This window comes from Streptomyces sp. NPDC050264, assembly GCF_040655895.1.
Taxonomy (GTDB): Bacteria; Actinomycetota; Actinomycetes; order Streptomycetales; family Streptomycetaceae; genus Streptomyces.
Genome location: NZ_JBFAKV010000001.1, coordinates 536,658 through 594,328, shown reverse-complemented (window position 1 = coordinate 594,328; position 57,671 = coordinate 536,658). Strand labels below are relative to the sequence as shown.

General features: G+C 70.0%; 47 protein-coding genes, 2 tRNA genes and 2 pseudogenes (1 of these 51 only partly in view). 31 read left to right on the top strand and 20 right to left on the bottom strand.

The window, feature by feature from the left end:
- A protein-coding gene (locus AB0J02_RS02665) for a DUF1203 domain-containing protein (RefSeq protein WP_363191676.1) crosses the window boundary here: on the top strand, positions 1–173 show its 3' end. Its footprint begins 340 nt before the window's first position; only the last 173 of its 513 coding nucleotides appear in the window; the start codon falls outside the window, past its left edge; the stop codon is at positions 171–173.
- Positions 174–242: 69 nt separating this feature from the next.
- On the opposite strand, the gene AB0J02_RS02660 is transcribed toward AB0J02_RS02665, so the two are convergent.
- Complete coding sequence (locus tag AB0J02_RS02660) at positions 243–1,262, bottom strand: aspartate-semialdehyde dehydrogenase (protein ID WP_363191675.1); 1,020 nt, start codon at positions 1,260–1,262, stop codon at positions 243–245.
- Between the two features lie 183 nt (positions 1,263–1,445).
- On the opposite strand from AB0J02_RS02660, the gene AB0J02_RS02655 reads away from it, so the two are divergent.
- Together AB0J02_RS02655 and AB0J02_RS02650 are read left to right on the top strand one after the other, a co-directional pair.
- Positions 1,446–1,970: a sigma-70 family RNA polymerase sigma factor gene (locus tag AB0J02_RS02655; RefSeq protein WP_363191674.1), complete on the top strand. Its 525-nt coding sequence runs from the start codon at positions 1,446–1,448 to the stop codon at positions 1,968–1,970.
- Position 1,971: 1 nt separating this feature from the next.
- Positions 1,972–2,691 carry a hypothetical protein gene (locus AB0J02_RS02650; RefSeq protein WP_363191673.1) on the top strand — a complete coding sequence of 240 codons (720 nt, stop codon included), beginning with the start codon at positions 1,972–1,974 and terminating at the stop codon, positions 2,689–2,691.
- A gap of 62 nt (positions 2,692–2,753) precedes the next feature.
- Here AB0J02_RS02650 and AB0J02_RS02645 read toward each other — a convergent pair whose 3' ends face one another.
- Entirely contained in the window at positions 2,754–6,089 is a 3,336-nt protein-coding gene (locus AB0J02_RS02645; RefSeq protein ID WP_363191672.1) for a S8 family serine peptidase, read from the bottom strand.
- A gap of 350 nt (positions 6,090–6,439) precedes the next feature.
- On the opposite strand from AB0J02_RS02645, the gene AB0J02_RS02640 reads away from it, so the two are divergent.
- Entirely contained in the window at positions 6,440–6,889 is a 450-nt protein-coding gene (locus AB0J02_RS02640) for an NUDIX hydrolase (protein WP_363191671.1), read from the top strand.
- 249 nt (positions 6,890–7,138) lie between these two features.
- Positions 7,139–8,899, top strand: coding sequence for a TIGR03767 family metallophosphoesterase (locus AB0J02_RS02635; protein WP_363191670.1), 1,761 nt, complete (start codon positions 7,139–7,141; stop codon positions 8,897–8,899).
- 92 nt (positions 8,900–8,991) lie between these two features.
- Here the strand turns inward: AB0J02_RS02635 and AB0J02_RS02630 are convergent, their stop codons facing one another.
- Together AB0J02_RS02630 and pepN are read right to left on the bottom strand one after the other, a co-directional pair.
- A complete protein-coding gene (locus tag AB0J02_RS02630; RefSeq protein ID WP_363191669.1) occupies positions 8,992–10,059 on the bottom strand; it encodes a hypothetical protein in 1,068 nt (355 codons plus the stop codon).
- 203 nt (positions 10,060–10,262) lie between these two features.
- Entirely contained in the window at positions 10,263–12,842 is a 2,580-nt protein-coding gene (pepN, locus tag AB0J02_RS02625) for an aminopeptidase N (RefSeq protein WP_363191668.1), read from the bottom strand.
- A gap of 167 nt (positions 12,843–13,009) precedes the next feature.
- On the opposite strand from pepN, the gene AB0J02_RS02620 reads away from it, so the two are divergent.
- Positions 13,010–13,651, top strand: a complete 642-nt coding sequence (locus AB0J02_RS02620) for a DsbA family protein (protein WP_363191667.1) — start codon at positions 13,010–13,012, stop codon at positions 13,649–13,651.
- Between the two features lie 6 nt (positions 13,652–13,657).
- On the opposite strand, the gene AB0J02_RS02615 is transcribed toward AB0J02_RS02620, so the two are convergent.
- The 5 genes from AB0J02_RS02615 to AB0J02_RS02595 form a co-directional block, all read right to left on the bottom strand.
- Positions 13,658–13,870, bottom strand: a complete 213-nt coding sequence (locus AB0J02_RS02615; RefSeq protein ID WP_363191666.1) for a hypothetical protein — start codon at positions 13,868–13,870, stop codon at positions 13,658–13,660.
- Positions 13,871–13,886: 16 nt separating this feature from the next.
- Positions 13,887–14,099, bottom strand: coding sequence for a hypothetical protein (locus AB0J02_RS02610; protein WP_363191665.1), 213 nt, complete (start codon positions 14,097–14,099; stop codon positions 13,887–13,889).
- 141 nt (positions 14,100–14,240) lie between these two features.
- Complete coding sequence (locus AB0J02_RS02605; RefSeq protein WP_363191664.1) at positions 14,241–14,891, bottom strand: superoxide dismutase; 651 nt, start codon at positions 14,889–14,891, stop codon at positions 14,241–14,243.
- Positions 14,892–15,090: 199 nt separating this feature from the next.
- Positions 15,091–16,512, bottom strand: a complete 1,422-nt coding sequence (locus tag AB0J02_RS02600; protein ID WP_363191663.1) for an amino acid permease — start codon at positions 16,510–16,512, stop codon at positions 15,091–15,093.
- Positions 16,513–16,669: 157 nt separating this feature from the next.
- Positions 16,670–18,052 carry an amino acid permease gene (locus AB0J02_RS02595; protein WP_363191662.1) on the bottom strand — a complete coding sequence of 461 codons (1,383 nt, stop codon included), beginning with the start codon at positions 18,050–18,052 and terminating at the stop codon, positions 16,670–16,672.
- Positions 18,053–18,337: 285 nt separating this feature from the next.
- On the opposite strand from AB0J02_RS02595, the gene AB0J02_RS02590 reads away from it, so the two are divergent.
- Positions 18,338–18,925 (top strand): biotin transporter BioY, encoded by a 588-nt coding sequence (locus AB0J02_RS02590; RefSeq protein ID WP_363191661.1) that lies wholly within the window; start codon positions 18,338–18,340, stop codon positions 18,923–18,925.
- Positions 18,926–18,929: 4 nt separating this feature from the next.
- Here the strand turns inward: AB0J02_RS02590 and AB0J02_RS02585 are convergent, their stop codons facing one another.
- Both AB0J02_RS02585 and AB0J02_RS02580 read right to left on the bottom strand, forming a co-directional pair.
- Positions 18,930–20,351 carry an FAD-binding protein gene (locus tag AB0J02_RS02585; RefSeq protein WP_363191659.1) on the bottom strand — a complete coding sequence of 474 codons (1,422 nt, stop codon included), beginning with the start codon at positions 20,349–20,351 and terminating at the stop codon, positions 18,930–18,932.
- A 56-nt stretch (positions 20,352–20,407) separates the two neighbouring features.
- The gene (locus AB0J02_RS02580) at positions 20,408–21,178 is read right to left on the bottom strand and encodes a hypothetical protein (RefSeq protein WP_363191658.1); all 771 of its coding nucleotides are present in this window, start codon (positions 21,176–21,178) and stop codon (positions 20,408–20,410) included.
- A gap of 173 nt (positions 21,179–21,351) precedes the next feature.
- On the opposite strand from AB0J02_RS02580, the gene AB0J02_RS02575 reads away from it, so the two are divergent.
- Positions 21,352–22,992 (top strand): serine/threonine-protein kinase, encoded by a 1,641-nt coding sequence (locus tag AB0J02_RS02575; RefSeq protein ID WP_363191657.1) that lies wholly within the window; start codon positions 21,352–21,354, stop codon positions 22,990–22,992.
- 53 nt (positions 22,993–23,045) lie between these two features.
- Here AB0J02_RS02575 and AB0J02_RS02570 read toward each other — a convergent pair whose 3' ends face one another.
- The gene (locus AB0J02_RS02570; RefSeq protein WP_363191656.1) at positions 23,046–24,485 is read right to left on the bottom strand and encodes an amino acid permease; all 1,440 of its coding nucleotides are present in this window, start codon (positions 24,483–24,485) and stop codon (positions 23,046–23,048) included.
- A 175-nt stretch (positions 24,486–24,660) separates the two neighbouring features.
- Here AB0J02_RS02570 and AB0J02_RS02565 point away from each other — a divergent pair, with 175 nt between their 5' ends.
- Positions 24,661–25,143, top strand: a complete 483-nt coding sequence (locus tag AB0J02_RS02565) for a ribose-5-phosphate isomerase (RefSeq protein WP_363191655.1) — start codon at positions 24,661–24,663, stop codon at positions 25,141–25,143.
- 93 nt (positions 25,144–25,236) lie between these two features.
- Positions 25,237–26,052 carry a DNA-formamidopyrimidine glycosylase family protein gene (locus AB0J02_RS02560; RefSeq protein WP_363191654.1) on the top strand — a complete coding sequence of 272 codons (816 nt, stop codon included), beginning with the start codon at positions 25,237–25,239 and terminating at the stop codon, positions 26,050–26,052.
- Here AB0J02_RS02560 and AB0J02_RS02555 read toward each other — a convergent pair.
- A complete protein-coding gene (locus AB0J02_RS02555) occupies positions 26,049–27,278 on the bottom strand; it encodes a GNAT family N-acetyltransferase (RefSeq protein WP_363191653.1) in 1,230 nt (409 codons plus the stop codon). The genes AB0J02_RS02560 and AB0J02_RS02555 overlap by 4 nt on opposite strands.
- A 140-nt stretch (positions 27,279–27,418) precedes the next feature.
- On the opposite strand from AB0J02_RS02555, the gene AB0J02_RS02550 reads away from it, so the two are divergent.
- A complete protein-coding gene (locus tag AB0J02_RS02550) occupies positions 27,419–28,591 on the top strand; it encodes a PP2C family protein-serine/threonine phosphatase (RefSeq protein ID WP_363191652.1) in 1,173 nt (390 codons plus the stop codon).
- Positions 28,592–28,694: 103 nt separating this feature from the next.
- Here the strand turns inward: AB0J02_RS02550 and AB0J02_RS02545 are convergent, their stop codons facing one another.
- Positions 28,695–29,873, bottom strand: coding sequence for a cation:proton antiporter (locus tag AB0J02_RS02545; RefSeq protein WP_363191651.1), 1,179 nt, complete (start codon positions 29,871–29,873; stop codon positions 28,695–28,697).
- Between the two features lie 270 nt (positions 29,874–30,143).
- Between AB0J02_RS02545 and AB0J02_RS02540 the strand changes: the two are divergent.
- Both AB0J02_RS02540 and AB0J02_RS02535 read left to right on the top strand, forming a co-directional pair.
- A pseudogene (locus tag AB0J02_RS02540) lies at positions 30,144–30,335 on the top strand (ABC transporter ATP-binding protein); the annotation flags it as partial.
- Between the two features lie 272 nt (positions 30,336–30,607).
- Positions 30,608–31,048: an HD domain-containing protein gene (locus tag AB0J02_RS02535; protein ID WP_363191650.1), complete on the top strand. Its 441-nt coding sequence runs from the start codon at positions 30,608–30,610 to the stop codon at positions 31,046–31,048.
- Here the strand turns inward: AB0J02_RS02535 and AB0J02_RS02530 are convergent.
- On the bottom strand, positions 31,045–32,223 hold the full coding sequence (locus tag AB0J02_RS02530) for an acyltransferase family protein (protein WP_363191648.1): 1,179 nt from the start codon (positions 32,221–32,223) through the stop codon (positions 31,045–31,047). The two genes, AB0J02_RS02535 and AB0J02_RS02530, sit on opposite strands and share 4 nt — an antisense overlap.
- A 668-nt stretch (positions 32,224–32,891) precedes the next feature.
- On the opposite strand from AB0J02_RS02530, the gene AB0J02_RS02525 reads away from it, so the two are divergent.
- Positions 32,892–33,086, top strand: a complete 195-nt coding sequence (locus AB0J02_RS02525; RefSeq protein WP_161301056.1) for a hypothetical protein — start codon at positions 32,892–32,894, stop codon at positions 33,084–33,086.
- A gap of 91 nt (positions 33,087–33,177) precedes the next feature.
- On the opposite strand, the gene AB0J02_RS02520 is transcribed toward AB0J02_RS02525, so the two are convergent.
- Positions 33,178–33,248, bottom strand: a tRNA-Gly gene (locus AB0J02_RS02520).
- A 186-nt stretch (positions 33,249–33,434) separates the two neighbouring features.
- On the opposite strand from AB0J02_RS02520, the gene AB0J02_RS02515 reads away from it, so the two are divergent.
- The 5 genes from AB0J02_RS02515 to clpX all read left to right on the top strand — a co-directional run bounded on the left by AB0J02_RS02515 (position 33,435) and on the right by clpX (position 38,131).
- Positions 33,435–33,511, top strand: a tRNA-Pro gene (locus AB0J02_RS02515).
- Positions 33,512–33,684: 173 nt separating this feature from the next.
- Positions 33,685–35,067 carry a trigger factor gene (gene tig / locus AB0J02_RS02510; RefSeq protein ID WP_363191647.1) on the top strand — a complete coding sequence of 461 codons (1,383 nt, stop codon included), beginning with the start codon at positions 33,685–33,687 and terminating at the stop codon, positions 35,065–35,067.
- A 247-nt stretch (positions 35,068–35,314) separates the two neighbouring features.
- Positions 35,315–35,920 (top strand): ATP-dependent Clp protease proteolytic subunit, encoded by a 606-nt coding sequence (locus tag AB0J02_RS02505; RefSeq protein WP_363191771.1) that lies wholly within the window; start codon positions 35,315–35,317, stop codon positions 35,918–35,920.
- Between the two features lie 70 nt (positions 35,921–35,990).
- Positions 35,991–36,650, top strand: coding sequence for an ATP-dependent Clp protease proteolytic subunit (locus tag AB0J02_RS02500; RefSeq protein ID WP_164303251.1), 660 nt, complete (start codon positions 35,991–35,993; stop codon positions 36,648–36,650).
- A 194-nt stretch (positions 36,651–36,844) separates the two neighbouring features.
- Positions 36,845–38,131, top strand: coding sequence for an ATP-dependent Clp protease ATP-binding subunit ClpX (gene clpX, locus AB0J02_RS02495; RefSeq protein ID WP_363191645.1), 1,287 nt, complete (start codon positions 36,845–36,847; stop codon positions 38,129–38,131).
- 82 nt (positions 38,132–38,213) lie between these two features.
- Here the strand turns inward: clpX and AB0J02_RS02490 are convergent, their stop codons facing one another.
- Entirely contained in the window at positions 38,214–39,218 is a 1,005-nt protein-coding gene (locus AB0J02_RS02490) for a hypothetical protein (protein ID WP_363191644.1), read from the bottom strand.
- 115 nt (positions 39,219–39,333) lie between these two features.
- Here AB0J02_RS02490 and AB0J02_RS02485 point away from each other — a divergent pair, with 115 nt between their 5' ends.
- A complete protein-coding gene (locus AB0J02_RS02485; RefSeq protein WP_363191643.1) occupies positions 39,334–41,964 on the top strand; it encodes a valine--tRNA ligase in 2,631 nt (876 codons plus the stop codon).
- Positions 41,965–42,035: 71 nt separating this feature from the next.
- Here AB0J02_RS02485 and AB0J02_RS02480 read toward each other — a convergent pair whose 3' ends face one another.
- Both AB0J02_RS02480 and AB0J02_RS02475 read right to left on the bottom strand, forming a co-directional pair.
- Complete coding sequence (locus AB0J02_RS02480; protein WP_363191642.1) at positions 42,036–42,602, bottom strand: hypothetical protein; 567 nt, start codon at positions 42,600–42,602, stop codon at positions 42,036–42,038.
- Positions 42,603–42,693: 91 nt separating this feature from the next.
- Positions 42,694–43,701, bottom strand: coding sequence for a rod shape-determining protein (locus tag AB0J02_RS02475; protein WP_363191770.1), 1,008 nt, complete (start codon positions 43,699–43,701; stop codon positions 42,694–42,696).
- Positions 43,702–43,834: 133 nt separating this feature from the next.
- Between AB0J02_RS02475 and AB0J02_RS02470 the strand changes: the two genes are divergently transcribed.
- The 10 genes from AB0J02_RS02470 to AB0J02_RS02425 all read left to right on the top strand — a co-directional run bounded on the left by AB0J02_RS02470 (position 43,835) and on the right by AB0J02_RS02425 (position 56,597).
- A complete protein-coding gene (locus AB0J02_RS02470; RefSeq protein ID WP_363191641.1) occupies positions 43,835–45,370 on the top strand; it encodes a folylpolyglutamate synthase/dihydrofolate synthase family protein in 1,536 nt (511 codons plus the stop codon).
- 6 nt (positions 45,371–45,376) lie between these two features.
- On the top strand, positions 45,377–45,721 hold the full coding sequence (locus tag AB0J02_RS02465; protein WP_363191640.1) for a DUF4233 domain-containing protein: 345 nt from the start codon (positions 45,377–45,379) through the stop codon (positions 45,719–45,721).
- A 155-nt stretch (positions 45,722–45,876) separates the two neighbouring features.
- Positions 45,877–46,290, top strand: a complete 414-nt coding sequence (gene ndk / locus AB0J02_RS02460; protein ID WP_363191639.1) for a nucleoside-diphosphate kinase — start codon at positions 45,877–45,879, stop codon at positions 46,288–46,290.
- A gap of 376 nt (positions 46,291–46,666) precedes the next feature.
- A complete protein-coding gene (locus AB0J02_RS02455; protein ID WP_018531437.1) occupies positions 46,667–47,686 on the top strand; it encodes a rod shape-determining protein in 1,020 nt (339 codons plus the stop codon).
- 118 nt (positions 47,687–47,804) lie between these two features.
- Positions 47,805–48,746: a rod shape-determining protein MreC gene (gene mreC, locus AB0J02_RS02450; protein ID WP_363191638.1), complete on the top strand. Its 942-nt coding sequence runs from the start codon at positions 47,805–47,807 to the stop codon at positions 48,744–48,746.
- 19 nt (positions 48,747–48,765) lie between these two features.
- On the top strand, positions 48,766–49,440 hold the full coding sequence (gene mreD, locus AB0J02_RS02445; protein WP_363191637.1) for a rod shape-determining protein MreD: 675 nt from the start codon (positions 48,766–48,768) through the stop codon (positions 49,438–49,440).
- A gap of 104 nt (positions 49,441–49,544) precedes the next feature.
- Entirely contained in the window at positions 49,545–51,725 is a 2,181-nt protein-coding gene (gene mrdA / locus AB0J02_RS02440; protein WP_363191636.1) for a penicillin-binding protein 2, read from the top strand.
- 6 nt (positions 51,726–51,731) lie between these two features.
- A complete protein-coding gene (gene rodA, locus AB0J02_RS02435) occupies positions 51,732–52,931 on the top strand; it encodes a rod shape-determining protein RodA (protein WP_363191635.1) in 1,200 nt (399 codons plus the stop codon).
- A gap of 158 nt (positions 52,932–53,089) precedes the next feature.
- Positions 53,090–54,604 (top strand): CYTH and CHAD domain-containing protein, encoded by a 1,515-nt coding sequence (locus AB0J02_RS02430; RefSeq protein ID WP_363191634.1) that lies wholly within the window; start codon positions 53,090–53,092, stop codon positions 54,602–54,604.
- A 40-nt stretch (positions 54,605–54,644) separates the two neighbouring features.
- Positions 54,645–56,597 (top strand): TIGR03960 family B12-binding radical SAM protein, encoded by a 1,953-nt coding sequence (locus AB0J02_RS02425; protein ID WP_363191633.1) that lies wholly within the window; start codon positions 54,645–54,647, stop codon positions 56,595–56,597.
- 98 nt (positions 56,598–56,695) lie between these two features.
- Here AB0J02_RS02425 and AB0J02_RS02420 read toward each other — a convergent pair whose 3' ends face one another.
- Positions 56,696–57,283, bottom strand: coding sequence for a TerD family protein (locus AB0J02_RS02420; protein WP_363191631.1), 588 nt, complete (start codon positions 57,281–57,283; stop codon positions 56,696–56,698).
- Between the two features lie 127 nt (positions 57,284–57,410).
- Between AB0J02_RS02420 and AB0J02_RS02415 the strand changes: the two are divergent.
- Positions 57,411–57,671: pseudogene (locus tag AB0J02_RS02415) on the top strand (hypothetical protein); the annotation flags it as partial.

Below are 57,671 nucleotides of genomic sequence, written 5' to 3'. Positions count from 1 at the left end.
GCTACGACGCCCGCGGCCACATCGCGGGCGGCCGCCTCCTGGAGATCCCGGCCGCCGCGACGGCCGGCTTCGACGCGGCGCTGGACGAGGCGTTCGCCGACCCGGACGTGGTGCTGGTCCATGTCAGGGCGGTCGAGTACGGATGCCTGCACTTCGAGGTGCGGCGGCCCTGACCACGCGGGAGGGGCGGTCACCGGCATCCGGTGACCGCCCCTCCAGGCACGTACAGCACATACGGCGCTCTACTTGGCGGACAGCTCCTGCGCCACCAGCTCCGCGATCTGCACCGCGTTCAGCGCGGCGCCCTTGCGGAGGTTGTCGTTCGAGATGAACAGGGACAGGCCGTTCTCGACCGTCTCGTCACCGCGGATACGGCCCACGAACGACGCGTCCTGGCCCGCGGCCTGCAGTGGCGTCGGGATGTCGGAGAGCTCGACGCCGGGGGCGCCGCCGAGCAGCTCCGTGGCGCGCTCGACCGAGATCGGGCGGGCGAAGCGCGCGTTGACCTGGAGGGAGTGGCCGGAGAACACCGGGACGCGGACACACGTGCCGGAGACCTTGAGCTCCGGGATCTCCAGGATCTTGCGGGACTCGTTGCGGAGCTTCTGCTCCTCGTCCGTCTCGTTCAGGCCGTCGTCGACGATGGCGCCCGCCAGGGGCAGCACGTTGAACGCGATGGGCCGCTTGTAGACGTTCGGCTCGGGGAAGTCGACGGCCCCGCCGTCGTGCGTGAGCTTGTCGGCCTCGGCGACGACCTTCTGCGCCTGGCCGTGCAGCTCGGCCACACCGGCCAGACCCGAACCCGAGACGGCCTGGTACGTGGCGACGACCAGCGCCTCGAGACCGGCCTCGTCGTGCAGCGGACGCAGCACCGGCATCGCGGCCATCGTCGTGCAGTTCGGGTTGGCGACGATGCCCTTGGGGCGGTCCGCGATCGCGTGCGGGTTGACCTCGGAGACGACCAGCGGCACCTCGGGGTCCTTGCGCCAGGCCGAGGAGTTGTCGATCACGACGGCGCCCTGCGAGGCGACCTTCTCCGCGAGGGCCTTGGAGGTGGCGCCACCGGCGGAGAACAGCACGATGTCCAGGCCCGTGTAGTCGGCCGTCGAGGCGTCCTCGACCGTCACGCCGTCCAGCACCGTGCCGGCGCTGCGCGCCGACGCGAACAGGCGCAGCTCGTCGGCCGGGAAGGCCCGCTCCACGAGGATCTTGCGCATGACCGTGCCGACCTGACCGGTGGCTCCGACGATTCCGAGCTTCACAGGGGTTCCTCCGTGCTGACGTGCGGCCATCCGGCCTGGCGGGTGCTCCATGATGCGTCTCTCCAGGGCCGCCTTGTCCAATCCATTGTCCGGGGTGCGGACGGTATGGCACAGGCCACAAAGAGACGTGAACGTTTCCGGGGGCCGCCGCGTCCTAGGACAAACGCGGGGAGGGGAGGGGCATTGCTGCGCAGAAAGCCACGGGGGCGGCCGGAGGACGTGCCGGACCCGCTCGACGCCGGGGTCGAGGACCGGGTGCGCGCCGTTCTGTCGCTGGGCGGGGTGCCGTACGCCGATCTGCCGGACGGCGTGCAGCAGGTGCGGCTGCGGCTCCTCGAACGGGCGGCGAAGGGGCAGGACGAGCCCCGGGACGTGTCGGCGTGGGCGGCGGTCGTCGCCTCCAACCTCGCCATGGACTGGCACCGGGCGCGCCGCCGCCAGGAACGGCTGGGGGAGCGCCTCGCCTCACTGCGCCAGGAGCACTCGCGGGACGCGGCCGACACCCGCGTCCTCTCGCTCGCCGTGGCCCAGGGCCTCGACGAGCTCCCCGACCAGCAGCGGCAGGTGGTCGTGCTGCGGTTCTACGCCGATCTGCCGGTCCGGGACATCGCGGCCGAGCTGGGCGTGCCCGAGGGCACCGTCAAGAGCCGGCTGCACACGGCCGTCCGCCTGCTGCGGGCCCGGCTGCGTGAACAGGAGGTGGTGTGACGTGGAGGACAGCGCACGGGAGGACCGGCTCCTGATGCTGGCCGTCAGCGGGGAGCCGCTGCCCGGTGACGACACGGACGCCGAGGCCGTCGCGGCGGACGTCGCACTGCTCCGGGACCAGGTGCGGGGCCTCGGCGACGCGCTCGCGGCCCGCCGGGACCCGGAGCCGGTGCGCCCGCCCGCCCCCGTACCCGTACGCCGCCGGCGGCCGCTGCGCCTCGCGCTCGGCGGCCTCGCAGCGGCGGGCGGTCTGGCGGTGGCGAGCGTCATGGTGTGGGCCGTCGTGCAGAGCGGAGGGGGGCCGGGGGCGGACGACGGGGACAGCAAGGCGGCCGCCGACAGTGGCAAGGCGGCGGGGAGCGAGAACGCCGACCTGTCCCCTGAGGGCTTCGTGGCCTGCTCCCGCGTCATCGCGGAGGGCACGGTGGTGAAGGTGGAACAGCTTCCCGGCACCGGCCGGGACCGCGTCACGCTGCGCGTCACCCGGTACCTCAAGCCGGAGTCGGGCGGCGCGAAGACCTTGACGTTCCTGATGAACCACGACGTCGACCCCCGCCTGAAGACCGGCGACCGGCCCCTGATCACCATTCCCGTGGGGGGAGCGCAGCCGGACAACTGGTCCACGGGCAAGGACAGCGAGCGCCTGCGCGCGATGGTGCTCGAGGCGCTGCCGGGCTCGCACGCCATCACGTGCGACAAGGCACCGGGCCCGAACTCGTAGGAAGACGAGTGCGGGGGCGGCCGCCACCGGCGACCGCCCCCGCACTCACACCACCCCGGGTCTTACGAGGTGACCTTCTCGATCTTCACGCTGCCGACGCCCGCGGCGACGCCGCGCTCGTTGAGCAGCCGCACCTCGCCGAAGAACTCACGGCCCTCCGGCGCGGCGGCCGCGGCGGTGACCTCGGCGGCCACGTCCGTGGACGTGCCGTTGGCCAGCGTCACGGTCTTCGACTCGTCGACCTTCACCGTGCCGAGCGACGGCGAGAAGAAGACGTCGACGTAGTCGTAGGCGGTCGAGCCGGACGGCACCGAGTAGCCCGCGACCTCGACGGTGTACGTGCCGGCGGCCGGGTTCGGGATGCTCACGGCCTCCTCGGAGTCACCGTCGGCGGACGTCGCGACGACGGCGCCGGCCGCGTTCTTGACCGTCAGGTCGAGGTCGGCGGCCTGGTCGGAGACGTTGCCGATGGAGACGTCGAGCTTGTCGGCGCCCGCGGGCACCTCGACGGTCGAGGTCTGCGTGGCACCGTCCGCGATGGTCGGCCGTGCCGACTTGGACGAGCCGAGCGGGCCGCCCTGCAGCTTCCCGCCGCTGATGGCGGCGAAGTTGTTCGTCACCTTCCAGTCGACGGCGGCCGGGGTACCGACCTTCGCCTCGGGGATCGTCTGCACGGCCGGGTCGAAGGACGCGCCGAGCACGGACGCCTCCAGCGTGTACGGGTTGTCGAGCAGCGGCGACGTACGGCGCGCCTCGACCTCGATCTCCCAGACACCGGCCTGCGGGTCCGCGTACGAACGCAGGTCCGGACGGCAGGTGTTGGCCGGGTTCTCGTAGTTCGGGTAGCAGCTCGGCGTCGACGTGTCGTCGACCGGGACGCCGTACGGGTGGATGGAGATGAAGCGGGTCTGGCTCGTGGCCTTGAGCCCGCTCATCCGCACCTGCAGCGACGCGGCGCCCTCGGGCACCGTCAGGAAGTAGGACTTGGTGCTGTTGCGCTGCACCGAGCCCTTGTCGCTGAAGGTGTACGACGGCTTGGCCAGCGCCTTGGAGACGACGACGGTCGCCATGATCTGCTGGTCGACGCCCTCGGTCTTCGGGTCGTCCACCTGGAGGATGGCGCTGCGCAGCCCGGCCGACTCCGGCCTGGCCTGCACCTTGACGGTGACGGCCTTGTTCAGCGGCAGATAGACGCTGCGCGATCCGGCGATGGTGAAGGTGTCACCGGAGTTGTTCTTCAGCGACAGCTTGTGCAGCACCGGCTTCGCGGAGCCGGACGTACGCGTGATGGTGACGTCGTACGTCTTCTTCTGCCCGGCCTTCAGACCGCCCTCGCGGTCGTAGATGCCGGTACCGACGCCGGGCGTCTTCAGCGCGTAGTCGATCGCGGTGTCGACGGGCGCCTGCACGGTGTACGTGTGCGCGCTCGCCCCGTCCTCGATCGCGTCCCACGCGTCCTCGATGGAGATGAGGCCCGCGCCCTCGGCGTACGCCTGCTCGCCCTTGATGTGGCTCGCGGTCGAGGTGAGCGCGGTGCGCAGGTTCGCCGGGGTCAGGTCGATGTGCGCCCGCTTGGCGGCGGAGAGCAGCAGCGCGGAGGCGCCGGCGGCCTGCGGGGAGGCCATCGAGGTGCCCTGCAGCATGGAGTAGCCGGCGGGAAGCGTGTAGCCCGCCTCGGCGACCGGCGAACCGGGCAGCCAGGTCTGGGTGGTGTTGATCGCCGCGCCGGGCGCCGTGATGGTCGGCGTGAAGCCGCCGTCCTCACGCGGGCCGCGCGAGGAGAACGGCATCATCGCGTACGACTTCTCCACCTTGGAGCCGTAGTTGGCGGCCCAGGTGTCCTTGGAGATGGAGGCGCCGACGGAGAGCACCTTGTCGGCGAGGCCGGGGTCGCCGATGGTGTTGGCGCCGGGGCCGGAGTTGCCGGCGGAGATCACGAGCTGCACGCCGTACTGGTCGATGAGGCGCGAGTACAGCTCGGAACGGGCGTTGTTGCCGTCGTTCAGCGCGGGCAGGCCGCCGATCGACATGTTGACGATGTCGACGCCGCGCTTGGTGACGAGGTCGATCATGCCCTCGGTGAGCGCGACGTTGGTGCAGCCGCCGGTCCAGGTGCAGGCGCGCGAGGAGACGAGCTTGGCGCCGGGCGCGGCACCGTTCATCTTCTTGTTGCCGAACAGCGAGTTGGCCGAGGTGATGCCCGCGACGTGCGTGCCGTGCTCGGACTCGATGACGCCGATGTTGACGAAGTCGAGCTTCTTGCCGACCCAGTCGCCGCCGTACGGGTCCATGGGGACGTCCTTGCGGATCTCCACCACGAACGGCACGCGCTCGACGACGTCCGTCGCCGGGTCGTCCTTGCCGAAGTACCCGATCTGGTAGCCGTCCTTGTACGGCTTCATCGGGGTGTCGTCGGTGAAGTCGCCGTTGTCGTTCAGGTCGACGGTGACGGTCCCGGCCTTGGCGTCGTACAGCACGCCCCACTTGTCGGTGGTGTCGCCGTCCCGGTTCAGGTCGCCCTTGGCGTCGCCGCCGGTGGTCGCGGACTCGGCGAACGTGCTGAAGCCGAAGGTGCCCGAACCCGACTTGTACGTACGGCCGTTGACGGAGAACGTCGGGCCGGTGACCGAGGTGGCCATCGGGCGCCAGGTGGCGTCGCCGTCCACGATCGGGTCGGTCGAGGTGACCCAGTCGACGATCTTGCGCTCGCCGGTCGTGGTCTTCTGCAGCGCCGGGTGGCCCAGGTCGACACCGGAGTCGAGGATGCCGATGGTGACGCCGCGGCCGTCCGCCTTCGGGTTGTCCTTGACGAAGTCGACGGCGCCCGTCTCGAAGGACGGGTTGTACGGGTTCTCGGCCGGTGTGTTCTTGCCGGGCCCGCTGTACGTTCCGCTCGCCTTCCGGGACGCGCCCTTGGCGGTGTCCGCGGCCGGCGTCGGGTCGTCGAGCTGGATCTCCTGGCGCAGGTCGATGCCGTGCACGGAGTCGAGCTCGGCGGCCGCCTTGATGGCGGCGTCGGCCCGGCCGGTGGGCAGGGTCGCCCGGACGTAGCCGAGCTTGTCGTAGGCGCGGCCCACGGAGCCGCCCTTGACGGCGTCGAGCTGCTTCGCCACCTGCTCGGTGGCGCCGGGGGCGGTGGCGACCATGAGGGTCACGTTCTTCGTGCCGTCGGCCTCGGCGTCGGCGAGGAGCTCCGCGTCGTGCGCGCCGAGTTTCTCGCCGGCGGTCTTGACGGCGGGGTCGGCGGTCGGAGTGGCGGCGGCGGTGTCCGCGTCCGCGGCGAAGGCCATGGGTATCGGCCCGGCCGCGGTGAGTGCGGCCACCAGACCTGCGGCGGCCGCGAGTCGGGCCGCGCGTCTCGCGCCGGATATCGGTGCGCGCTGGGGATCGGGGGTCATCGGCATCCCTGTACGTAAAGGTGGGACAACAAGGGTGGTGTTCGAAAGGCTCCGGAATTCGGTGCCGGATGACCGCTCAGCCTTACGTAAGTGACCACAGTTTGGGGAGAGTTGTCCGAGGCGGGATGGGGCGGTGGCGTACTTCCGCCATACGCCATCCGGCGCGAACCGGGTCTGACCGGGGCCTATCGGGCGCCCTTTTTGAACGCTGAGTGGAGATCTTGAACTCTTCGTGGTTGTCCGGCGGCTGTCCTGAAGCCGCGGGGCTCCGCCCCGGGCCCCGCTCCTCAAGTGCCGGAGGGGCGCCATTTCGCTGCGCATTCCTCCCCGGATGCCTCTAGCGTTCGGGAATGTACAAAGAGCTGAGGGTCGCGGCCTACGCCGTGTGCGTGCGCGACGGACAGATCCTGCTCGCCCGCTGGGTCGCGGGCGACGGCAGCAAGCGCTGGACCCTGCCGGGCGGCGGCATGGACCACGGCGAGGACCCGTACGACACGGTCGTGCGCGAGGCGGACGAGGAGACCGGATACACGGTCGACCCCGTCACCTTCCTCGGCGTCCACTCCGTCCTGCGCCGCTACCCCCGCAAGCTCGGCCAGGTCGCCGACTTCCACGGCCTGCGCCTCGTCTACGAAGGCACCATCACGGGCGGCACCCTGCGCCACGAACGGAACGGCTCCACGGACATGGCGGCCTGGCACGACCTCACCGCCGTCACCGACCTGCCGCGCGTCGAACTCGTCGACGTCGGACTGCGGCTCTGGCGCGAGCGCCCGCCCACCGGGCACCTTGTTCCCTGAAAGGTGAACACAGAGTGGCAGCGAGGGGGTTGAGTTCCCTCCCGCGCATGACAAGACGGGCCGCACGGCCACGCCCCGCCGTCGCACGGTGATCCACGTACGGTGATCGGCGCTGCGCGTTGAGTCGCCGTTAACGCGCAGGCCACCCCCGATGTCAACGCTTTCATACGAGCGGGAAGTTCGGCCCGGACCCGGTGCCGCGCGGCCCGCGGTCACTGTCGACGCGTTCGCACTCGGGGAGACCGCGCCATGTCGCGCATACGCTCTGTCACCAAAGCCGCCGCAGATATCGACCGCCGTACGTTCCTGGCCGCGACCGGCGCGGTGACGCTGACCGCCGGACTCGGCTACGCGCTCGGCCCGGGCGGCTCCGAAGCCGCCGCGGGCTCCGCCACCGTCCAGAACCTCTCATCCCGCAAGGCGCCCGCCGCCCCGCTCACCCCCTACAGCCGCGGCACGACCCTCGCCTCCGTCGCCACCGGCCCGGCCGGCCAGGCCTACCGCCGCCTCGGCGACGGCCCGGCCTGGCAGCGCGTCGTCCGCTCCGACCTGAAGGCGCCCCGCTCCGGCAGGGAGGCCCGGCGCACCGCGCTCGCCGCCTTCGTGCAATTCACCGACCTGCACCTGGTCGACGTACAACACCCGTTGCGCTACGAATACTTGAGAGCGCGGACGGCCAGCGCCTGGCGCCCGCAGGAAGCACTCTCGGTGGCCGGCGCGGTGTCCCTCGTCGAACGGGTCAACGCCCTGCGGGGCGCCCCCGTCACCGCGTCCCCCCTCCACTTCGTCATGACGACCGGCGACAACACGGACAACAACGCCCGCTCCGAACTCGACTGGTTCCTCAAGACGATGAGCGGCGGCCGCATCACCCCCAACACCGGCGACCCGCGCCACTACGAAGGCGTGCAGAACAGTGGTGTCCCGCTCTACTGGCACCCGGACGCGGCCCTGCGCGACTCCGACAAGCAGCACCACGCCTTCCCGCGCATCCCCGGCTTCCTCGAAGCGGCCATCGCCGAACTGCGCAGCCCGGGCCTGAACCTCCCCTGGTACTCCACCGTCGGCAACCACGACTCACTGCCCGGCGGCTGCTACGCGCCCGGCGACTCGTTCTTCGCCGAATTCGCCGTCGGCGGCCGCAAGCTGATGGACCTGCCCGCGTCAGCGGGCAAGGCCATCTGGGACAACGTGCAGCAGGGCGGCGACCCCAAGGGCGCCGCCTTCCGGCGCCTCCTGGAGAGCAACACCCGCGCCATGCGCCCGGTCACCCCGGACGAGACCCGCGCCCCCTTCACCCCCGCCGAGTACCTCGCGGCCCACCTCGACCCGGCCCACACCGGCCCCGGCCCCGTCGGTCACGGCTACACCCAGGCCAACCTCGATACGACCACCCAGTACTACGCGTTCCGGATCTCCGACGACGTCCTCGGCATCAGCCTCGACACGACCGACCCCGGCGGCCACTACGAGGGTTCGGTCGGTACGAGCCAACTCGCCTGGCTCACTGCTCAGTTGAAGGCAGCCGAGAAGCGCGGCGATCACGTCGTCGTCTTCTCGCACCACACCAGCAAGAGCATGCGCAATCTTCGCGAGGACCCGCACCGCCCCGGCGAGCAGCGGCACGGCGGCAAGGAACTCGCCGCCCTGCTGGCCCGCCACCGCCCGGTCCTGGCCTGGGTCAACGGCCACAGCCACAAGAACGCCATCACCCCGCACGAAGGCGAGAACAACGCCGGCGGGTACTGGGAGATCTCCACCGCCTCCCACGTCGACTTCCCGCAGCTGGCCCGGATCATCGAGATCGCCGACAACCACGACGGCACGCTCTCCCTCTTCACCACCTGCGTCGAGTCGTCCGCCCCGCACCGCACGGACTTCACCGACCTCGGCCAGACGGGCCTCGCCGCCCTCTACCGCGAACTCTCCTTCAACGCCCCGGGCTCCCGCGCGACGCTCTCCGGCACCCCGGGCGACCGCAACACGGAACTCGTCCTGCGCAAGGGTTGAGCGCCCGTCCTCGAGCCGGCGGACACGTGAAGGGGCGGGCCCCCGTCAGGCCCCGCCCCTTCACTCCCCTCCTGGCCACCGCCCCGGTGTCGTTACCGGGGCAGCACCACGACGTACGCCGCCGGATCCCGGTCGCCGGCGGCCATCAGCGCGGTGCGCACCACGGTGGCCTGCTGGTCGAGGGAGTCGCGCAGTTTCTTCGGCGTGATGTGCACGACGGTGATCCCGAGCCGTTCCAGGTGCTCGCGCTTACGGGCGTACTCGCTCCACAGGGCGTCCTCGTCCTGGCGCGGCGCCCGGGTGTCCAGCTCCACGGCCACCGCGTGGTCGGGCCAGAACGCGTCCACGCCCCCGAGGTGCGGGCCGCCGGGCAGCCGCAGGTCCACGTTCCACAGCGGGTCCGGCAGCCCGAGTTCACGCACCATCGCGTACAGCCGGTCCTCGGCGATCGCCCGCCCCTCCGCGAGCAGCGAGTCCACGGCGTCCACCACGTGCGGCCGGGTGAGCAGCCGCGCCTGCGTCAACTCCCGCACCACGGAACCCGGTTCGCAGTACCCGCCGCGCACGGCCTCGGTCAGCAGCCGGCGTACGGTGCCCGCGTCCGACAGCTGCGCGACCGCGTCCGCGAGGGCCCGCGCCACCGGAGCGACGGGAACTCCCCTCAGCTGTACGGGAGCCGGCATGCCCGACGTGCGGACGAGCCGGGCGAAGTCGGTGGACCGCAGGCGCCGGGTGCGCGGCACGAGGACGTCGACGTGGTCGAGGGTGAGCAGCGGGGGAGCGGAGACGAACCCGTGCAGGGTCAGCGCCGCGAGTCCGGTGACCATGGCGTCGGCGTACGGCACGACGGCCGCGCCGTGCGCCTCGCCGGGGGCGGGCTGCGAGGGCACGCCGTCCGCCGGGCGGCGCCGGTCCTGCGCCCGGCCGGCGTACGACAGCACGGCGTGCAGCCGCTCTTCGCCGGTCGGCGGCCCCGGGTGGAGCAGGTACACCCCCGGCAGGAGCTGCTGCCAGGGGCCGCCGGCCCTGCACTGCTCGGAGATCGCGGAGGCGGTGACCCCGTGGGCCTTCAGCTGCGCGCCGCTCATCACGCGCCGCTGGGTCTCGACGAGGTGGCGCAGGGGGCGGGGGGAGAGGGGAGCCGGGGTGTTGTGGTTCATGACCCGGGCATTCCCGCCCGGATCGCCCCCGCTAACCGCTGTTACAGTCCCGTCGACATAACCGGACAAGTTCGCCCTAAAGTCCGGCCGTTCGACTGCCGAAAAGACCAGGCGGCAGACGGGTTACGGCCAGTCATACCCACATTCGGTAACACCTGTCGCGCGGCGCCGGGCTTCGTCAACCCGGCGCCGCACCAGTGTGATCAACCGGCCGCGGCCTCGTCACAGGCCTGCGCGCGCAGCGCCCGCGCCAGATCGTCGCGCGCCTCCAGGACCAGCCGCCGCAGCGCGGGCGCCGCCCCCTCGTGCCCGGAGAGCCACGCGTCGGCCTGCTCCAGCGTCGCGGTCGAGTCCTGCAGTGAGGGGAAGAGACCCCGCACCACGTCCATCCCGATCTGGATCGACCGCTCGTCCCACACCCGCTCGATCACCGCGAAGTACTTCTGCGCGTACGGCTCCGTGAGTGCGCGCTGGGACGGCTGCTGGAACCCGGCGATGACCGCCTCCACCAGCGCGTTCGACAGCGCGTCGGACTCCACGACCTGCGCCCACGCCTGCGCCTTCACGGCCCCCGAGGGGCGCGCCGCCAGGCACCGCACCTGGTGCCGCTTGCCGGACGCGGTGTCGTCCCGCGCCAGCTCCGCACCGAGCACGGCCTCGTCCGCGGCGCCGTACGTCGAGAGCGTGTCCAGGAACGACCAGCGCAGCTCCTGGTCGATCTCCAGGCCGTCGATCTTCGCGCTGCCCGCGAGCAGCCCCTGCAGCAACTGCAGATCGGCCGCTTCGGACGCGACGGACGTGAAGAACCGCGCCCACGTCAGCTGGTGCTGGCTGCCGGGCTCGGCGTTGCGCAGCTCCCGCAGCGCGCCCCCGGCGAGGAGCCGCCCGCCCTCCTCGCGCCACTGCGGCGCCGCGTAGTGCGCGAGCGCGGACTGCGCCCAGGAGTGCAGCATCTGCAGCACGCCGATGTCCGACTCGCGCCCCGCGAACCGCAGCACCAGGCCGACGAAGTCCCGGGCCGGCATGAGCGCGTCCCGCGTCAGGTTCCACAGCGCGGACCAGCACAGGGCGCGGGCCAGCGGGTCGGAGATGTCGCCGAGCCGCTCGCGCAGCGCGGAGAGGGAGTTCTCGTCGAAGCGGATCTTGCAGTACGTGAGGTCGTCGTCGTTGACGAGTACCAGCTCCGGCGCCTCGGCCCCGGCCAGCTCACCGACGACGCTGCGCGGCCCGTCCACGTCGACCTCGGCGCGCGCGTACCGTTCAAGGGTGCCCTCGGGCGTACGCCGGTACAGGCCGACCGCGACGCGATGGGGCCGCAGCTCGGGGTGCGACTCGGCGGCCTCCTGGATCACGGCCAGCTCGGTGATCCGCCCCTCGCTGTTCAGAATGACCTGCGGCGTGAGGGAGTTGACGCCGGCCGTCTGCAGCCAGGACCGCGACCAGGACGCCATGTCGCGGCCGCTGGTCTCCTCCAGGACCGACAGCAGATCGCCGAGGCGCGTGTTGCCGTACGCGTGCCGCTTGAAGTAGCGCCGCGCGCCTTCGAGGAACGCGTCCCGGCCGACGTAGGCGACGAGCTGCTTGAGCACGCTCGCGCCCTTGGCGTACGTGATGCCGTCGAAGTTGAGCTTCGCGTCCTCCAGGTCCCGGATGTCGGCGGTCACCGGGTGGGTGCTCGGCAGCTGGTCGGCCCGGTACGCCCACGCCTTGCGGTTGTTGGCGAAGGTGATCCAGCCGTTGCTGAACCGGGTCGCCTCCACCATCGAGAACGACCCCATGAAGTCCGCGAAGGACTCCTTCAGCCACAGGTCGTCCCACCACTGCATGGTGACGAGGTCGCCGAACCACATGTGGGCCATCTCGTGCAGGATCACGTTGGCCCGGCGCTCGTACGACGCCTGCGTGACCTTGCCGCGGAAGATGAACTCCTCGCGGAAGGTGACCATGCCCGGGTTCTCCATGGCGCCGAGGTTGTACTCGGGCACGAACGCCTGGTCGTACTTGCCGAAGGGGTACGGGTAGTCGAAGTGCTCGTGGAAGAAGTCGAGCCCCTGCTTGGTGACGAGGAAGACGTCGTCGGCGTCGAAGTACGGGGCGAGACCCTTGCGGCACATGGCGCCCAGCGGCACGACGAGCTTGGAGCCGTCCTCCAGAACGCGCTCGTAGGAGTCGGTCACGTAGTGGTACGGGCCCGCCACGACGGCGGTGATGTACGTCGAGATCGGCTTGGTCTCCGCGAACTGCCAGACCCCGTCGACGAGTTCACCGACACCGTTCGACCAGACCGTCCACCCCTCCGGCGCCTGCGCGCTGAACCGGTACGGCGCCTTCAGGTCCGGCTGCTCGAAGTTGGCGAAGACGCGCCGCGCGTCGGCGGGCTCGTACTGCGTGTACAGGTAGACCTCGCCGTCCTCCGGGTCGACGAAGCGGTGCATGCCCTCGCCCGTACGCGAGTACGCGCACCGGGCGTCGACGATCAGCTCGTTCTCCTCGGCCAGGCCCTCGACGCGGATGCGGCTGCCGTCGAACACGGCGGCCGGGTCGAGGTCCTCGCCGTTCAGCGAGACGGCCGTCACCGACGGCGCGATCAGATCGACGAACGTGGCCGCACCCGGCTCGTTCGCCCGGAACCGGATCGTGGTCACGGAGCGGAAGGTGCGCGGCCCCTCGCCGTCCGCCTCGCCGACCGCCGAGCGCAGGTCGAGCGCCACCTCGTACCCGTCGACGGACAGCAGACCCGCCCGCTCGCGGGCCTCGTCGCGGGACAGATTCTCTCCGGGCACGGCGGCACTCCTTCGTGACGTTCTCATGTGGCCTGTCCAGGCCCTTGTGGGGCCGTTCGAACGCCTACGATCCTCGCACGCGCCCCTCATCGCGGACATCCGGGAATGCGCCCGCCGAGGGTCGCGTTGCCGCAGGCACGACCACTTCGTGACTTCCGAGGAGAGCAATGTCCACTGTGGACGAGAAGACCCCCGTCGACTTCTGGTTCGACCCGCTCTGCCCCTGGGCCTGGATGACGTCGCGCTGGGTCCTGGAGGTCGAGAAGGTCCGTGACATCAAGGTCCGCTGGCACCTGATGAGCCTCGCCGTCCTGAACGAGCCGCGCCTCGACGAGCTCCCCGAGGAGTACCAGGAGATGATGCGGACCAAGGCCTGGGGCCCGGTCCGTGTCGTCATCGCCGCGCAGCAGGAGCACGGCGCGGAGGTGCTCGGTGACCTGTACACGGCGCTCGGCACCCGGATCCACAACCGCGGCGAGGGCCCCACGAAGGAGGCCGTCGCCGGTGCCCTGGAGGAGGCCGGCCTCCCGGCGTCCCTCCTCGACCACTGGGACAAGACGCCCTACGAGGCCGAGCTGCGCGCCTCCCACAAGGAGGGCATCGACCTGGTCGGCCAGGACGTCGGCACCCCGGTCATCGCGGTCCCCGGCGCGGACGGCAACCAGATCGCCTTCTTCGGCCCGGTGGTCACCCCGGCCCCCAAGGGCGACGAGGCCGCCAAGCTCTGGGACGGCACGCTGCTCGTCGCCTCGGTCCCGGGTTTCTACGAGATCAAGCGCACCCGCACCCAGGGCCCGATCTTCGACTGAGTCCGGCTAGGTGAGCTTGCGGGGCCCGTCGAAGGGTGACTTGTTGAAGCCCGTGCGCAGCGTCCCGCAGGTTCCGTCGTTGCCGTCGCAGGTCCAGAACTCCCCGGGGTGCTTGACCCCGCCGTCGTCCTTGAGCCGGCGCTGCTCGCTCTTGGTCAGCCGACGGTGCGGTTCGTCCTCGTTGCAGGTCTCGCACCACATGGTCCGGGTTCCGGCCACGGGGACCTCCTGGATGTCAGCGTAGGTGTTCGGGCAGGTCCAGTCCTTCGCTCGCGTTGTGGTACCGCTGCACCCGCAGGCATCCGTCGTTGGTGCAGCGCCGGTACCGGTCGACGACGTCCGGGCCCTTCTGGCTCGCGACGTACTCGCGCTCGTCCGGTTCGAGTTCACGGAACAAGTGGTAGCCCCGCCCGCAGTTGCGGCAGAACCTGTCCTTGGCGTCGGCCATACCAGCACGGTCCACCGGAACCGCGCATACCGACAGACCCCGCGAGTCACGTCCTCGCGGGGTCTGTCGTTTTCGGCCGCCACCCGCGTGAAGGTTGAGAAGACGATCACGAGGCGGGGCGTATGGGGGCCGCGCGGCCCGTCAGGGCGCGAGCAGCAGAGCGTTCACGCGCTCCTTCGCGGCCGCGTACCGCTTCGACACGTCCTGCCAGTTGACGACCTGCCACATGGCTTCGATGAAGTCGACCTTCTGGTTCTTGTACTGCAGATAGAAGGCGTGCTCCCAGGCGTCGAAGACCAGGATCGGGGTCGAGCCCTGACCGACGTTGCCCTGGTGGTCGTAGACCTGCTCGACGATGAGGCGGTTGCTGAGCGGCTCGTAGGCGAGCACGCCCCAGCCCGAACCCTGCGTCGTCGCCGAGGCCTTGGTCAGCTGCGCCTTGAACTTGGCGAAGGAGCCGAACGACTCGGTGATCGCGTCCGCCAGGTCACCGACCCCGTCCGCGGCCAGCGGCTCGCCGCCGCCACCGTCCTTGGGGCTGTTCATGTTGTGCCAGTAGATGCTGTGCAGGATGTGCCCGGAGAGGTGGAAGGCCAGGTTCTTCTCCAGGCCGTTGATGGCGCCCCACGTCTCCTTGTCGCGCGCCTCCTCCAGCTGCTCCAGGGTGTCGTTCGCGCCCTTCACGTAAGCCGCGTGGTGCTTGTCGTGGTGCAGCTCGACGATCTGCGGGTTGATGACCGGCTCGAGCGCCGCGTAGTCGTACGGGAGTTCCGGGAGTGTGTAGATCGCCATGTCCGTCCGTGCCCTCCGGCTGCAAGATGCTGATGCAGAGCTTATTGCAATCAATGTGCAACTGCAGGCTAACAGCAGGAGTGCCGGGAAGTTGATCAGCCCTTCGACCTGGGTCCGGTGCCGGAACACGAAGGAACCCCGGGCCGGTCGGACCGGCCCGGGGTTCCTCGGGGACTCTGGGGTTTCTTCGGGGAGCGGGCTACTTCTTCGCGGCGGCCCTCTGACGGACGTAGCCGACGCTCGCGAGGATCACGGTCAGACCGCCCGCGTAATAGAGCTGCTCGCGGGTGCTCTCCTCGCGGGCCATCAGGACGAAGACGACCGCCATGCCGGCGAGCGCCACCCACGTCACGTACGGGTAGGCCCACATCTTCACGACGAGCTTCTCCGGCGCCTCGCGCTCCAGCCTGCGCCGCAGGATCAGCTGCGACGCGGCGATGAAGAACCAGACGACGAGGATGAGCGCGCCGATCGTCTTCAGCAGCCACTGGAAGATGTCGTCGGGGCGCCAGTAGCTGAGCAGCACGCAGACGAACCCGAACACCGCGGACAGCAGGACCGCGATGCGCGGCACCCCGCCGTGGATCTTCCCGATGACCTTGGGGCCCTGACCGCGCGCGACCAGCGAGCCGGCCATGCGGGACGCGCCGTAGATGTTGGCGTTCATCGCCGAGAGCAGCGCGACGAAGACCACGATCTTCATGATGGCGCCGGCGGCCGGCAGGTCCAGGTATTCGAGGGTGGCGACGTAGGACCCCTTGTCCGGGTCCACGAGGGCCTTGTCGGACCAGGGGATGAGCGCGACGACCACGACCATGGAACCGACGTAGAAGAGCGCGATCCGCCACATCGCCGTCCGCACGGCCTTCGCGACGCCCTGGACCGGGTGCTCGGACTCGGCCGCGGCGATGGTGACGGTCTCCAGACCGCCGTACGCGAAGACGGAGGCGAGCAGTCCGGCGATCAGCCCCTCGGTCCCGTTCGGCATGAAACCGCCGTGGCCGGTGAGGTTGGCGGTGCCCGGCGCGTCGTTGCCGAGCAGCCCCGCGATCGCCAGGACGCCGATGACCAGGAACGCGACGATCGCGGCGACCTTCAGCGTCGCGAACCAGAACTCGAACTCGCCGAAGTTCTTCACGGCCGAGACGTTGGTGCCGGTGAACACGAGCATGAACAGCGCGACCCAGAGCCACTCCGGCACACCGGGAACCCAGCCGTGCGCGATCTGTGCCGCGCCGATCCCCTCCAGGCCCACCGCCACACAGAGCAGGAACCAGAACGACCACCCCGCCGTGAACCCGGCCCAGGGCCCGATCGCCCGCTCGGAGTGCACGGAGAAGGAGCCGGAGGCGGGGTACGCGGCCGCCATCTCGCCCAGCATCCGCATCACGAGCATCACGAGGGCGCCCGAGATCGCGTAGGCGAGGATGATCGACGGGCCGGCGGCCGCGATGGCGGTGCCGGAGCCGACGAAGAGGCCGGCGCCGATCACACCGCCGAGCGCGATCATGGAAAGGTGCCGCTGCTTGAGGCCGGGCGAGAGCGACGACGCGTCGGCCGGCTGGTCGCCGGACGGTGCGTCCGCACCCTCTGCGGTTGGCTGCGCGGACGTCCGAGACATGGAAATGCCCTGTTCAGTAGCCGAGACGGGGAAGAGCGTAAGACTTCTGTAAAACGGCCACAGTCTGGGCGGGCACCCCGCGCACAGGGAATACGTTTCCGCTATACGGACACGACGCTCACACCCCGCGACGGACAGGTCGACGTAACGTGAACGTTCAGACACGCCGTGCGCGCAGCTCGCGCACACCCGCCACGGCGAGGACCGCGACCGTCGCCCCGGCCGACCACAGCAACTGCGGCCGCGCCGTGTCGTCGGTCAGCATCAGCCCGAACACCACGGCCATCGCGGCGAGCGCGGCCCAGGTCAGCCACGGGAACGCCCACATCCTCAGCACCAGCCGATCGGGCGCCTCGGCCTCCAGGCGGCGCCGCAGCCGCAGCTGGGACGCCGCGATCAGCGCCCACACGAACAGCAGCACGGCGCCGACCGAGTTGAGCATGTAGAGGAAGACCGTGTCCGGCCACTGCAGATTGAGCAGTACGGAGACGAAGCCGAAGGCCACCGACGCCAGCACCGCCCGGCGCGGCACCCCGCCGCTCACCTCGAGCAGCGCCCTGGGCGCCTCGTCGCGCTCGGCCAGCGAGAAGATCATGCGGGACGAGCCGTAGAGGTTGGCGTTCAGAGCCGAGAGCAGCGCCACGAAGACGACGATGTTCATGATCTGCCCCGCCGACGGGACACCGATGGAGTCGAGGACGGTGACGTACGGGCTGATGCCCGCCTTCTGCGCCGTCCAGGGCAGCACCGTCACGATGACCAGCATGGAACCGACGTAGAAGAACAGGATCCGGAACACCGCGCTGCGCACGGCCCGTGCCACCGAGCGCACCGGGTCCTCGGACTCGGCCGCCGCGATGGTGACGACCTCCAGACCGCCGAAGGCGAAGATCACCGCGAGGACTCCGGAGACGACGCCCTGCCAGCCGTGCGGCAGGAACCCGCCGTCGCCCGTGAGATGGGTGAGGCCCACGGGATCCCCGGAAAAATTGGACGCGGCGGGCAGCACCCCGAAGATCGCCAGCGTGCCGAGCACCAGGAACGCGATGATCGCGCAGACCTTGAGCGTCGCGAACCAGAACTCGAACTCGCCGAAGTTGCGTACGGACGCCAGGTTCGTCGCGGTGAACACCACCATGAACAGCAGCACCCACGCCCACTGCGGCACCCCCGGCACCCAGCCGTTCGCGATCTGCGCGGCGCCCGTCGCCTCCACGGCCAGCACCACCACCAGCAGGAACCAGTACAGCCAGCCCACGCTGAACCCGGCCCACCGCCCCAGCGCCCGCTCCGCGTGCACCGAGAACGAGCCGGACGCGGGCATCGCCGCCGACATCTCGCCCAGCATCCGCATCACGCACATCGCGAGCGCGCCCGCGATCAGGTACGACACGACGATCCCGGGCCCGGCGACCGCGATCCCGGCCCCCGACCCGACGAACAGGCCGGCGCCGATGACACCGCCGAGGCCGAGCATGGTCAGGTGGCGCTGCTTGAGCCCGCCCGAGAGGGGAGCGTCGGAGGTGACGTCGTCGTGCATGAGGTGATCGGCCGGCTCTCGGGCTCACAAGGGGATTGGCGGGAACCTACAGTCTCCCCGCCGGGCGCCCCTCACCGCAAAATGGCCCCTGACTGCCCGTGTCGTCAGTGACGAGCATCACCCCGGCCGAGGTGTACGGGTGTTTCTTTGTACGGAGTCCACCAACACCCGGCCCGAGCCTTTGTCGACCGGCGACCGTGATCGGCTCAACTCCCCTGGGATAGCGTCACGTAGTCCCACCTTGCCCGCCCGCCCCCAAGGCGCCTCTCAGAACGCGGAGTCCCCATGAGCACCGCCACCGCCACCGCAGCAGTCGCCCGCCCGGGCAAGGTCCTGGCCGACCTCATCCCCGCCTCCCGCACCAAGGACATCGCGCTGGTCGTCGGCGGCGCCGCCCTCACCGGTATCGCCGCGCAGATAGCGATCCCCGTGCCGGGCTCGCCGGTGCCGGTCACCGGGCAGACCTTCGCCGCGCTCCTCGTCGGCACCGCGCTCGGCGCCCGCCGCGGCTTCCTCTCGATCGCCCTGTACGCGCTCGCGGGCATGGCCGGTATGCCGTGGTTCGCCGAGGGCGGCTCCGGATACTCCATGCCGTCGTTCGGCTACGTGCTCGGCATGCTGCTCGCCGCGACCGTCGTGGGCTCCCTCGCCCGCCGCGGCGGCGACCGCTCGGCGCTGCGCACCGCGGGCACGATGCTGCTCGGCGAGGCGATCATCTACGCGATCGGCGTCCCGTACCTGGCGCTCTCCACCGGCATGAGCCTGACGGCCGCGATCGCCGCCGGCCTCACCCCGTTCCTGATCGGCGACGCCCTGAAGGCGGCCCTGGCGATGGGCGCGCTGCCCACCGCATGGAAGTTCGCCAACAAGTAAGCAGTCACCGCACGTTGTAGTTCCTCCGGAAGAGGTTCGCCGGGTCGTACGCGGCCTTCAGATCGGCGAGCCTCTTTCGCGTACCGGCGTCGTACAGCCCTTCCGTACGGTCCCCGCCGCCGAAGGCGAAGTTGAGGGAGCGCCCGACGGTGTCCGGCTCGACGGCGCCGAACGCCCGCGCCTGATGGGCCCGCGCGGCGTCCTTGCCGGACCCGTCGAGCGGCGACAGGATCCGCACCAGCCAGCCCGCGTCCCGGTAGGGCACCGCGTTCGGCGCGGGTCGCGACAGGGCGCCGCCCAGGTGGTTGAGCTGGACCACGTGCATCGCGTCGGCCGCGGGCCCGCACAGGGCGAACAGTTCGGCGACGGCGGCGACGTCCAGATCGGCGCCCCGTTCACCACCCCCTTCACCGACTCGCCCGCCGAGGAACACGCTGTCCCCGTAGTACGCGTGCGGGAAGTCCGGGTCGTTGTGGATCGTGTGGCTCTCGCCGTAGGGCATCTCGCGCAGGGTGTCCGTGACGGCGGGCCCGAGCGCCGCCCGCAGCGGCGCCACCAGCCGCTCGCCCTCCTCGGCGGTGCCGGTGAACGCGACCCGCACCGAGACCACGTACTGCCCGCGCAGATGCGGCGGCAGCATCGGCAGGTCCGGGTGGACGAGCGCGGCGAGCGAGGAGGTGAGGGTGGGCGGCACGGTCGCCGTCCACTCCGCGTACGCGCGCAGGATGTCCGCCGGGTCGGTGGCGCGCCCGTCGTGGGCGAGGAAGCCCCCGAACAGCCGGGTCACCGGCACCAGGCCGACCTCCAGCGCGGTCACCACACCGAGGTTGGCGCCGCCGCCGAGCAGGCCCCAGAAGAGTTCCGGGTCGCTGTCGGCGGTGACGTGCCGGGCCGCGCCGTCGGCGGTCACCACGTCGACGGCCCGTACATGATCGGCGGTGTAGCCGAACTCCCTTGCCAGGATGCCGAGTCCGCCGCCCAGGATGTAGCCGACGGCGCCCACGCCCGGCGCCGACCCGTTGAGCGGGGCGAGGCCGTGCTCCGCGGCCGCCCGCGCGACATCGCCCCAGCGGGCGCCCGCGCCGACCCGGACGGTGCCGGCCGCCGCGTCCACGGTGACCTCGCCCATCCGGCGCGTACTGATGAGGACCCCGCCCTCGGCGTCGCCCGGCAGGCCGTGGCCGGTGGACTGGACGCCGACCGGGAGCCGCCCGGCCGCCGCGTGCCGCACGGCGGCCACCACGTCGTCCGCGCCGGCCGCCGCGAAGATCACGTCGGGCCGGTGGACGAACCCGGTCTGGAATCCGGCGAGTTCGTCGTCGTAGCCGGTGTCGCCCGGCCGGAACACGAGAGCGGAGCCGGTGCCGGGCGCGGCCCCGCTCTCGGAGGACCGGCCGCCGGAGGAGCTGTCGTCATGCGTCGTCATGGCACGTACTGTGCCCGCATAACCTGACAGGCGCCGTCAGCTTTTCCGGCGCTCCTTCAGCGTGCCGAGACCGGCTTCCGTGTCGCCCACCACAGGCCGGCCCCACCGGCGGCGAGCAGCGCGGCACCCGTCGCGCCGAGCGGCAGCACGTCCTCCCTGGGGCCGGTCGACGGCAGGGTCTCCTGGCCGCTGCCGCCCTTGTCACCGCTCTTGTCGCCGCCCTGGTCCCCGGCCGGAGCGGCGGGCTTGTTCTCGGTGCCGAGCAGCAGCGGTGTCACGGGCGCGTTGGGCGAGGGACTCGTCGTGCCGAACGGTACGGGCCCCTGCTGCCAGAAAGTCTTCTTGCCGTCCGCGCTCGTCACCGGCAGACAGACCTTTCCGGTCTTCGCGAGATCGAACGTCGCGGAAACCTGATAGTTCTTGGACTTTCCGGGTGCGAGATTGTCGATCGCGCAGCTGAATCCGCTGTTCGAACCCTTCGGCAGCTTCGCCTCGGTGATCGCCGAACAGCCCGGCACATCCTTGATCACCATTCCGTCGAAACCGACGACGAGCAGGTTGGCCTTGCCGCTGTCCTTGGTGCCCTTGTTGCTGAGACCGGCGACGAGATTCTTCGTCTCCTTGGTCGAATTGTCGACCGAGATCTTCTCGGAAAGACCCGTGGTCAGTTTCACGCCCGCGGGTGCCGTGTCCACGGCCTTGCCGCCCTCGCTGCTCACCGGACCGGGCCCGTCGTCCGCGACAGCGGCGAAAGGCAGGATCAGTACCGTCGAGATCGTCGCGGTAAGCAGTGAACCGGCAATTTTGACGTGACGCCTTGAACTCATGTTCGTCCCCCTAGGTCTTTCCTGAGCTTCCCCAACTGCGTCCGAATTCGCAGTACTTGAAGAGGTACCACAAGATTTCTCCGCACTATGCTGGGACGGCGCGAAGTGTCACTTATGTGTTTCGGGGGTGCAGTCGATTGCCAGGAAATGCGAGTGGAGGCGTCAGGGGACTGGTGGTGGCAGCGCGCTACCGCCTGGACGAACACATAGGCCAGGGCGGCATGGGGCGCGTGTGGCGCGCGGTGGACGAGATGCTGGACCGGCCCGTCGCCGTCAAGGAGATGCGCATCGACGGGCTCGACCCCGAGGACGCCCGCACCCGCCGCGAGCGCACCCTGCGCGAGGCCCGCGCGACGGCCCGCATCGACCATCCCAACGTGGTGCGCGTGTACGACGTGGTGGACGAGGGCGAACGCCTGTGGATCGTCATGGAACTGGTCGACGGCCGCTCCCTGGAGCAGGTCCTCGCCGAGGACGGCCCGCTGAGCGTGGACGCGGTCGCGGAGATCGGCCGGGGGCTCGCCGAGGCGCTGCGCCCGGTGCACGGCGGCGGCGTCCTGCACCGTGACATCAAGCCGGGCAACGTCATGCTCGAACGGGCCGGGCGGCGCCGCGTCATGCTCACCGACTTCGGTATCGCGGCGATCCAGGACACCACGGCGCTCACCATGGTCGGCATGCTCGTCGGCTCGCCCGACTACATGGCGCCCGAGCGGATCTCGGGCCGCCCGCAGGGCCCGCCCTCCGACCTGTGGTCCCTGGGGACGACCCTGTGCGCGGCGCTCGGCGGCAGCTCCCCGTTCAGCCGCGACACCACCCTCGCGACCCTGCACGCCGTTCTGTACGAGGAGCCGCGGCTGCCGCCCGAGGCGGGCAGGCTGGGCCCGCTCCTCACCGGCCTCCTGGCGAAGGAGCCGGAGGACCGCCCCGACCTGGACGCGATCCTGGAAGCCCTCGACCCGCCGGCACCGGATCCGGTCCCGGTCGCGCCCCCGGAGCCGTACCGCAGGACTCCTACGCTCGACATCGGCCTGCGCCGTCCGGTCGAGCCGCCGCCGCAGCAGCCTCCGCCCCGGTCCGGGATACCGGACAGGGCCCCGGCACACAAGGCCCCGACAGAGCCGGCGACGCCGCTCGGGAAGGAAGACCTGCGCCCGCCCGTTCCGCCGCCCGGCCCGCGGCCGAAGCGCCGCCGCGTCACGCTGCTCGCCGCCGGGGGAGTGCTGGCAGCGGGCATCGCCGCGGCCCTCGTCCTCACCCTCCCGGGCGACGGCCCGTCCGGCGGCGACCAACAGGCGGCGGGGGCCTCGACGGCCACGACCCGCCCGCCCACGGTCGAGGGCACCTCACGTCCGCCGACGGCCTCCCCGTCGCTGCCGCCCGGTGCGCGCCGCGAGGCGGGGTACGCCTGGGTGCCGCCGAAGGGCTGGGAGCGGGTGGTGAAGACGGCGTCCGAGGTGCACTACACGTCCCCGGACGGCACACAGGAACTGGTGGCCCAGTCGGCGCTGGCGAAGGACGACCTCCTGGCGACCTGGCAGAAGGCGGAACGCGACGCCCACCAGGGCCAGGACTACGAGAAGATCCGCCTGAACCGCACGACCTTCCGGGGCCGTCCCGCGGTGGTCTGGGAGTACCTCTTCACCCTCAAGGGAGAGCGCTGGCACGCGGAACTGCTCGGCTTCGAGCAGGGCTCGCAGTCCTACCAGATAGGCACCTGGTACCAGCCGCAGGTGGAGGCGCGGGCGCGTAAGACGTACGAGCAGGTGAAGAGCACGTTCACGGTACTGACCGGCAGCCCCTCCGGCCGTTGAGGAGCGGGGCCCGGGGCAGAGCCCCGGACCTCGGCCACCACAGGCGTGGACGGTCAGCGAGTTGACCGCTGCACCCGTTCCCGTACGAACGAGATCCCGACCACGACCACAGCCACCAGCAGGGAAAGCAGCACCTGCTCCCGTCCGGCGTCATCCGTCAGCATGTAGACGAGCACGAACGAGATCATCGCGATCGTCGCCCACGTCAGGTAAGGGAAGAGCCACATCTTCACGACGAGCTTCTCCGGCTGCTCGCGCAGGATGATGCCGCGCATCTTCAACTGCGTGAAGCAGATGACGAGCCACACGAACAGGGCGACCGCACCGGAGGAGTTGAGCAGGAAGTTGAAGACCGTGTCCGGCCACTGGTAGTTGAACCACACGGCGAGGAACCCGAAGACGACGGAGCCGAGGATCGCGGTCCGCGGCACACCCCGCGAGGTGGTCTTCGCGAACGCCTTCGGCGCGTCCCCGCGCTGCCCGAGCGAGAAGGCCATCCGGGAGGCGGTGTAGAGCCCGGAGTTCAGACACGACAGGACGGCCGTCAGCACGATGACGTCCATGACCTGCCCGGCGTGCGGGATGCCTATCGAGTTGAGGGCGGCGACGTACGAGCCGTCCTTCAGGATCGAGGCGTCGTCCCACGGCAGCAGCGTCAGGACGACGAAGATCGAGCCGAGGTAGAAGATGCCGATGCGCCAGATCACCGAGTTGGTGGCGCGGGTGACGGCCTTCTGCGGGTCCTCGGACTCACCGGCGGCGAGCGTGACGATCTCGCTGCCCATGAAGGAGAAGACGACCATCAGCACACCGGTCAGGATCGCGCCGGGCCCCTTGGGGAAGAAGCCGCCGGAATCCGTCAGATGCGCGAACCCGCTGCCCGGGTTGTCCGAGCCCGGCAGCACGCCGAAGACGGCGAGCAGGCCGATGATCACGAACGCGCCGATGGCGACGACCTTGATCCCCGCGAACCAGAACTCGAACTCGCCGTAACTGCCGACTGCCGCCAGGTTCACGACGGTGAGCACGATCATCACGATCAGTGCCCAGCCCCACTGCGGAACGCCCGGCACCCAGCCGTTCAGGATCTTGGCCCCCGCGGTCGCCTCCACGGCGAGCACCACGACCCAGAAGAACCAGTACAGCCAGCCGATGGAGAAACCGGCCCAGCGCCCGAGCGCCTGATCGGCGTAGGCGGAGAAGGATCCGGAGGTCGGCCGGGCCGCCGCCATCTCGCCCAGCATCCGCATCACGAGGACGACCATCGCGCCGACGAGGGCGTACGAGATCAGGATGGCCGGGCCCGCCGCGGCGATACCGGAGCCGGAGCCGACGAAGAGGCCGGCGCCGATCACACCGCCGATGGCGATCATGGACAGATGCCGGTTCTTCAGCCCGGCTTTCAGGCCGTCGCCACCGTCTGCTCCGCCGCCCGGCCCTTCGGGGCCGCCGGGCGGAGTCTCTTCCGTCGCAAGGGATGACTGCGAAGTCATGAACGGATCCTTAGGTTCTCGGGGTACGAGCCCTGGCATTCAAAGCGCAGAAAGGTGCGGGGCGGAAGACCTGACTCCGGATTGTTGTCTTCGTTACGTGCGTCCCACTTCCGGATGACCATGGTTCCGCCCCCGGTCGCGGCTACCCGGCCCGAGGCGTGCCACACTCGGACCCATGCGCGTGTACCTCGGCTCGGATCATGCCGGCTACGAACTCAAGAACCACCTGGTCGAATGGCTCACGGCCCATGGCCACGAGCCCGTCGACTGCGGACCCCACATCTACGACGCCCTGGACGACTACCCCCCGTTCTGCCTCCGCGCCGCGGAGAAGACGGCGGCGGACCCGGACTCCCTGGGCATCGTGATCGGCGGCTCCGGCAACGGTGAGCAGATCGCCGCGAACAAGGTCAAGGGCGTCCGTGCGGCCCTCGCCTGGAGCGAGCAGACCGCGGCGCTCGGCCGCGAGCACAACAACGCGAACGTGATCTCCATCGGCGGCCGCATGCACAGCGAGGAGGACGCGACGAAGTTCGTCGAGATCTTCCTGAGCACCCCGTACTCGAACGAGGAGCGCCACCAGCGCCGCATCGACATGCTGGCGCACTACGAGGAGACGGGCGAGCTCCCGGCGATCCCGGACCACCACCCCGAATGAGCCCCTCACACGATTGAGGAGCGGGGTCCGGGGCAGAGCCCCGTGCCCCGCGCCGCAAGCGCCTCATTCGTGCCCGCCCCGAGAGGAAGAGCCGTGCCCGAGGGCCACACGATCCACCGCCTGGCCCAGGACCACGCCGAGCGTTTCGCGGGACGGAAAACCCAGGTCAGCAGCCCGCAGGGCAAGTTCTCCGACGCGGCCGAACTACTGACCGGCCAAGAACTCATCGGCACGGAAGCGCACGGCAAACACCTCTTCCTCCAGCTCGGAGCCTCCTGGATCCACATCCACCTGGGACTCTTCGGCAAGTACACCCTCGGCGAGACCCCGGCCCCGCCCCCGACCGACACGGTCCGCCTGCGCCTGCGCAACGACACGTACTACTCGGACCTGCGCGGCCCCACGACCTGCGCCCTGATCACGGACCCCGAGAAGCAGGCGATACACGACCGCCTCGGCCCGGACCCGCTGCGCCCCGACGCCGACCCGGCCAGGGCGTACGCGCGCATCAGCCGCAGCCGTACGACGATCGCCGCGCTCCTCATGGACCAGAAGGTCATCGCCGGCGTCGGCAACGTCTACCGGGCCGAGGTCCTCTTCCGTCACGGCATCGACCCGTACACCCCGGGCAAGAACCTCACCCAGGCCCAACTCGCCGCGATCTGGGACGACTTGGTGGCGCTGATGCGCGAGGGCGTCCGCCACAACCGCATCGACACGGTCCGCCCCGAGCACACCCCCGAGGCGATGAGCCGCCCGCCGCGCGTGGACGACCACGGCGGCGAGGTCTACGTCTACCGCCGCGCGCTCCAGCCCTGCCACCTGTGCGGCACCGGGATCCGCACGGCGGAGCTGGCCGCCCGCAACCTCTTCTGGTGCCCGGCCTGCCAGCCCCCGGGCGCCTACTAGAACCCGTGCTGCAGCCACGGCGCGACCGGCGACCCGAACGCCACCGCCGCCTCCGCGAGCGCCCCCTGCCGCAGTTCGCGCACCCGCCCCGCCCCGGCCAGCTCGGCCAGTGACGTGTCGCCGAGATAGGCCGCGCCCAACTCCCGTACGGACAGGGCGAGATCGGCGGGCTCCGTGGTCCGTTCGCACGACGCGCCCTTCGCGTCGCCGGAGAGCCGCCAACGACCCTGATTCCAGGGGCAGAAGACGTCCTCGACCTCGAACACGACGTCCACGGGCGTGAGATACGTACGCGCTTCGAGGGCGGCCCCCACCTCCACCAGACGTACGTGCATCGAGTCCCGCACGCGCACCCCGCAGCGACGGATGTCGGAGACCATCGACAGCACCGGATCGTCCACGGGGCGGTTGCGCACCTCCACCGTCGACGTCAGGTCGATGTCGCAGAGGAACCGCCACAGCGCCCCGTACGCCGCCGGGTCGAGCGCGGTGACCTCCTGCGCCTGGATGCGGCCGTGCGGCACCGCCCACTCCGACTCAGGCTTGTTGTGGAACCGGGCGAAGCCGACCGTCTCCCCACCCCGCTCGGCGACGACGCACTGCAGCGGCGACGCCCCGCCGCGCCCCTCCGGCGGGTCGAGCAGCGGCAGCCGCTCCCAGCCGGGCCCGCGCGCGAGCATGCCGGGCCGCGTGCCGATCAGGCGCAGGTACACGGCCTCGCACCGCTCGGCCGCCTCCGCCGGGTCCACGAACCGCAGCCGCACGTCGTCCGCCCCGGCCGGGACGTCGATCCGTACCCGCGAGGAGTCGATGCTCAGGTACGCCTGCCGGCTCCCGATGCCGTAGCCGAACCGCCCGTAGATCGCCGGCTCGGACGCGGTCAGCACCGCGAGCGGCTCGCCCCAGGCCCGTACGTCGTCGAGCTGGCGGCGCATCATCGACGTGAGGATGCCGCGCCTGCGATGCGTCGCCGCGACGCTCACCATGGTCACGCCCGCGGCGTCCACGAACGCGCCGCCGGGCACCGAGACCCGGAACGAGAAGGCACCCGCGGTGCCCACGCACTCCTCGCCCTCCCACACCCCGACCGAGCGGTCGACCTCCGTCAGGTCCTTCCACAACCGCTGCTCCTGCGGCGACTCGGGCACCCCGCCGAAGGCCACCTCGAGCCTGGCGTACCAGCGCTCCCATTCGTCCTGGCACAGCACGCGCACGTCGCTCGTCATATGCCATCCCTACCAGGGCAACCGGGACAGGAGCGAGCGAATTTACCGGCCGGCGAAGCGACGCGCGGGGGGCCCGAAAAGGGGGACAAGTGGGACCACCCGTGCACAGGCCCAGGCCCGATGGATAAGGTCCACGAGCAATGGCGGTACGACGAGAGCGGCGCGCGCGAGAGCAGCGCTCGGCAGCAGAGACGTTTCCGGCTCGGATGAGAATGCGTGTGCACCGGGTCCGCACAGCCGTGCGCAAATCCGGGGTGGACTACTTCCGCGGCGACGGCTCGGACTGGATCGCGCTCGTCGGACTGCTGCTCACGGTCCCGCTGATCACCTGTTTCACGATCCTGAACCCGGTCTGGTGCACGCCCACCGTCCTCGTCCTGCCGATCGTCGCGGGCGGCCTGGTGCTGCGCCCGGCCAGCCTGCTCGGCCTGTACGCGGCCGCCGCCGCGGCGCTGATCGTGGAGTCCGTACAGCTCGGCCCCTACTCGCAGCGCGCGGCCGGCGTCACCCCCGGCACCGTCCTCACGGTCGCGGCCTGCGGCTTCTTCGGCCTGCTCATAGCGCAGTTCCGCAGCCGCGTCGGGGTGCCCTGGCGGCGCGGCGGCACGATGCTCTTCGACCTGCGCGAGCGGATCCGTACGCAGAGCAGGCTGCCGAAGCTGCCGTCGGGCTGGCACCGCGAGATGGCGCTGCGCCCGGCCGGCGGCCAGTCGTTCTCCGGCGACTTCGTGGTCGCGGCCCGCACGAACCACGGCCGCACGCTCGAAGTCGTCCTCACCGACGTGTCGGGCAAGGGCATGGACGCGGCCTCGCGCGCCCTGCTCCTGGCAGGAGCGTTCAGCGGCCTCCTCGGCTCGCTCCCGCCGCACGCCTTCCTGCCCGCCGCCAACGGTTACCTCCTGCGCCAGGACTGGGACGAGGGCTTCGCGACCTCCATCCACCTCGTCCTCGACCTGGAGTCCGGCGACTACGAGCTCTACTCGGCCGGCCACCCGCCGGGCCTCCAGCTCAGCGCCGGCACCGGCCGCTGGGAGGAGAAGGCCGCCGAGGGCCCGCTCCTCGGCGTCTACGACGGCGCCGACTTCGACGCCACGAAGGGCACGCTGCGCCCCGGCGATGTCCTGATGCTCTTCACCGACGGCCTGGTGGAGACCTCCGAACGGGACATCTCCGAAGGGATCGACCGGCTGACGGGGGAGGCCGACCGCTATGTACAGGGCGGCTTCCACGGGGCGGCGTGGCACCTCATCGAAGCGGTGGCCAAAGACGTCAACGACGACAGGGCACTGCTCCTGCTCTGCCGCGACGCGTAACCCGCCCGCCCGCCGCAGGGGATCCCACCAGCGCCGGGCGCGACTCTCGTCGTGGCTGGGCGCGCACCCGGCATCGAGATCCCACCCCCACGGCGGGAAGCCGTCACACCCCGGCCCCCACCCGCTCAGGCTCGGGTTCCCGCGCGGCAGCGCCCGGCAAGATGCGGGCCAACCAGGCGGAGCGCCCCGCCGCCAGCGGCCCGAGCACCGCCAACACCAGCACATACCCCGCGATAAAGGGCGACAGGCGTTGGTCCAGGCCCGCGCCGGCGGCCATCGTGGCCAGGATCAACGCGAACTCACCCCGCGCAAGCAGCGTCGTGGAGATGTTCGCGGCGGGCCCGGGCCCGAACCCGTACACCCGGGCCGCACCGAGCCCCGCCAGCACATTCATCACCAGCGTCACCGCGACGGCGGCGAGCACGGGCCAGACCACACTCGGCAGGTCCCCGGGGTCGATCGACAGCCCGAACGCGAAGAAGAAGATGGCGCCGAAGGCATCCCGCAACGGATGGACGAGCTTGCGGATCCGCTCGCCGGACGTGGTCGAGCCGAGCATCAGACCGACCATGAACGCGCCGATGGCGTCGGCGACCCCGAACCACTCCGAGACCCCGGCCACGAACACCGCGGCGCCGAGGAACGAGATCACCAGAAGCTCGTCGTCCTTGGTGTTGAACAGCTTGCCGACGACCTTCGTGCCGTACCGCGCCGCGAGCGCGAGCAGCAGCAGGAAGCCGAACGCCTTGCCGCCGTCCATGACCGCGGCCGCCAGTGAGTCGGCACCGGAGAGGATCGGCTGCAGCGCCGCCAGATAGAGCGCGAGGAAGATGTCCTCGACCACGATGATGCCGAGGATCGGCCTGGTCTCGGGGTTGCCGAGCCGCCCGGTGTCCACGAGCACCTTGGTGACGATGGCCGACGAGGAGATCCCGAGCACCCCGGCGAGGACCAGAGCTTCGGAGGTGCCCCAGCCGAGGGCGAATCCGAAACCGAGGCCGGCGCCGACGTTCAGGACGAGGTAGGTCGCTCCGGCGACGGCCATCTTGCGGCCGCCGGCCTTGAGGTCGTCCAGATGGAATTCGAGGCCGAGGTAGAAGAGCAGCAGCACCAGGCCGAGCGCGGAGAGCATCTCCAGGTCGTGCGGGTCGGCGACGAGCACGATGCCGGGTGTGTGCGGGCCGAGGAGGATCCCGGCCAGGATGAACAGGGGGATGGTGGGGAGTCCGATGCGCCCGCCGAGGCGGGCGAGGACGGCGGCGGCGAGAAAGGCGCCACCCATGGCGATCAAGGTGTCTGCGTGTCCGATGGGCCCGTTCCTCCTTGGTATGGGGTGGTACGCGGAACCACTTTTGGCAAAGGGAGCGTCAAGAAAGCGTCAATAGTTAGCTTACCAAAGGAGTGCTGGAGGCTTCGGGGAAGCGTCGGCCGTGGGTTCTCCCCACCCTTGATCCGCCAGCCGCCCTCACGGTCGCCGGGCCCTCGGAATCCGTACGTCCGATGCGTCGAGCACGTCGATCACAACGACCCGCGACGTACGAAGGGCGGACCCATGGGCGTGCGCAAGAAGCGGCGGCATGAGCCGAGCGAGGGCCTCGTCGCCGCGCCCGCCGGGAACCGGGCCGTCGAACTCCGCGGCGTGCGCCGCAGTTACGGCCGCGGAAGCTCCGCCGTCCACGCCCTGCGCGGCATCGAACTCGCCCTGCCCAGGGGCACGTTCACCGCCGTGATGGGCCCTTCCGGCTCCGAGGCCCTCGGCACGTCGGGACACCCCGGCCGGATCGACGCCATCGCCGTGCTCCCGAAGGACGGCTCCACCGCCGACACCCTCAAGTCCCAAGTGGCACACGCCCTTTCGGGTACGCCCACGGTCCGGGTGCACACGGGGGACGACCGCGTCGAGGGCCCGTACGTCCCGCCGGGGCGGCCCTGGTCCTCGGCCTCGCGGCGACGGCCCTCCCCGCACGTCGCGCGATGAGGGGAGCACCGTAGAAGACCTGCGTCTAGGGTCGCCCCATGATGACGCTGCGGGAGATCGAGGCCCTGGCCCGCCGGGCCCACGCCGGCCAGCAGGACAAGGCCGGGCGGCCCTACGCCGAGCACCTCGGCGCCGTGGCCGGAGGTGTCGAGTCGCGAGGCGGTACCGAGGAGCAGGTGGCGGCGGCGTGGCTGCACGACGCCGTGGAGGACGACGCCCTCACCGAGGAATGGCTGGCGGAGGCCGCGCTGACGGAGGAGACCAAGGCGATAGTCCGGGCCCTGACGAAGCAGCCGGGCGAGCCCCCGCAGGCGTACGCGTCCCGCATCCTGTCGACGCCCGGCGCCCTGCTGGTCAAGGAAGCGGACCTGGCCCACAACGCGGACCCGGCCCGCCTGGCGGTCCTCGACGAATTGACGCGGGCCCGCCTGACCCGGAAGTACGCGACGATGCGCGCACTTCTGGGTCTGGGCTCCTAGCCCTGGTTGCGCGCCCGGGCCAGCTGGGCGGCGTCCTTCTTGAAGGCCCACTCCATCTTCGGCTCCATGGCGAAGCGGAAGACGCGCCGCACGGGCGGCGTGCACAGCACGGTCACGACCGCGGCGGCGATGACCGTGACGGCGACCTGGCCGTACGGCTCGTGCACCCAGTCCGCGTCGAACCAGCCCCAGAACCGGGACCCCTTCGCGAGGAACCCGTGCAGCAGGTACCCGTACAGGGTTCCGGCGCCGAGCACCGTGAACCACATCTTGCGCCGCGGCACCCACGCGAAGAAGCACGCGGTGAGCACGAGCGAGCAGCCGAGCAGGGCGAGCGTCATGACGACACCGGCCCACCACGGGGCGCCCAGCTCCTGCGCGCTGTCGCGGTGGTAGAACCACGCGGAGGTCATCCGCGGAGCGGCCCAGTACGCCAGCACGAGCGCGCACGCCGCGATCGGCACGGACAGGATCCGCACCTCGCGCCGCCGCACCAGCTGGAAGTGCTCCGGTTTCATGAACAGGCCGAGCACGAAGAAGGGGAGGAACTGCAGCACGCGCTGCAGGTCGAGGTCGTCACCGATGTCGGGCGAGACCGACGCGAGCACGGCGATGGCCAGGGCGACCGGGACCGGCCAGCGGATGACCTTCCACAGGGGAGTGGTGAGCCGCCACACGAACAGCGCGACCAGGAACCAGGTCAGGAACCACGGGTCGAGCAGGCTGAACGGATAGTCGGGGTCGTCCCCGGCGGTCCGCTTGAAGAGCGTGTACGCGACCTCGAAGAGGACGTACGGCACGGCGACGCCGGTGATCAGGCGCCTGAGCCGGTCCGGCCGCATGTCGAAGCTGCGCGAGAAGTAGCCGGAAATGATGATGAACGCCGGCATGTGGAACGTGTAGACGATCATGTACAGCGCTTCGGCGGTACGGCTGCCGTCCGTCAGGGGTTCCCAGGAATGACCCATCGCGACGAACACGATGGCCAGGTACTTGGCGTTGTCGAAGAACGCGTCCCGCTGCTTGGGTCTGGCGGCGCCGGCCGGAGCGGGGGCCGGTGCGGATGCGGGGGGAGCGGAAGCGGGGGACGGGGCGGAAGTGGTTCCGGGGGACGTGACCGCGGCTGCGGGCAGCGGGGCGCTGTGTGAGCCGTGGGGGTACAGCGAGTTGGTCACAGGCCCTCCCACCAGGAGCTCGGGGAGACGATCCGGGACCGCACTGCGCCGGCGGGGGTCATGGCAGTGTGGAACATCTGAGGCACCCTAGTGGGGCCTGTGCGATTTCGTAAAACCCTCAACTCGAATCCTCCTTATCGGCCCCGGATACCCCGGATTCGAAGAAGTCATCATCACGTCGTATGACATCGAGCCATTGCCGATCTGTCCGTTATCGCGCGGCTAATCCCTCTTAAAGGGCGCATAACACCCTCGGGTCGGCTCGCATCGGCTGTCCGGTTGGTCCGTAATTGTCACACCGCATTGGATGCGACTGCGAGGGCCGCTATTCAGCCGCCGATTCCTACGGATTTCCTGTGCGCGCGACAGGGGGAAAATGCGGGAAAAGCGGGAGTGGTATGCGAAGGGCACGTGTGGGCCGCATGTGCGGCGATGGAAACGATCAAGCCGAATTACGCGCCCCCGCGCACCGCGCGACGACCCCGCCGACGTGCACGGCTCATGCGCCCCAAGGGTGCGCGGCCCCCGCGCTCCCACGCGCGCGTGGCCGACGATGCGTCACCGGCCGCATACCGAGGCCTCGTTGGTGGCACGATGGTTCTGGCGGGGGGTGTGCGGGGCTGTGCCCCCCGGGCCGGGAGAGCGGACCGACCTAGGGTGTGATCAGTGTGGCCATTTCGCTGTCAGTGGTGCTGTTGTTGGCGATCGTCCTCGTGGTGCTGATGCGCGGCGGCTCGATCAAGGCGGGGCCCGCCATAGTGGCGGTGCTCTTCGGCTTCTTCCTGGCCTCGACCGGAATGGCGCCCGCGATCAACAACTTCCTCAACTCCGTCGCGAGCAGTATCAGCGCTATCAATTTCTGAGCACCGGCGAGCAGGTCGCAGGCCGGGGGGCGCGAAAAAGCCCCCGGCCCGGTCCGCCGTGGGCGGAACCGGGCCGGAGGCCTTGATCGAGAGCGGGTGACGGGAATCGAACCCGCGTAGCTAGTTTGGAAGACTAGGGCTCTACCATTGAGCTACACCCGCACAGCTTGCGCCCCAGGTCACCGACCGCGGCACGGAAAGCATCGTAGCGGGTCCGGGGCCCCGCTCGCACACCCATTGCCGCGCACCGCGACATGCCTCACACCACGCTCACGCGGTGCCCCGCGGTGCGCTGCGCAATGCGGCAGCCGCGCCGTCCGCGGGCATGTACCCTACGTGTCGCACCGACGGGGTGTGGCGCAGCTTGGTAGCGCGTCCGCTTTGGGAGCGGAAGGCCGTGGGTTCAAATCCCGCCACCCCGACCAGCGTTGCCGCGGCGACACGACGACCGCGGACCCTCCACGGGCGTCTCAGCCGGACCGAACCACAAGATCGCGTTGTGGGTGTGCTCCGGCGTGCCGTTACTATGCAAGCTGCATGCCCGTGTGTCTCTAAGCCGGGCACGATCCCTAAAGTCAGCCCCCAAGGAGACCGAACCGTGAAGAGCGCCGTCGAGACCCTGAACCCGACCCGGGTTCGGCTCAGCATTGAGGTGCCCTTCGAGGAGCTCAAGGACAGCCTCGACGCGGCGTACAAGAAGATCAACCAGCAGGTCACGGTGAAGGGCTTCCGCAAGGGCAAGATCCCCGCCCGCATCATCGACCAGCGGTTCGGCCGCGGTGCTGTTCTGGAGGAAGCGGTCAACGACGCGCTTCCGAAGTTCTACACCGACGCGGTCAACGAGGCGGAGCTCAACGTCCTGGGCCAGCCCGAGGTCGACATCACGGAGCTGAAGGACGGCGAAACGCTGAACTTCACCGCCGAGGTCGACATCCGCCCGGCCATCGAGATCCCGGACTACTCCGGTATCGAGGTCGAGGTCGACGCCGTCGAGGTCACCGAAGAGGACGTCGACAAGTCCGTGGAGCAGCTCCAGGAGCGCTTCGCCTCGACCTCCCCGGTCGAGCGTGCCGCTGAGGACGGCGACGTCGTGACGATCGACCTCGAGGCCAAGGTCGAGGGCGAGGTCCTCGAGGACGGCGTCGCTTCCGGCGTCTCCTACACCATCGGTTCCGGCGAGCTCCTCGAAGGCATCGACGAGGCCGTCAAGGGCCTGGAGGCCGGTGGCGAGGCCACCTTCACCTCCGAGCTCAAGGGCGGCTCCGCCGAGGGCAAGGAGGCCGAGGTCACCGTCAAGGTCACCCAGGTCGCCGCCCGTGAACTCCCGGCCCTGGACGACGAGTTCGCCCAGCTCGCCTCCGAGTTCGACACCCTCGACGAGCTCAGGGCCGACAGCCGCAAGCGCCTCGAGAACATGAAGCAGTACGACCAGGCCACGCAGGCTCAGGAGCGCGTCCTGGAGAAGCTGCTCGAGCTGGTCGAGGTCCCCGTTCCCGAGAAGCTGCTCGAGGACGAGGTCCAGACCCGCAAGCACAACCTCGAGCACCACCAGCTCGGCCAGATGGGCCTCGACATCGAGAAGTACCTCGAGATCCAGGGCAAGACGGTCGAGGAGTTCGACGCCGAGACCCGCGAGCAGGCGGTCAAGGGCATCAAGACGCAGTTCGTCCTCGACGAGCTCGTCAACAAGGAGAAGCTGAACGTGAACCAGGAGGAGCTCACCGAGCACCTCATGCGTCGCGCCGCTTCCTCCAACATGTCGCCCGACCAGTTCGCCCAGGCCGTCGTCGAAGGCGGCCAGGTCCCGATGCTGGTCGGCGAGGTCGCCCGCGGCAAGGCTCTTGCCGTGGTCGTCGAGTCCGCCACCGTCAAGGACACCAACGGCGAGGTCGTCGACCTCGAGGACGACGAGGACGAGACGGAGGCCACCGAGGCCGCCGCCGAGTCCACCGACTCCGCCGAGGAGAAGACGGAGGCCTGAGCCTCCCTCAGTCGCACGGCAGGCCCCCGGGACTTCGGTCCCGGGGGCCTGCCGCGCCCTGAAGGGGCGCAGCGACCTGCGCTCACAGCGAACAGTTCCTTCTGCGGGATTCCCCGGAGGGGGCTGCGCGTTAGGGTCCATGAATACGAGGGCAGGGGAGTCTCCGAGCGAGGGCCCCGGCCTCAGTAAGAGACGCAAGACGGCACGAGGCCGTCAGAGACGAGCAGGTGGATACGTGACGAATCTGATGCCTTCCGCCGCCGGCGAGCCGTCCATCGGCGGTGGCCTCGGCGACCATGTCTACAACCGGCTGCTCGGCGAGCGGATCATCTTCCTCGGCCAGCAGGTCGACGACGACATCGCCAACAAGATCACCGCGCAGATGCTGCTCCTTGCCGCGGACCCGGACAAGGACATCTACCTCTACATCAACAGCCCCGGTGGTTCGGTGACGGCCGGCATGGCGATCTACGACACCATGCAGTACATCCCGAACGATGTCATCACCATCGGTATGGGCATGGCGGCCTCGATGGGCCAGTTCCTGCTCACCGGCGGCACGGCGGGCAAGCGCTTCGCGCTCCCGAACACCGACATCCTGATGCACCAGGGCTCCGCGGGCATCGGCGGTACGGCCTCCGACGTCAAGATCCAGGCCGAGTACCTGCTGCGTACGAAGCACCGCATGGCGAGGATCACGGCCGAGCACTCCGGCCAGACCATCGAGACGATCATTCGTGACGGTGACCGCGACCGCTGGTACACGGCCGACGAGGCCAAGGAGTACGGCCTCATCGACGAGATCATCTCTGCCGCTACGGGTGTTCCGGGCGGCGGCGGCACGGGCGCCTGATCGGTTCGCACCGACTCAGCACCGGCCCCAAGCCCACTGCCTCCCTCACCAGGACGGAACACGGACCATCATGAACAACATCCCCGGCAGCGGCCTCTACACCGGCCCGCAGGTCGACAACCGCTACGTGATCCCGCGCTTCGTCGAGCGCACCTCGCAGGGCGTGCGTGAGTACGACCCGTACGCGAAGCTGTTCGAGGAGCGCGTGATCTTCCTCGGCGTGCAGATCGACGACGCCTCCGCCAACGACGTCATGGCGCAGCTGCTGTGCCTGGAGTCGATGGACCCGGACCGCGACATCTCCATCTACATCAACAGCCCCGGCGGCTCGTTCACGGCCCTCACGGCCATCTACGACACGATGCAGTTCGTGAAGCCGGACATCCAGACGGTCTGCATGGGCCAGGCCGCCTCGGCCGCCGCGGTCCTGCTCGCCGCCGGCACCCCGGGCAAGCGCATGGCGCTGCCGAACGCCCGTGTGCTGATCCACCAGCCCTCCGGCGGCACCGGCCGCGAGCAGCTCTCCGACCTGGAGATCGCGGCCAACGAGATCCTCCGGATGCGTACGCAGTTGGAGGAGATGCTGGCCAAGCACTCGACGACCCCGCTGGAGAAGATCAGCGAGGACATCGAGCGTGACAAGATCCTCACGGCCGAGGACGCGCTCGCGTACGGCCTGGTCGACCAGATCATCTCGACGCGCAAGATGAACAACGAGGCAATCGCCTGACGAGGCGTTGTATCGTCTGCCACTCCCCGGCACGGTTCACCGGGCTTCGTGAGCTCCTCGAGCCTTTCGAGGGGTCCTCGTCAAAGTGAACCGTGCCAAGGGGGGCCCGAACGGGGGGCCCGGCAAGGTACCGTCGGATACAGGCACCAGGAGCCGCTGAACGTGGCGTCTCCCAGGCGAAGGGGAAGCACCTCGTGGCACGCATCGGTGACGGCGGCGATCTGCTCAAGTGCTCGTTCTGCGGAAAGAGCCAGAAGCAGGTCAAGAAGCTCATCGCAGGCCCCGGTGTATACATCTGCGACGAGTGCATCGACCTCTGCAACGAGATCATCGAGGAAGAGCTCGCAGAGACAAGTGAAGTGCGCTGGGAGGAACTGCCCAAGCCGCGCGAGATCTACGAGTTCCTCGAGGGGTACGTCGTAGGCCAGGAGGCCGCCAAGAAGGCGCTCTCCGTGGCGGTGTACAACCACTACAAGCGCGTCCAGGCCGGTGAGAACGGCGGAGCGGCCAACCGCGACGACGCGATCGAACTCGCGAAGTCCAACATCCTGCTCCTCGGCCCGACCGGCTCGGGCAAGACGCTCCTCGCGCAGACGCTCGCCCGGATGCTGAACGTCCCGTTCGCCATCGCGGACGCGACGGCGCTCACGGAGGCGGGCTACGTCGGCGAGGACGTCGAGAACATCCTGCTGAAGCTCATCCAGGCCGCCGACTACGACGTCAAGAAGGCCGAGACGGGCATCATCTACATCGACGAGATCGACAAGGTGGCCCGCAAGTCGGAGAACCCGTCGATCACGCGCGACGTGAGCGGCGAGGGTGTCCAGCAGGCACTCCTCAAGATCCTCGAAGGCACGACGGCCTCCGTCCCGCCGCAGGGCGGCCGCAAGCACCCGCACCAGGAGTTCATCCAGATCGACACGACGAACGTGCTGTTCATCGTGGGCGGCGCCTTCGCCGGTCTGGAGAAGATCATCGAGTCGCGGGCCGGCGCCAAGGGCATCGGCTTCGGCGCGACGATCCACTCCAAGCGCGAACTGGAGGAGAAGGACCAGTTCCAGGAGGTCATGCCGGAGGACCTGGTGAAGTTCGGGATGATCCCGGAATTCATCGGCCGTCTCCCCGTCATCACCTCGGTCCACAACCTGGACCGCGAAGCGCTCCTGCAGATCCTCGTCGAGCCGCGCAACGCACTGGTCAAGCAGTACCAGCGCCTCTTCGAACTCGACGGCGTGGAGCTGGACTTCGAGCGCGAGGCCCTGGAGGCCATCGCCGACCAGGCGATCCTGCGCCGCACCGGAGCGCGCGGCCTGCGCGCCATCATGGAGGAAGTCCTCCAGTCGGTGATGTACGAGGTCCCGTCGAGGAAGGACGTCGCGCGCGTGGTCATCACCGCCGACGCCGTCCACTCGAACGTGAACCCGACGCTGATCCCGCGCGAGGTGCGGGGGAACGGCGGCGGGGAGCAGAAGTCGGCGTAGCCGCGCCGCGGTTGACGTACGAGAGGGGCCCCGGTCGGACATCCGACCGGGGCCCCTCTCCTGTGCTGTCACGGCCGTGGGGTCACGCCGGGACGCGGACTTCCTCGCGGAGCTTCGAAGCGATGTCCGAGGCCGCCTTCAGATCCGGCGCCTTGCCCGACATCAGGTCCGATACCTGCGCCGACATGATCATCGCGACCGTGCTGTGGTCACCCCAGATGCAGACCGGCATGTGCATCTCCTTGGGCGTCCCCGCACTGCTGGCCGAGCTGTCGGTGCTCTCGATCTTCACTTCCTGGCACTTCAGGATCACGTCGTCGGTGCTGTAGTCGCTGGGGTCGCCGACGAGCGTCCCCTTCATCTTGCTGTCGCCGCTGTCGTCCTTGGCCGCGGACACCGCCGCCTTGGCGAACATGCCGTCGACGAGCTTCCCGGGGTCGTCGATCTCTCCGTACGCGCCCTGGAACTGCAGGATCTTGCCGCCCAACGGGTTGGCGGAGTCCTTGACCTCGTAGCTGGCGTTGACGGGCTTGCCGTTCTTCAGGCCGTCCTTCTCGGCGTCCTTCATGTCCTCGTCGTCGAAGCCGCCGGTCTCGCTCGCGTCCTTCTTGTACTCGCCCAGCACCGTCGCCGGAGTGGTCAGCTTGTGCGCGCCGTCATCCGCGACCGAGGCGCCACCGCCACCCCCGCCGATCACGAAGTACGCGCCCACACCGAGCGCGGCCACCACGGCGACCGCCGCGATGATCAGGCCCGTCTTCTTCTTGCCGCCTCCCTGCGGCGGAGCCGGCGGGTACTGCCCGTAGACGTCCTGCGGCTGCTGGCCGTAGGGGCCCGGCTGCTGGGGCTGGCTGTAGGGCTGCTGCGGCGGAACCCCGGGCGGAGCCTGCTGCGGATATCCGTAGCCGGGCTGCGGTGCCTGTTGCGGGTACCCGTAGCCGGGCTGCGGGGCCTGCGGCTGCTGGCCGTACGGTCCGGGCTGCTGCGGCTGCCCGTACGGACCCGGCTGCGGCTGCTGGCCGTACGGCCCGGGCTGCTGTGGCTGCTGCGGCTGGCCCCCGTACGGGCCCGGCTGGTTGTGGCTCATTACTGGGGTTCCCTCCCGTGGTTTATGTGCTTCCGACATCCTGGCGTACGTGCGTGCGGTTCGTTCCCCCGGAATCGGTTTCAGTACGAGCTTGTGACCCCTCTAAACTGACCCCGTGACCGAGAACTCTCAGCAGCAGAACCCAGCGCCCACCTCCGAACTGCCGACCCAGTACGCGCCGGCCGAGGTAGAGGGGGCGCTGTACGAGCGCTGGGTGGAACGGGGCTACTTCACCGCTGACACCAAGAGCGAGAAGGAGCCGTACACGATCGTCATTCCGCCGCCGAACGTGACGGGATCGCTCCATCTGGGGCACGCCTTCCAGCACACGCTGATGGACGCCCTGACCCGCCGCAAGCGCATGCAGGGGTTCGAGGCGCTGTGGCTGCCGGGCATGGACCACGCCGGTATCGCGACGCAGAACAAGGTGGAGCAGCAGCTCGCCGAGGAGGGCAAGTCGCGGCAGGACCTGGGCCGCGAGGAGTTCGTCGACCGCGTCTGGCAGTGGAAGCGCGAGTACGGCGGCAAGATCCTCGGCCAGATGCGCCGCCTCGGCGACGGCGTCGACTGGTCGCGTGAGCGGTTCACGATGGACGAGGGCCTGTCGAGCGCCGTCCAGACCATTTTCAAGCGGCTCTACGACGACGAGCTGATCTACCGCGCCGAGCGCATCATCAACTGGTGCCCGCGCTGTCTGACCGCCATCTCGGACATCGAGGTGGACTACCAGGACGACGACGGCGAGCTCGTCTCGCTGAAGTACGGCGAAGGGGACGAGACGGTCGTCGTCGCGACCACCCGCGTCGAGACGATGCTCGGTGACACCGCCGTCGCCGTGCACCCCGACGACGAGCGGTACGCGCACCTCATCGGCAAGCGCATCAAGCTGCCGCTCACCGACCGCACCATTCCGGTCGTCGCGGACACGCACGTCGACCCGGAGTTCGGGACCGGCGCCGTCAAGGTGACGCCCGCCCACGACCCGAACGACTTCGCCATCGGACAGCGGCACGACCTCGAGACCATGACGATCATGGACGAGCGCGGGGTCATCACGGTCCCCGGCCCGTTCCAGGGGCTCGACCGGTTCGAGGCGCGCGCCGCCATCGTGGACGCCTTGCGTCAGCAGGGCCGCATCGTCGCCGAGAAGCGCCCGTACGTGCACTCCGTCGGGCACTGCTCGCGCTGCCGGACCACCATCGAGCCGCGCCTGTCGCTGCAGTGGTGGGTCAAGGTCGAGACGCTGGCCAAGGCCGCGGGCGACGCCGTCCGGGACGGGCGCGTCACGCTCCACCCCAAGGAGATGGAGAAGCGGTACTTCGACTGGGTCGACAACCTCAACGACTGGTGCATCTCGCGCCAGCTGTGGTGGGGCCACCGCATCCCGGTCTGGTACGGGCCCGAGGGGCAGGTCGTCTGCGTCGGCCCCGACGAGCAGCCCCCGGGGACCGAGGCCGAGGGCTGGACACAGGACGAGGACGTCCTCGACACCTGGTTCTCCTCCGGTCTGTGGCCGTTCTCCACGCTCGGCTGGCCCGAGCAGACCCCGGACCTGGAGAAGTTCTACTCGACCGACGTCCTGCTCACCGGCCACGACATCATCTTCTTCTGGGTCGTCCGGATGATGATGTTCGGCCTGTACGCGATGGACGGCGAGGTCCCCTTCAAGACGGTCGCCCTGACCGGTCTCGTCCGCGACGAGAACGGCAAGAAGATGTCGAAGTCCTTCGGCAATGTGGTTGACCCGCTGGACTGGATGGACAAGTACGGCTCGGACGCACTGCGCTTCACCCTCGCGCGCGGTGCCAACCCGGGCACGGACGTGCCGATCGGCGAGGACTGGGTCCAGGCCTCCCGCAACTTCGCGAACAAGATCTGGAACGCCACGCGCTTCGCGCTGATGAACGGCGCGACGATCGAGGGCCCGCTGCCGGAGCCGGAGCAGATGACGGCCACCGACCGGTGGATCCTGTCGCGGCTCAACAAGACGGTGGCCGAAGTCGACGCGTTCTACGACGACTTCCAGTTCGCCAAGGTCTCCGACTCGCTCTTCCACTACGCGTGGGACGAGGTCTTCGACTGGTACGTCGAGCTGTCGAAGACGACGTTCATGGCGGGCGGCGAACCGGCCAAGGTGTCCGGCCGGGTCCTCGGCGAGGTCCTGGACGTGACGCTGCGTCTGCTGCACCCGATCGTCCCGTTCGTCACCGAGGCACTGTGGACCACGCTGACCGGCGGCGAATCCGTCGTCGTCGCCGACTGGCCCAAGGACAGTGGCTTCCGTGACGACGCCGCCGAGCGCGAGATCGAGACGCTCAAGCAGGTCGTCACCGAGGTCCGCCGCTTCAAGGGCGAGCAGGGCCTCAAGGCGGGCCAGCGCGTCCCGGCCCGGCTCACCCTGGACGGCACCACGCTCGCTTCGCACGAGCCGGCCATCCGGCAACTGCTGAAGCTGCAGCCGGAGGGCGACGCCTTCCACGCGACGGCGACGCTGCCGGTGGCCGGTGCCGAGGTGGCGCTCGACCTGTCCGGCGCGATCGACGTGGCCGCCGAGCGCAAGCGGCTCGCCAAGGACCTCGCCGCCGCCGAGAAGGACAAGGCGCAGGCCGAGGGCAAGCTGGGCAACGAGAAGTTCCTGGGCAAGGCTCCGGAGAACGTCGTCGAGGGCATCCGGGCACGTCTCGCCAAGGCGGACGAGGACATCGCCCGCATCCAGGCGCAGTTGGAGCGACTGCCGCAGGCGTGAGCAGTGCTTGTACGTAGCTGAAGGCCCCGGAACCCATCGGTTCCGGGGCCTTCGTCCACGTACGGCGTGCGTCAGGAAGTGCCCAGCCCCAGATGCCGCAACTCGACGTCGGCCAGGGCGTCCAGGACCGCCGGATCGGCCTCCCGCCAGCCCTCGGCGAGACGGCCGGGGCCCGCGTCGCTGAACCGGGCGAGTTCGTCGAGGGGGCGGACCAGGGCGCGCAGCGCGAGCAGTTCGCGGCCGTCCTCGGTGGCGGCCAGTTCGCGGGCGGCGGCGGCCTGCCGTGTCCAGCGGACGCGGCGCGGCAGCCACAGGGCGAGCAGCAGGCCGACCGGGACGACGAACAGGGCGACCGCCGCGAGCACGGCGAGTGCCTGAACGGGCGCGGACCCGGAGGGCGCGGCGTCGGCGAGCCGGTCGCCGGCCCGGGCGACGTCGTGCAGGGTGCCGTTCATCCGGGGGCCGAGCAGCGGGATCCGTGGCGAGAGGCGCCGGGGGTGCGGGGCGGGCCGGGCGGCGAGGCTGATGAGCCGGTGCGCGACCACCGCGGCCACGGCCCACAGGGCGGTCCACAGCAGGGCCGCGCCGTCACCGATGATCTGCCGTGCGCGGCGGCCGGGTTGTTGTGCGTACCACATGGTCCGATGGGTACACCGCGGGCCCGGGCCGGGCCGGTCACCGCGCCGAACGGCCTCACGGTTTACGGCGGATGGACCTCCGCCGCGCCGCCTACGCGGCCGTCATCACCCGCTGCAGTTCGTCGAAGTCCTCCACACACTTTCCGCAGCCCAGGGCGACGCTGTTCAGCGGGTCCTCGGCCACGAACACGGGGATCCCGGTGGCGGACGTGAGGCGCAGGTCGAGGCCCGGCAGCAGCGCGCCCCCGCCCGTCAGCACGATCCCGTGCTCCATGACGTCCCCGGACAGTTCCGGCGGGCACTCCTCCAGGGTCGCCCGCACCGCGGCGATGATCGCCTCCACCGGCTCGTCGAGCGCGGCGCGCACCTCGCGCACCGTCAGCTCGACCGTCTTCGGCAGCCCCGCGACCTTCTCGCGCCCCCGCACGGTGAACGCCCGCATCTCGAACGCCTCGTCACCGGGCACGGGCCACGCCGAGCCGATCGCGACCTTGACGTCCTCGGCGGTCCGTTCCCCGATCAGCAGCCCGTGCGTCTTGCGTACGTGGTCGGTGACGGCCTCGTCGAACCGGTCGCCGCCCACCCGCAGCGACTGCGCGGTGACCACACCGCCGAGGGAGATCACGGCCACCTCCGTGGTGCCGCCGCCGATGTCGACGACCATCGATCCGCGCGGCTCGGCCACCGGGAGCCCCGCGCCGATCGCGGCCGCCATCGGCTCCTCGATCAGATGGACGGCCCGCGCGCCCGACCGCTGGGCCGCGTGCACGATGGCCCGCCGCTCCACGGGGGTGACGCCGCTGGGGACGCACACCACCATGCGCGTACGCGGCCGGCGGCCGGGCACGGCCTTGCGGACGAAGTACCGGATCATCTCCTCGGCGGCCTCGTAGTCGCTGATGACGCCGCCGCGCAGCGGCCGGATCGCGGTGATCGAGCCGGGGGTGCGTCCGATGGTCTCCTTCGCTTCGGTGCCGACGGCGAGCGCGCCGCGATGGCCTGTCTTGACGGCGACGACCGAGGGTTCGTTCAGCACGATGCCCTGACCGCGTACGTAGAGGAGGGTGTTGGCGGTGCCGAGATCGATCCCTATGTCCATGATCGCCAAGTTTGCAGGGTGATGCTGTGCGGCGGTGGGACCAAGGTCCTGAACCGGACGGGCCGAAAGTCCCGAATCGGGTCCATGGGTGGCGTCGTCCGCCTTGTCGGCGCGCCTCCGTAGACTGGCGTACGTGAGCGACCTCCCTCCGCGCGACAGCAGCGACGACGAGCCCGCCGGCCACCCCGACTCCGACGCCTTCGAGGAGATCGTGGGCGCCGAGACCGAGCGCGACCCAGACCTCGCGGTGATCGAGGCGGGTAGCCGCACCCTGCGCACCCAGGGCGGCACGCCGCAGGGCGACGGCGTCCCCGCGCGTCCGCAGGACCCGGAGGTGGAGAAGGCGCTGCGCGCGGTGGAGGCCGACCTCGCCACGCGCTGGGGCGAGACGAAGCTGGAGCCGTCCGTCAGCCGGATCGCCGCGCTGATGGACGTGCTGGGCGAGCCGCAGCGGGCGTACCCCTCGATCCACATCACGGGGACGAACGGCAAGACGTCCACGGCCCGCATGATCGAGGCCCTCCTCGGCGGCTTCGAGCTGCGCACCGGCCGGTACACGTCGCCGCACGTGCAGTCGGTCACCGAGCGGATCAGCCTGGACGGCGCCCCGATCGACCACGAGCGCTTCATCGAGACGTACGAAGACATCAAGCCGTACGTCGAGATGGTCGACTCCCAGCAGGAGTACCGGCTCTCCTTCTTCGAGGTGCTGACCGGTATGGCGTACGCGGCCTTCGCGGACGCCCCCGTCGACGTGGCGGTCGTCGAGGTCGGCATGGGCGGCAGCTGGGACGCGACGAACGTGATCGACGGCTCGGTCGCCGTCATCACGCCCATCGACCTCGACCACACCGACCGGCTCGGGAACACGCCGGGTGAGATCGCGGGCGAGAAGTCCGGGATCATCAAGCAGGACGCGACCGTGATCATGGCGCAGCAGCCGGTGGACGCGGCGCAGGTGATCCTCAAGAAGGCCGTGGAGAAGGGCGCGACGGCCGCCCGCGAGGGCCTGGAGTTCGGTGTCGTCGCGCGTCAGGTCGCCGTCGGCGGCCAGCTCGTGACACTGCGCGGCCTGGGCGGTGAGTACGAGGAGATCTTCCTGCCGCTGCACGGCGCGCACCAGGCGCACAACGCGGCGGTGGCGCTCGCCGCCGTCGAGGCGTTCTTCGGCATCGGCTCGGAGCACGCGCGCCCGCTCGACATCGGCACGATCCGCACGGCGTTCGCCTCGGTCACCTCGCCGGGCCGCCTGGAGGTCGTACGCCGCTCGCCGACCGTCGTCCTGGACGCCGCGCACAACCCGGCGGGGGCCCGGGTCACCGCCGAGGCGATCAGCGAGGTCTTCGACTTCAGCCGGCTCATCGGGGTCGTCGGCGCCAGCGCCGACAAGGACGTGCGGGGGCTGCTCGAGGCCTTCGAGCCGATCTTCGCGGAGATCGTCGTCACGCAGAACTCCAGCCACCGGGCGATGGACGCCGACGAGCTCGCGGCCGTCGCGGTGGAGGTCTTCGGGGACGACCGGGTGCAGGTCGAGCCGCGGCTCGACGACGCGCTGGAGGCCGCGATCACGCTCGCCGAGGAAGAGGGCGAGTTCGCGGGCGGGGGAGTGCTCGTCACCGGCTCCGTGATCACGGTCGGCGAGGCCAGGCTGCTGCTGGGGAAGGGCTGATCCGCTGTGCGTACGTTGTGTTCCTCGACCCTGATCGGCGAGTTCTTCGTCATCGGCTTCGCCGGTCTGGTGGCGATGAAGGACCCCGATCTGTCCAGCGCTCTCGTCTGGACGGTGTGCGGTGTCGCCATGGTGCTGAGCGTGCTGCTGTGCGGCATGCTGTCCCGCCCGGGCGGCGTCCAGGCGGGCTGGGCCCTGCAGATCGCGCTGATCGTGAGCGGTTTCTGGGTGCCGCTGATGTTCTTCCTGGGCGCGGTCTTCGCGGCCCTGTGGTGGGCCTCGATCCACTTCGGACGGAAGATCGACGAGGCGAAGGCCCGCTGGGCGGAGCAGGGTTCCAGCGCCGCGTGAGTTCGCTGCGTTGTGGGGTGCGGGGAACGGCGCGACAAGCCCGCGCCGGACCCGCACTCGCCCACCCGCGGCGCGACCCGCAGCGAGCGGCCCCGGTGACCCCCTGTAATCTCGGGCCCACCGCACATCCAGGCCGCACAAGGAGTCCAGCCAACATGACCCAGCGCACGCTCGTCCTGCTCAAGCCCGACGCGGTCCGCCGCGGCCTGATCGGCGAGATCATCGGCCGCATCGAGCGCAAGGCCGGCTGGACGATCAGCGCCCTGGAGCTGCGCAGCCTGAGCCAGGAGACGCTGGAGCAGCACTACGGCGAGCACAAGGGCAAGCCGTTCTACGAGCCGCTGGTGGCCTTCATGTCCTCCGGGCCGGTCGTCGCGCTGGTCGTCGAGGGCGAGCGGGTCATCGAGGGCGTACGCCAGCTGGCCGGTCCGACCGACCCGATCGCCGCGGCCCCCGGTTCGATCCGCGGTGACTTCGGTGTCATCGTCCGGGAGAACCTGATCCACGCCTCGGACTCCGAGGACTCGGCCGGGCGCGAGCTGAAGATCTTCTTCCCGAACCTGGTCTGAGGGCTGCTCCGGATTCCGGTCCGAAGCCTGGTCCGAGGCCCGGTCCGAGCTTCGCGGTCTCGACTGATGAGACCCCCGGAATCTGTTTTCTGATGCTGTGTCAGTTGCCCGGTGCGACTGACCTGGAGCGGCCCGAGAAATTGGGCCGCTCTTTGGCATATGCGGCCCGATTGGGGGAACGCAACCCTCCGTCGGCACGTCCCCATTAGCGGGGCAGGGGTTCGCATGCTGACAATGGCGAAGACCTTCGCGCCGTGATCGTGCAGGCGAGACTACGATGGAAGCCTCCACGCCACACGCGTCCACCTCTCGCCTACCTGACAAGCAATCAAACGCTCCACTTGGGAAGGCCAGACGAATCCTGATGGGGAACTCAATGTCGTTCATCGGCCGTGACATGGCTGTCGACCTCGGGACCGCCAACACGCTGGTGTACGTCAGGGGTCGTGGGATCGTGCTCAATGAGCCGTCCGTGGTCGCGATCAACACCAACACCGGTGGCATCCTCGCGGTCGGCGCCGAAGCCAAGAAGATGATCGGGCGCACCCCGGGCAACATCGTGGCGGTGCGTCCCCTCAAGGACGGCGTGATCGCCGACTTCGAGATCACCGAGCGCATGCTCCGCTACTTCATCCTGAAGATCCACAAGCGGCGCTACCTCGCGCGTCCGCGCGTGGTCGTGTGCGTGCCGTCCGGCATCACCGGCGTCGAGCGCCGCGCGGTCATCGAGGCCTCCTCGCAGGCCGGTGCCCGCCAGGTGCACATCATCGAGGAGCCCATGGCCGCGGCCATCGGCTCCGGGCTCCCGGTCCACGAGGCCACGGGCAACATGGTGGTGGACATCGGTGGCGGCACCACCGAGGTCGCGGTCATCTCGCTCGGCGGAATCGTCACGGCACAGTCGATCCGCGTCGCGGGCGACGAGCTGGACAACGCGATCATCCAGCACATCAAGAAGGAGTACTCGCTCCTCCTCGGTGAGCGCACCGCCGAACAGATCAAGATCACGATCGGCTCCGCGTACGACCTCGACTCCGACGAGCACACCGAGATCCGCGGCCGCGACCTCGTGTCCGGCCTGCCGAAGACCGTCGTCATCTCGGCGGCGGAAGTCCGCAAGGCCATCGAGGAGCCGGTCAACGCGATCGTCGACGCGGTGAAGACCACCCTCGACAAGTGCCCGCCGGAGCTCTCCGGTGACGTGATGGACCGGGGCATCGTGCTGACCGGCGGCGGCGCCCTGCTGCGCGGCCTGGACGAGCGGCTGCGCCGCGAGACCGGCATGCCGATCCACATCGCCGAGGACCCGCTGGACAGCGTGGCGCTCGGTTCCGGCAAGTGCGTCGAGGAGTTCGAAGCGCTCCAGCAGGTGCTGGACGCCTCGCCCCGCAGATGACGTGAGGCGAAAACGTCCGCCGTACGAGTGGCTGCCACTTCGTGCGGCGGATCGTTGATATATAGGCAAGGCATAACAATTCCCCAGATTCCATATGAGGAAGGCACGGCCGCCGCACGTGAGGGACACACGAGAGAGCCGGCTGCTCCTGGTGCTGCTGATCGCCATCGCGTTCGCACTGATCACGGTGGACATCCGCGGCGGTGAGGACTCGCCGGTCGACGGTGCCCGCCAGGCCGCCGCCAAGGTCTTCGGTCCGGTGGAGAACGGCGTCTCGGGCGCCGTCGACCCCATCGGCAACGCCGTGAGCGCGGTCCGCGACTCCGGCAACCGGCACGACCGCATCGGTCAACTGGAGCGCGAGAACGCGGCCTTGAAGGCCGAGCTCGGCAGCGACGACCGCAACCGCAGCAAGATCCACCAGCTCGACACCATGATGAAGACCGCGGGCGCCGGCCAGTACGGCATCAAGGGCGCCCAGATCATCGCCATAGGGTCCGCGCAGGGCTTCTCCTGGACCGTCACCATCGACGCGGGCTCGAACGACGGCATCAAGCGCGACATGACCGTCCTGAACGGGGACGGGCTCGTCGGCCGCGTCACCACCGTCGGCCCCGGCACCTCCACGGTGCTGCTCGCCAACGACCCCGACTTCACCGTCGGCACCCGCATGGAGAAGACCGACGAGCTCGGCTTCGCCTCCGGGCAGGGCGACCGGCCGCTCCGCGTCCAGCTGCTCAACGGCAAGGCCAAGGTCAAGAAGGGCGACCGGCTCATCACCTTCGGCTCCCAGGCCGACAAGCCGTTCGTCCCCGGCGTCCCGGTCGGCAAGGTCGTCCGCGTCGACCCCTCCGGCGGCGACCTGACCCGCACCGTCTACGTCGAGCCGTACGTCGGGTTCACCAAGCTCGACATCGTCGGCGTCGTCGTGCAGCCCCCGCGCACCGACCCGCGCGACGAGGTCCTGCCGTCCAAGCCCGCCAAGCCCAAGCCGGCCCCGACCGTGACCGTCACGGTCACCCCGTCCGCGAACGCCGCCGACAACGGCTACGAGCAGTAGTCAGGAGGAGCTACGAATCATGCGCTTCAACCGGATGCTGCTCTCCACCGTCCTCGTCGTCGTCGCCCTGGTCATCCAGGTCTGCGTCCTCGCGAGACTCCAACTCCCGGGCGCCGTACCGGACCTGCTGCTCCTGACCGTCCTGGGCCTGGCCCTGGTCTACGGGCACGTGGGCGGCGCCTTCGTCGGCTTCGGGGCCGGTCTGCTCGCCGACCTCGCCCCGCCCGCCGACCACGCCGCGGGCCGCTACGCCCTCGTGCTCTGCCTCATCGGCTACCTCGCCGGCCTCGCCAAGCCCGACAACGGGCAGTTGCGCTCGGCCACCGGCCCGATGGTCGTGGTCGTCGGCGCCGCCGTCGGCACGACCCTGCTGTACGCGGGGGTCGGCGCCCTCGTCGGCGACACCGCCGCCCGGCACGTCGGCCTCGGCAGCCTCCTGTTCACCGCCGCGCTGTACGACCTGCTGCTCGCGCCGTTCGTCGTGCCCGGCGTGATGGCGCTCGCCAGACGCGCGGACAACGATCCGCTGGCCGAGACCTCCGGCAGCTCCGGCAAGACCGCCGACGTGTCCGCCGGCTGGCTCTCCGCCGGCACCGGCCTGCGCATCGGCAACCAGCGCGGCGGCCTGCGCATGAAGACCGCCAAGGCGCGCGCCGCCCGCGCCGGACGCATCAAGGGGGTCAAGCGCCTGTGACTCCCGTACCCGCGACCCAAGCGCCGGTGTCCGCACGGCAGTTGACGCACAGCTTTTGGGTGTACACGTACTCGTACTCGTACTGAGAGGGGGAGCCCACCACCGTGACCAACATTCCCGAGACGGGCCGGACACCGCGCGTCCAGATCCGGCTCATCGTCCTGCAGATCCTCGTCCTCTCCCTCCTGCTGACCCTCGGCGGCCGCCTCTGGTACCTCCAGATCCGCAACGGCGACGAGTACGCCAAGGAGGCCTCCGGCAACCACGTGCAGCAGGTCGTCACCCCCGCCGTGCGCGGGTCGATCCTGGACGCGCGCGGCGTGCCCATCGCGGACAACGAGACCCGGCTCGTGGTCTCCGCCTCCCGCACCGACCTGATGAAGATGAAGGACGACGGCAAGAGCGTCCTGGCCAAGCTCGCCGACGTCCTCGGCATGAAGCCCAAGGAGGTCGAGGAGAAGGTCCGGCTCTGCGACGCCAAGACGCCGCAGCCCTGCTGGAACGGATCGCCGTACCAGCCCATCCCCATCACCGACGAGGCCACGCCCAAGCAGGCCCTGCAGATCCGCGAGCGCGGCGAGGACTTCCCCGGCATCACCGCCGAGCCGACCGCCGTGCGCCGCTACGCGGGCCCCGGCGGCTCCAACACCGCGCAGGTCCTCGGCTACCTCTCCCCGGTCACCGACGCGGAGATCGAGAAGGCCAAGGACAGCGACTCGCCGTACCTCCGCTCCGACCAGGTCGGCCGCTCCGGCCTGGAGCGCACGTACGACAAGGAGCTGCGCGGCAAGGCCGGCGTCACCCGCTACGAGGTCGACAACCTCGGCCGCGTCATCGGCCAGGCCAACAGCGACGAGGCCGAACCGGGCGCGAACGTCGTCACGTCGATAGACGCCCGCGTCCAGTCCGTCGCCGAGGCCGAGCTGAACGAGGCGATGAAGACCGCCCGCAAGGAGTTCGACAAGAACACCGGGACCAACTACAAGGCCGACTCCGGTGCCGTCGTGGTCCTGGAGGCCAAGACCGGCCGCGTCGTCGCCATGGCGTCCAACCCGGCGTACGACCCGAACGCCTGGGTCGGCGGCATCTCCGGCAAGGACTACGCCGCGCTCACCGGCAAGAAGTCCAACTACCCCCTGCTGAACCGGGCGATCCAGGGCCAGGCCGCCCCGGGCTCGATCTTCAAGGTCGTCTCCACGACGGCCTCGGTCAACGCCGGCTACTCCTTCAACGGCCGCTACCCCTGCACCAGCTCGTACTCCATCGGCAACCAGGTCTTCAAGAACTTCGAGTCGGAGAACTACGGCCCGATCAGCCTGGGCCGCGCCCTGGAGGTCTCCTGCGACACCGTCTTCTACGGTCTCGCCCACAACGAGTGGAAGAAGGACGGCGGGCTCAAGGGCAACAAGAACACCAAGGACTGGTTCTACAAGACCGCCCACCAGTTCGGCCTGGGCAAGGAGACCGGCATCGACCTGCCCAACGAGGTCACCGGCCGGGTCCCCGACCGGACATGGAAGAAGAAGTTCTGGGCGGCCAACAAGGACTCCTGGTGCAAGTCCGGCAAGAAGGACGGCGACTACGTCCAGCGGCTGAACTACGAGAACTGCCTCGAAGGCAACCTCATGCGCGCCGGTGACGCCGTCAACTACTCCATCGGCCAGGGCGACACGCTCGTCACGCCGATACAGATGGCGTCGATCTACGCGGCGATCTCCAACGGCGGCACCCTGCACGCGCCCGAGGTCGGCAAGGCCGTCGTCAGCGCCGACGGCAAGCAGGTCTCCGAGATCCAGCCGAAGACCAACGGCAAGCTCCCGATGACCGGCAAGACGCGCAACGAGATAGACCAAGCACTGGCGGGAGTGGCGACCCGCGGAACGGCCGCCTGGCGTTTCCAGAACTGGCCGCAGGACAAGATCCCGATGCACGCCAAGACCGGTACCGCCGAGGTCTACGGCAAGCAGACGACGTCCTGGTTCGCGACGTACACCAAGGACTACTCGATCGTCATGACGATCTCCCAGGGTGGTACGGGTTCCGGCGCCTCCGGACCGGCCGTCCGCAAGATCTACGACGCGATCTACGGCCTCGACGGCAACGGCAAGCAGGATCTGAAGAAGGCGCTGCTGCCCGAGCCGGAGAAGGCCCTGCCGAAGATCCAGTCCGACGGTTCGATCGACGCCCCGGAGATCAAGCCGTACGAGCCCAACAAGGAGGACCCGGCGGCGCCGCAGAACCTGGCGGCGGGCCCGCCCGCCACGACGACCAGCAGGAGGGACTGACCCACGATGGCCGGCACCAATGGCTTCTCCGTCTCCGGGTACGGTCCCCAGCGCTCCACCATGTCGCGGCTCATGGCCCGCGACTCGGTGGTGCGCCGCCTCGACTGGCCGATACTGCTGTCCGCGCTCGCGCTGTCGATGATCGGCGCGGCGCTCGTCTACTCGGCCACGAGGAACCGCACCGAGCTCAACCAGGGCGACCCGTACTACTTCCTCTTCCGGCACCTGCTCAACACCGGCATCGGACTCGGCCTGATGGTGGGCACGATCTGGCTGGGACACCGGACCCTGCGCACGGCCGTCCCGATCCTGTACGGGATCTCCGTCTTCCTGGTGCTGCTCGTCCTGACCCCGCTCGGCGCCACGGTGAACGGGGCGCACGCCTGGATCATCATCGGCGGCGGCTTCTCCCTGCAGCCCTCCGAGTTCGTGAAGATCACGATCATCCTGGGCATGGCGATGCTGCTCGCGGCGCGCGTCGACGCCGGTGACCGGGACCACCCCGACCACCGGACCGTGCTGCAGGCGCTGGGGCTCGCCGCCGTCCCGATGGCCGTCGTCATGCTGATGCCGGACCTCGGCTCCGTCATGGTCATGGTGATGATCGTGCTCGGCGTGCTGCTCTCCTCCGGCGCGTCCAACCGGTGGGTGCTCGGGCTGATCGGCGTCGGCGCGGCCGGGGCCGTCGCCGTGTGGAAGCTCGGCGTGCTCGACGAGTACCAGATCGCGCGGTTCGCGGCCTTCGCCAACCCCGCCCTCGACCCGGCGGGCGTCGGCTACAACACCAACCAGGCGCGGATCGCGATCGGCTCGGGCGGCCTGTCCGGCGCGGGCCTCTTCCACGGATCGCAGACGACCGGCCAGTTCGTGCCCGAGCAGCAGACGGACTTCGTGTTCACGGTGGCCGGCGAGGAGCTGGGGTTCCTCGGGGCAGGGGCGATCGTGCTGCTGCTCGGCGTACTGCTGTGGCGGGCCTGCCGGATCGCCCGGGAGACGACGGAGCTGTACGGCACGATCGTCGCCGCCGGGATCATCGCCTGGTTCGCGTTCCAGGCGTTCGAGAACATCGGGATGACCCTCGGCATCATGCCGGTGGCGGGCCTGCCGCTGCCGTTCGTGTCGTACGGAGGATCATCGATGTTCGCCGTGTGGGTGGCGGTGGGGCTGTTGCAGTCGATCAGGGTGCAACGCCCGATGTCGGCGTAGGCCTCCGGCGGTTCGGCGGGTTCTCGCGTGGGGCTGCGCCCCAGGGCCTTCTCGCCGTAGGGGGTCTGGCTCGTCGGCGGGTGCCGCGTTCGCGGGGCTTGCTCGCGTAGTTCCCCGCGCCCCTGTCGGGGCGCCCACTTGCCGTCTAAATTCAAGGTATGGCGGAGACCAAGCGCGAGATCGAGCGGAAGTACGACGCCCCTGCCGAGCACTTCCGGCTGCCCGACCTGCACAAGGTCCCCGGAGTGTCGGAGGTCATCGACAAGGGCGTCGTGGAACTCGACGCCGTGTACTACGACACCCCCGACCAGCGGCTCGCCGCCCACCGGATCACGCTGCGGCGCCGCACCGGCGGCGACGACGCGGGCTGGCACCTCAAGCTGCCGGTCGCCTTGAGCGAGGGCGTACGGGACGAGGTGCGGGCGCCGCTCTCCGACGACGTGCCCCGGGCACTCGCCGGGCTCGTCCGGTCCCGGACCCGCGAAAGTGAACTCGTCCCCGTCGTACGGCTGTTGACGTCCCGCGACGTGTCCCATCTGACCGACGCCGACGGCGCGCTGCTCGCCGAGGTGTGCGTGGACGCCGTGCGCGCCGAACGCGTCGGCGGCGAGCGGGCCACCGCGTGGACCGAGATCGAGGTCGAACTGGCCGACGACGGCGACCCCGAGTTCCTCGGCAAGGTCGAGAAGCGGCTCCGCAAGGCCGGGGTCGAGCGGTCCGCCGCCACCTCCAAGCTGGCCCGCGCCCTCGACGCGACCGGCGCCGGCGCGCCCCCGGAGGCCTCTCCCGAGGAGCCCGTCACCGCGGGGGACCACATCCTCGCCCGGCTGCGGGGACAGCGCGACACCCTCGTCGAGCTGGACCCCGCCGTGCGCCGGGACCTGCCGGACGCCGTGCACCAGATGCGGGTCGCGACCCGGCGGCTGCGCAGCGCGTTCAAGACGTACAAGAAGGTCCTCGACCCGGCCGTGACGGAACCCGTGGGTGAGGAACTGAAGTGGCTCGCGGGGGAGCTGGGCATCGACCGCGACCGCGAGGTGCTGACCGAGCGGCTCACCGAGCGGATCGACGCGCTGCCGCGCACCCTGCTGCTCGGGCCCGTACGGGGACGGCTGCGGATCTGGGCCGTGGCCCGCCGCCTGGGCTCGCGTCGGCACACCGTCGCCGTGCTCGACGGCAAGCGCTACCTGGCCGTCCTCGAAAGCCTCGACGCGCTGCTCGCCGACCCGCCGCTGAAGCCCGCGGCGGAGCGCCCCGCCGCCGACGTGCTGGCGAAGGCGGCCCTGAAGGACCACGCGCGCCTCGCGGCCCGCGTCGAGCGCGCCGTGGCCCTCGCGCCCGGCACGGAGCGCGACGTCGCGCTGCACGAGGCCCGCAAGGCCGCCAAGCGCGCCCGCTACGCCGGGGAGACGGCCGTGCCCGCGCTCGGCAAGCAGGCCCGGAAATTCACCAAGCGCGTCAAGAAGGTGCAGTCGCTGCTCGGCGACCACCAGGACTCCGTCGTCGCCCGCGAGGCGCTGCGGGACCTGGCGATCCAGGCGCACGCCGCAGGTGAGACCGCCTTCGCCTGGGGTCTGCTGTACGGGCAGGAGCAGGCGGCCGCCGCGGACCGGGAACGGGAACTTCCGAAGGTGTGGAATCGGGCGGCGGAGCCCGGCCTCTCGGCGGGTTAGCCTTGAGGGTCCCCCTGTCAGCTCACAAAGGTCCACGGTTATGCCTGCCGAAGCCGCCGCCGCGGCGCCCCAAGCGGTCGAGTCTGTGTTCCCGCAGCTCGAAGCGCTGCTCCCGCATGTGCAGAAGCCGATCCAGTACGTCGGCGGAGAGCTCAACTCCACGCTCAAGCCGTGGGAGGCCTCCGACGTCCGCTGGGCGCTGATGTACCCGGACGCGTACGAGGTCGGTCTGCCCAACCAGGGCGTCATGATCCTCTACGAGGTGCTGAACGAGCGCGAGGGCGTCCTCGCCGAGCGCACGTACAGCGTCTGGCCGGACCTGGAAGCGCTGATGCGCGAGCACAAGGTCCCCCAGTTCACGGTCGATTCGCACCGCCCGGTGAAGGCGTTCGACGTCTTCGGGCTGAGCTTCTCCACCGAGCTCGGCTACACGAACATGCTGACCGCGCTCGACCTGGCCGGGATTCCGATGGAGTCCAAGGACCGCACCCTTGACGACCCGATCGTCCTCGCGGGCGGCCACGCGGCGTTCAACCCGGAGCCGATCGCCGACTTCATCGACGCCGCGATCATCGGCGACGGCGAGCAGGCCGTGCTCGACATGACCGACATCATCCGCGCCTGGAAGGCCGAGGGGCGCCCCGGCGGGCGCGAGGAGGTGCTGTTCCGTCTCGCGAGGACGGGCAACGTCTACATCCCCGCCTTCTACGACGTCGAGTACCTCCCCGACGGGCGTATCGGCCGCGTCGTACCGAACAAGTCGGGCGTGCCGTGGCGGGTCTCCAAGCACACCGTCATGGACCTCGACGAGTGGCCGTACCCGAAGCAGCCGCTCGTGCCGCTCGCCGAGACGGTCCACGAGCGGATGTCCGTCGAGATCTTCCGCGGCTGCACCCGCGGCTGCCGCTTCTGCCAGGCCGGCATGATCACGCGCCCCGTGCGGGAGCGAAGCATCACCGGCATCGGCGACATGGTCGACAAGGGCCTGAAGGCGACCGGCTTCGAGGAGGTCGGCCTGCTGTCGCTCTCCTCGGCCGACCACTCCGAGATCGGTGACATCGCGAAGGGCCTCGCCGACCGGTACACCGAGGACAAGATCGGCCTGTCCCTCCCGTCGACCCGCGTCGACGCCTTCAACGTCGACCTGGCCAACGAGCTGACCCGCAACGGCCGCCGCTCCGGCCTCACCTTCGCCCCCGAGGGCGGCAGTGAGCGCCTGCGCAAGGTCATCAACAAGATGGTGAGCGAAGAGGACCTGATCAGGACCGTCGCCACCGCCTACGGCAACGGCTGGCGTCAGGTGAAGCTGTACTTCATGTGCGGCCTGCCGACGGAGACGGACGAGGACGTCCTGCAGATCGCCGACATGGCGGCGAACGTCATCGCCAAGGGCCGCGAGGTCGCGGGCAACGACATTCGCTGCACGGTGTCGATCGGCGGGTTCGTGCCCAAGCCGCACACGCCGTTCCAGTGGGCGCCGCAGCTGTCGGCCGAGGAGACGGACGCCCGGCTCACCAAGCTGCGCGACAAGATCCGCGGCGACAAGAAGTACGGCCGCTCCATCGGCTTCCGCTACCACGACGGCAAGCCCGGCATCGTCGAGGGACTGCTCTCCCGCGGTGACCGCCGCATCGGCGACGTCATCCGTGCCGTCTACGAGGACGGCGGCCGCTTCGACGGCTGGCGCGAGCACTTCAGCTACGACCGCTGGATGGCGTGCGCCGAGAAGGCGCTGCCCGCCCACGGTGTGGACGTCGACTGGTACACGACGCGTGAGCGCACGTACGAGGAGGTCCTGCCCTGGGACCACCTGGACTCCGGTCTCGACAAGGACTGGCTCTGGGAGGACTGGCAGGACTCGCTCGACGAGACCGAGGTCGACGACTGCCGCTGGACGCCGTGCTTCGACTGCGGTGTCTGCCCGGCGATGGACACGACCATCCAGGTCGGCCCGACCGGCAAGAAGCTGCTGCCGCTGACGGTCGTCAAGTAGTAGGCAGCAGGCGAGGCTTACAAGAAGGGGCGGCCGGTTGACCAACCGGCCGCCCCTTCGGCGTACGTGCTGCCTACTCCATACGTGCTGCCTGCTTGCTACTTGCTCACGGCGAACCGCATCAGGGCGATCTCGTCGCCCTGCTTGATCTTGCCCGTCGTGTTGATGACCTCCAGCTTCCAGGTGCCGCCCGCACCGCGGACCGCCTTGGCCACCGCGCAGCCGTTGTCGGCGCTGAGCATGCTCGGCCAGATGTCGGCGACCTGCTGGCTGCTGCCGCCCGTGGCGTCGTACACCTTGATGCTGACGTTGCGGGCCTTCTGGAAGGAGCTGCCCTTCTTGAACGCGGCCGCGACGAACACGATCGCCGTGATGTTCTGCGGGATCCGCGCGAACTCGACGGTGACCGTCTCGTCGTCACCGTCGCCCTTGCCCGTCTGGTTGTCACCCGAGTGCACCAGCGAGCCGTTGGCCAGCGGGTCCAGCGAGTCGAGACCGGCCAGGCGCACCGGGTCCGCGCCCTGCATCGCGATGGCGATCAGGTCCAGGTCGGTGCCCTGCTTGCGGCGCAGGGTGCCGAGCACTCCGCCGCTGCTCCCGGAGGTGGGGTCCCAGGAAACCCCGATGGACAGATGCGTGACTCCGTCCAGGTCCGCCGGGCCGTCTTCCTTCGTGAGCGTGATCATGCGAGGGTCCCCCTCATAGTGGCTGGCTATCGGCAAAGTGTGCCTATACGAGGGGATCAACGTCCACGCGGGTGGTCAAGTGCCCGCGAAATGGATCCACCGTGCCGCTTGTGGCGTCCTGACAGGCATGGACCTGGAAAAGCGCCCCGAGCCCGACGGCTGTCTCGTCGTCGCGATCCGTCTGCCGGTGCGCATCGTCGCGCTCGTCCTCGTGGTGCCCGTACGCCTCGCGTGGGACGCGCTCACCGTGGTCGGCCGCCTGCTGTACGAGAAGGTGCTCGTACCGCTCACGCGGGTCCTCGTCGTGGTGCCGGTGGTCTGGTTGTACGCGTGTGTGCTGACGCCGGTGGGACGGGCGATCGCCGTGTTCGGCAGGGGAGTCGCGATC

Coding starts and splice junctions, on each gene's coding strand:
- AB0J02_RS02645 (WP_363191672.1), bottom strand. CDS start 6,089: ATGACCCCCGATCCCCAGCGCGCACCGATATCCGGCGCGAGACGCGCG.
- AB0J02_RS02640 (WP_363191671.1), top strand. CDS start 6,440: ATGTACAAAGAGCTGAGGGTCGCGGCCTACGCCGTGTGCGTGCGCGAC.
- AB0J02_RS02635 (WP_363191670.1), top strand. CDS start 7,139: ATGTCGCGCATACGCTCTGTCACCAAAGCCGCCGCAGATATCGACCGC.
- AB0J02_RS02630 (WP_363191669.1), bottom strand. CDS start 10,059: ATGAACCACAACACCCCGGCTCCCCTCTCCCCCCGCCCCCTGCGCCAC.
- AB0J02_RS02620 (WP_363191667.1), top strand. CDS start 13,010: ATGTCCACTGTGGACGAGAAGACCCCCGTCGACTTCTGGTTCGACCCG.
- AB0J02_RS02610 (WP_363191665.1), bottom strand. CDS start 14,099: ATGGCCGACGCCAAGGACAGGTTCTGCCGCAACTGCGGGCGGGGCTAC.
- AB0J02_RS02605 (WP_363191664.1), bottom strand. CDS start 14,891: ATGGCGATCTACACACTCCCGGAACTCCCGTACGACTACGCGGCGCTC.
- AB0J02_RS02600 (WP_363191663.1), bottom strand. CDS start 16,512: ATGTCTCGGACGTCCGCGCAGCCAACCGCAGAGGGTGCGGACGCACCG.
- AB0J02_RS02595 (WP_363191662.1), bottom strand. CDS start 18,052: ATGCACGACGACGTCACCTCCGACGCTCCCCTCTCGGGCGGGCTCAAG.
- AB0J02_RS02590 (WP_363191661.1), top strand. CDS start 18,338: ATGAGCACCGCCACCGCCACCGCAGCAGTCGCCCGCCCGGGCAAGGTC.
- AB0J02_RS02585 (WP_363191659.1), bottom strand. CDS start 20,351: ATGACGACGCATGACGACAGCTCCTCCGGCGGCCGGTCCTCCGAGAGC.
- AB0J02_RS02580 (WP_363191658.1), bottom strand. CDS start 21,178: ATGAGTTCAAGGCGTCACGTCAAAATTGCCGGTTCACTGCTTACCGCG.
- AB0J02_RS02570 (WP_363191656.1), bottom strand. CDS start 24,485: ATGACTTCGCAGTCATCCCTTGCGACGGAAGAGACTCCGCCCGGCGGC.
- AB0J02_RS02565 (WP_363191655.1), top strand. CDS start 24,661: ATGCGCGTGTACCTCGGCTCGGATCATGCCGGCTACGAACTCAAGAAC.
- AB0J02_RS02555 (WP_363191653.1), bottom strand. CDS start 27,278: ATGACGAGCGACGTGCGCGTGCTGTGCCAGGACGAATGGGAGCGCTGG.
- AB0J02_RS02550 (WP_363191652.1), top strand. CDS start 27,419: ATGGCGGTACGACGAGAGCGGCGCGCGCGAGAGCAGCGCTCGGCAGCA.
- AB0J02_RS02545 (WP_363191651.1), bottom strand. CDS start 29,873: ATGGGTGGCGCCTTTCTCGCCGCCGCCGTCCTCGCCCGCCTCGGCGGG.
- AB0J02_RS02535 (WP_363191650.1), top strand. CDS start 30,608: ATGATGACGCTGCGGGAGATCGAGGCCCTGGCCCGCCGGGCCCACGCC.
- AB0J02_RS02505 (WP_363191771.1), top strand. CDS start 35,315: ATGCCTTCCGCCGCCGGCGAGCCGTCCATCGGCGGTGGCCTCGGCGAC.
- AB0J02_RS02500 (WP_164303251.1), top strand. CDS start 35,991: ATGAACAACATCCCCGGCAGCGGCCTCTACACCGGCCCGCAGGTCGAC.
- AB0J02_RS02490 (WP_363191644.1), bottom strand. CDS start 39,218: ATGAGCCACAACCAGCCGGGCCCGTACGGGGGCCAGCCGCAGCAGCCA.
- AB0J02_RS02480 (WP_363191642.1), bottom strand. CDS start 42,602: ATGTGGTACGCACAACAACCCGGCCGCCGCGCACGGCAGATCATCGGT.
- AB0J02_RS02475 (WP_363191770.1), bottom strand. CDS start 43,701: ATGGACATAGGGATCGATCTCGGCACCGCCAACACCCTCCTCTACGTA.
- ndk (WP_363191639.1), top strand. CDS start 45,877: ATGACCCAGCGCACGCTCGTCCTGCTCAAGCCCGACGCGGTCCGCCGC.
- AB0J02_RS02455 (WP_018531437.1), top strand. CDS start 46,667: ATGTCGTTCATCGGCCGTGACATGGCTGTCGACCTCGGGACCGCCAAC.
- mreD (WP_363191637.1), top strand. CDS start 48,766: ATGCGCTTCAACCGGATGCTGCTCTCCACCGTCCTCGTCGTCGTCGCC.
- rodA (WP_363191635.1), top strand. CDS start 51,732: ATGGCCGGCACCAATGGCTTCTCCGTCTCCGGGTACGGTCCCCAGCGC.
- AB0J02_RS02430 (WP_363191634.1), top strand. CDS start 53,090: ATGGCGGAGACCAAGCGCGAGATCGAGCGGAAGTACGACGCCCCTGCC.
- AB0J02_RS02425 (WP_363191633.1), top strand. CDS start 54,645: ATGCCTGCCGAAGCCGCCGCCGCGGCGCCCCAAGCGGTCGAGTCTGTG.
- AB0J02_RS02420 (WP_363191631.1), bottom strand. CDS start 57,283: ATGATCACGCTCACGAAGGAAGACGGCCCGGCGGACCTGGACGGAGTC.